Source organism: Citrobacter amalonaticus (assembly GCF_001559075.2).
GTDB classification, from domain to species: domain Bacteria; phylum Pseudomonadota; class Gammaproteobacteria; order Enterobacterales; family Enterobacteriaceae; genus Citrobacter_A; species Citrobacter_A amalonaticus_F.
This window is the reverse complement of sequence record NZ_CP014015.2, coordinates 2,702,911-2,760,581: the sequence shown is the minus strand read 5'-3', so window position 1 is coordinate 2,760,581 and position 57,671 is coordinate 2,702,911. Positions and strand designations below refer to the sequence as shown.

Annotated in this window: 48 protein-coding genes and 1 pseudogene (2 of these 49 only partly in view); 19 read left to right on the top strand and 30 right to left on the bottom strand. The window is 54.8% G+C overall.

Annotation, left to right across the window (positions count from 1 at the left end):
* The 3 genes from polB to rluA form a co-directional block, all read left to right on the top strand.
* Positions 1-1,618 carry the 3' portion of a DNA polymerase II gene (polB, locus tag AL479_RS13360; RefSeq protein ID WP_061076402.1) on the top strand. The gene continues 734 nt to the left of window position 1, outside the view, so the window shows 1,618 of its 2,352 coding nt (coding positions 735-2,352); its start codon lies off the left edge, out of view; it ends in the stop codon at positions 1,616-1,618.
* A gap of 134 nt (positions 1,619-1,752) precedes the next feature.
* Positions 1,753-4,659: an RNA polymerase-associated protein RapA gene (gene rapA, locus AL479_RS13355; RefSeq protein WP_061076401.1), complete on the top strand. Its 2,907-nt coding sequence runs from the start codon at positions 1,753-1,755 to the stop codon at positions 4,657-4,659.
* Positions 4,660-4,670: 11 nt separating this feature from the next.
* Entirely contained in the window at positions 4,671-5,330 is a 660-nt protein-coding gene (gene rluA, locus AL479_RS13350) for a bifunctional tRNA pseudouridine(32) synthase/23S rRNA pseudouridine(746) synthase RluA (RefSeq protein ID WP_061076400.1), read from the top strand.
* 163 nt (positions 5,331-5,493) lie between these two features.
* Here the strand turns inward: rluA and djlA are convergent, their stop codons facing one another.
* On the bottom strand, positions 5,494-6,309 hold the full coding sequence (gene djlA, locus AL479_RS13345; RefSeq protein WP_061076399.1) for a co-chaperone DjlA: 816 nt from the start codon (positions 6,307-6,309) through the stop codon (positions 5,494-5,496).
* Between the two features lie 255 nt (positions 6,310-6,564).
* Between djlA and lptD the strand changes: the two genes are divergently transcribed.
* The 6 genes from lptD to apaH are packed head-to-tail and all read left to right on the top strand — an operon-like array spanning position 6,565 to position 13,317.
* Entirely contained in the window at positions 6,565-8,931 is a 2,367-nt protein-coding gene (gene lptD / locus AL479_RS13340) for an LPS assembly protein LptD (RefSeq protein ID WP_061076398.1), read from the top strand.
* A 53-nt stretch (positions 8,932-8,984) separates the two neighbouring features.
* Positions 8,985-10,271 (top strand): peptidylprolyl isomerase SurA, encoded by a 1,287-nt coding sequence (surA, locus tag AL479_RS13335; RefSeq protein ID WP_042997967.1) that lies wholly within the window; start codon positions 8,985-8,987, stop codon positions 10,269-10,271.
* A complete protein-coding gene (gene pdxA / locus AL479_RS13330; RefSeq protein ID WP_061076397.1) occupies positions 10,271-11,260 on the top strand; it encodes a 4-hydroxythreonine-4-phosphate dehydrogenase PdxA in 990 nt (329 codons plus the stop codon). The genes surA and pdxA overlap by 1 nt, the downstream gene beginning before the upstream one ends.
* Entirely contained in the window at positions 11,257-12,078 is an 822-nt protein-coding gene (gene rsmA, locus AL479_RS13325; protein WP_061076396.1) for a 16S rRNA (adenine(1518)-N(6)/adenine(1519)-N(6))-dimethyltransferase RsmA, read from the top strand. Before pdxA ends, rsmA begins: the two co-directional genes overlap by 4 nt.
* 2 nt (positions 12,079-12,080) lie before the next feature.
* A complete protein-coding gene (gene apaG / locus AL479_RS13320) occupies positions 12,081-12,458 on the top strand; it encodes a Co2+/Mg2+ efflux protein ApaG (RefSeq protein WP_046475370.1) in 378 nt (125 codons plus the stop codon).
* 10 nt (positions 12,459-12,468) lie between these two features.
* A complete protein-coding gene (gene apaH / locus AL479_RS13315) occupies positions 12,469-13,317 on the top strand; it encodes a bis(5'-nucleosyl)-tetraphosphatase (symmetrical) ApaH (protein ID WP_061076395.1) in 849 nt (282 codons plus the stop codon).
* Positions 13,318-13,413: 96 nt separating this feature from the next.
* On the opposite strand, the gene folA is transcribed toward apaH, so the two are convergent.
* The 9 genes from folA to AL479_RS13265 form a co-directional block, all read right to left on the bottom strand.
* Positions 13,414-13,893, bottom strand: coding sequence for a type 3 dihydrofolate reductase (folA, locus tag AL479_RS13310; RefSeq protein ID WP_061076394.1), 480 nt, complete (start codon positions 13,891-13,893; stop codon positions 13,414-13,416).
* A 198-nt stretch (positions 13,894-14,091) separates the two neighbouring features.
* Complete coding sequence (gene kefC, locus AL479_RS13300) at positions 14,092-15,954, bottom strand: glutathione-regulated potassium-efflux system protein KefC (protein ID WP_061076393.1); 1,863 nt, start codon at positions 15,952-15,954, stop codon at positions 14,092-14,094.
* Complete coding sequence (kefF, locus tag AL479_RS13295; protein WP_061076392.1) at positions 15,947-16,477, bottom strand: glutathione-regulated potassium-efflux system oxidoreductase KefF; 531 nt, start codon at positions 16,475-16,477, stop codon at positions 15,947-15,949. Before kefF ends, kefC begins: the two co-directional genes overlap by 8 nt.
* Before the next feature lie 103 nt (positions 16,478-16,580).
* On the bottom strand, positions 16,581-16,814 hold the full coding sequence (locus tag AL479_RS13290; protein ID WP_061076391.1) for a YgdI/YgdR family lipoprotein: 234 nt from the start codon (positions 16,812-16,814) through the stop codon (positions 16,581-16,583).
* A gap of 102 nt (positions 16,815-16,916) precedes the next feature.
* On the bottom strand, positions 16,917-18,248 hold the full coding sequence (locus tag AL479_RS13285; protein ID WP_061077977.1) for an MFS transporter: 1,332 nt from the start codon (positions 18,246-18,248) through the stop codon (positions 16,917-16,919).
* 140 nt (positions 18,249-18,388) lie between these two features.
* Complete coding sequence (fixX, locus tag AL479_RS13280) at positions 18,389-18,676, bottom strand: ferredoxin-like protein FixX (RefSeq protein WP_042997977.1); 288 nt, start codon at positions 18,674-18,676, stop codon at positions 18,389-18,391.
* Positions 18,673-19,959, bottom strand: a complete 1,287-nt coding sequence (locus tag AL479_RS13275) for an FAD-dependent oxidoreductase (RefSeq protein WP_061076390.1) — start codon at positions 19,957-19,959, stop codon at positions 18,673-18,675. Before AL479_RS13275 ends, fixX begins: the two co-directional genes overlap by 4 nt.
* Positions 19,960-19,981: 22 nt before the next feature.
* Positions 19,982-20,923 carry an electron transfer flavoprotein subunit alpha/FixB family protein gene (locus tag AL479_RS13270; protein WP_061076389.1) on the bottom strand — a complete coding sequence of 314 codons (942 nt, stop codon included), beginning with the start codon at positions 20,921-20,923 and terminating at the stop codon, positions 19,982-19,984.
* Between the two features lie 12 nt (positions 20,924-20,935).
* Entirely contained in the window at positions 20,936-21,709 is a 774-nt protein-coding gene (locus AL479_RS13265; RefSeq protein ID WP_061076388.1) for an electron transfer flavoprotein FixA, read from the bottom strand.
* A gap of 478 nt (positions 21,710-22,187) precedes the next feature.
* Between AL479_RS13265 and caiT the strand changes: the two genes are divergently transcribed.
* From caiT to caiE, 6 genes are all read left to right on the top strand, one after another.
* Positions 22,188-23,705 (top strand): L-carnitine/gamma-butyrobetaine antiporter, encoded by a 1,518-nt coding sequence (gene caiT / locus AL479_RS13260; RefSeq protein ID WP_061076387.1) that lies wholly within the window; start codon positions 22,188-22,190, stop codon positions 23,703-23,705.
* A 32-nt stretch (positions 23,706-23,737) separates the two neighbouring features.
* Entirely contained in the window at positions 23,738-24,880 is a 1,143-nt protein-coding gene (gene caiA / locus AL479_RS13255; protein ID WP_061076386.1) for a crotonobetainyl-CoA dehydrogenase, read from the top strand.
* Positions 24,881-25,024: 144 nt separating this feature from the next.
* Positions 25,025-26,242: an L-carnitine CoA-transferase gene (caiB, locus tag AL479_RS13250; RefSeq protein ID WP_061076385.1), complete on the top strand. Its 1,218-nt coding sequence runs from the start codon at positions 25,025-25,027 to the stop codon at positions 26,240-26,242.
* A gap of 62 nt (positions 26,243-26,304) precedes the next feature.
* Positions 26,305-27,858, top strand: coding sequence for a crotonobetaine/carnitine-CoA ligase (gene caiC / locus AL479_RS13245; RefSeq protein ID WP_061076384.1), 1,554 nt, complete (start codon positions 26,305-26,307; stop codon positions 27,856-27,858).
* Between the two features lie 52 nt (positions 27,859-27,910).
* Complete coding sequence (caiD, locus tag AL479_RS13240; RefSeq protein WP_061076383.1) at positions 27,911-28,696, top strand: crotonobetainyl-CoA hydratase; 786 nt, start codon at positions 27,911-27,913, stop codon at positions 28,694-28,696.
* 118 nt (positions 28,697-28,814) lie between these two features.
* Entirely contained in the window at positions 28,815-29,411 is a 597-nt protein-coding gene (gene caiE, locus AL479_RS13235) for a carnitine operon protein CaiE (RefSeq protein WP_061076382.1), read from the top strand.
* Positions 29,412-29,455: 44 nt separating this feature from the next.
* Here caiE and caiF read toward each other — a convergent pair whose 3' ends face one another.
* From caiF to AL479_RS24035, 11 genes and pseudogenes are all read right to left on the bottom strand, one after another.
* Entirely contained in the window at positions 29,456-29,845 is a 390-nt protein-coding gene (gene caiF / locus AL479_RS13230) for a carnitine metabolism transcriptional regulator CaiF (protein WP_061076381.1), read from the bottom strand.
* 250 nt (positions 29,846-30,095) lie between these two features.
* A complete protein-coding gene (carB, locus tag AL479_RS13225) occupies positions 30,096-33,320 on the bottom strand; it encodes a carbamoyl-phosphate synthase large subunit (RefSeq protein WP_061076380.1) in 3,225 nt (1,074 codons plus the stop codon).
* Positions 33,321-33,338: 18 nt separating this feature from the next.
* Positions 33,339-34,487: a glutamine-hydrolyzing carbamoyl-phosphate synthase small subunit gene (gene carA / locus AL479_RS13220; protein ID WP_061076379.1), complete on the bottom strand. Its 1,149-nt coding sequence runs from the start codon at positions 34,485-34,487 to the stop codon at positions 33,339-33,341.
* A gap of 457 nt (positions 34,488-34,944) precedes the next feature.
* The gene (dapB, locus tag AL479_RS13215; RefSeq protein ID WP_061076378.1) at positions 34,945-35,766 is read right to left on the bottom strand and encodes a 4-hydroxy-tetrahydrodipicolinate reductase; all 822 of its coding nucleotides are present in this window, start codon (positions 35,764-35,766) and stop codon (positions 34,945-34,947) included.
* 173 nt (positions 35,767-35,939) lie between these two features.
* Positions 35,940-36,854 (bottom strand): ribonucleoside hydrolase RihC, encoded by a 915-nt coding sequence (gene rihC, locus AL479_RS13210; protein WP_061076377.1) that lies wholly within the window; start codon positions 36,852-36,854, stop codon positions 35,940-35,942.
* 66 nt (positions 36,855-36,920) lie between these two features.
* Complete coding sequence (ispH, locus tag AL479_RS13205; RefSeq protein WP_061076376.1) at positions 36,921-37,871, bottom strand: 4-hydroxy-3-methylbut-2-enyl diphosphate reductase; 951 nt, start codon at positions 37,869-37,871, stop codon at positions 36,921-36,923.
* A gap of 1 nt (position 37,872) precedes the next feature.
* Entirely contained in the window at positions 37,873-38,322 is a 450-nt protein-coding gene (gene fkpB / locus AL479_RS13200) for an FKBP-type peptidyl-prolyl cis-trans isomerase (RefSeq protein WP_042998001.1), read from the bottom strand.
* 151 nt (positions 38,323-38,473) lie between these two features.
* The gene (lspA, locus tag AL479_RS13195) at positions 38,474-38,962 is read right to left on the bottom strand and encodes a signal peptidase II (protein WP_061076375.1); all 489 of its coding nucleotides are present in this window, start codon (positions 38,960-38,962) and stop codon (positions 38,474-38,476) included.
* On the bottom strand, positions 38,962-41,778 hold the full coding sequence (ileS, locus tag AL479_RS13190) for an isoleucine--tRNA ligase (RefSeq protein WP_061076374.1): 2,817 nt from the start codon (positions 41,776-41,778) through the stop codon (positions 38,962-38,964). Before ileS ends, lspA begins: the two co-directional genes overlap by 1 nt.
* A 34-nt stretch (positions 41,779-41,812) precedes the next feature.
* A complete protein-coding gene (ribF, locus tag AL479_RS13185) occupies positions 41,813-42,751 on the bottom strand; it encodes a bifunctional riboflavin kinase/FAD synthetase (protein ID WP_061076373.1) in 939 nt (312 codons plus the stop codon).
* A 7-nt stretch (positions 42,752-42,758) separates the two neighbouring features.
* Positions 42,759-42,971, bottom strand: a pseudogene (locus tag AL479_RS24035) (DUF2575 domain-containing protein); the annotation flags it as partial.
* A gap of 108 nt (positions 42,972-43,079) precedes the next feature.
* On the opposite strand from AL479_RS24035, the gene rpsT reads away from it, so the two are divergent.
* Positions 43,080-43,343: a 30S ribosomal protein S20 gene (rpsT, locus tag AL479_RS13175; protein ID WP_003018940.1), complete on the top strand. Its 264-nt coding sequence runs from the start codon at positions 43,080-43,082 to the stop codon at positions 43,341-43,343.
* Positions 43,344-43,403: 60 nt separating this feature from the next.
* On the opposite strand, the gene nhaR is transcribed toward rpsT, so the two are convergent.
* From nhaR to dnaK, 4 genes are all read right to left on the bottom strand, one after another.
* Positions 43,404-44,303, bottom strand: a complete 900-nt coding sequence (nhaR, locus tag AL479_RS13170) for a transcriptional activator NhaR (RefSeq protein ID WP_042998004.1) — start codon at positions 44,301-44,303, stop codon at positions 43,404-43,406.
* Between the two features lie 64 nt (positions 44,304-44,367).
* Entirely contained in the window at positions 44,368-45,534 is a 1,167-nt protein-coding gene (gene nhaA, locus AL479_RS13165) for a Na+/H+ antiporter NhaA (protein WP_061076372.1), read from the bottom strand.
* A gap of 172 nt (positions 45,535-45,706) precedes the next feature.
* Complete coding sequence (dnaJ, locus tag AL479_RS13160; protein ID WP_061076371.1) at positions 45,707-46,840, bottom strand: molecular chaperone DnaJ; 1,134 nt, start codon at positions 46,838-46,840, stop codon at positions 45,707-45,709.
* A 211-nt stretch (positions 46,841-47,051) separates the two neighbouring features.
* Positions 47,052-48,968 carry a molecular chaperone DnaK gene (gene dnaK / locus AL479_RS13155; protein ID WP_042323997.1) on the bottom strand — a complete coding sequence of 639 codons (1,917 nt, stop codon included), beginning with the start codon at positions 48,966-48,968 and terminating at the stop codon, positions 47,052-47,054.
* Between the two features lie 355 nt (positions 48,969-49,323).
* Between dnaK and satP the strand changes: the two genes are divergently transcribed.
* On the top strand, positions 49,324-49,890 hold the full coding sequence (gene satP, locus AL479_RS13150; protein ID WP_046475236.1) for an acetate uptake transporter: 567 nt from the start codon (positions 49,324-49,326) through the stop codon (positions 49,888-49,890).
* A gap of 34 nt (positions 49,891-49,924) precedes the next feature.
* On the opposite strand, the gene AL479_RS13145 is transcribed toward satP, so the two are convergent.
* The 3 genes from AL479_RS13145 to tal all read right to left on the bottom strand — a co-directional run bounded on the left by AL479_RS13145 (position 49,925) and on the right by tal (position 53,003).
* The gene (locus AL479_RS13145) at positions 49,925-51,232 is read right to left on the bottom strand and encodes an MFS transporter (RefSeq protein ID WP_061076370.1); all 1,308 of its coding nucleotides are present in this window, start codon (positions 51,230-51,232) and stop codon (positions 49,925-49,927) included.
* 119 nt (positions 51,233-51,351) lie between these two features.
* The gene (mog, locus tag AL479_RS13140) at positions 51,352-51,939 is read right to left on the bottom strand and encodes a molybdopterin adenylyltransferase (protein WP_061076369.1); all 588 of its coding nucleotides are present in this window, start codon (positions 51,937-51,939) and stop codon (positions 51,352-51,354) included.
* Between the two features lie 110 nt (positions 51,940-52,049).
* Positions 52,050-53,003: a transaldolase gene (gene tal / locus AL479_RS13135; RefSeq protein ID WP_061076368.1), complete on the bottom strand. Its 954-nt coding sequence runs from the start codon at positions 53,001-53,003 to the stop codon at positions 52,050-52,052.
* A 282-nt stretch (positions 53,004-53,285) separates the two neighbouring features.
* On the opposite strand from tal, the gene AL479_RS13130 reads away from it, so the two are divergent.
* Together AL479_RS13130 and yaaA are read left to right on the top strand one after the other, a co-directional pair.
* Positions 53,286-54,716 carry an alanine/glycine:cation symporter family protein gene (locus tag AL479_RS13130; protein ID WP_061076367.1) on the top strand — a complete coding sequence of 477 codons (1,431 nt, stop codon included), beginning with the start codon at positions 53,286-53,288 and terminating at the stop codon, positions 54,714-54,716.
* 69 nt (positions 54,717-54,785) lie between these two features.
* A complete protein-coding gene (yaaA, locus tag AL479_RS13125) occupies positions 54,786-55,559 on the top strand; it encodes a peroxide stress protein YaaA (RefSeq protein WP_061076366.1) in 774 nt (257 codons plus the stop codon).
* 96 nt (positions 55,560-55,655) lie between these two features.
* On the opposite strand, the gene thrC is transcribed toward yaaA, so the two are convergent.
* Both thrC and thrB read right to left on the bottom strand, forming a co-directional pair.
* Positions 55,656-56,939, bottom strand: coding sequence for a threonine synthase (gene thrC / locus AL479_RS13120; RefSeq protein WP_061076365.1), 1,284 nt, complete (start codon positions 56,937-56,939; stop codon positions 55,656-55,658).
* Positions 56,940-56,942: 3 nt separating this feature from the next.
* A protein-coding gene (gene thrB / locus AL479_RS13115) for a homoserine kinase (protein WP_061076364.1) crosses the window boundary here: on the bottom strand, positions 56,943-57,671 show its 3' portion. 201 nt of this gene lie beyond the right edge of the window; only the last 729 of its 930 coding nucleotides appear in the window; its start codon lies off the right edge, out of view — the gene reads right to left on this strand; it ends in the stop codon at positions 56,943-56,945.

Genomic DNA, 57,671 nt, shown 5'->3' with positions numbered 1-57,671 from the left:
TTTTGGCCGCGATAACAGCGAACTCGAGTGGCGTGAGCACGGTTTTAAAAATGGCGTTTTTTTCGCCCAGGCGAAAGGTCGGCTGATCGTTGACGGTATTGAGGCGCTGAAGTCTGCCTTCTGGAATTTCTCGTCGTTTTCGCTGGAGACCGTTTCGCAGGAACTGCTTGGGGAAGGTAAATCGATCGATAATCCATGGGATCGCATGGATGAGATCGACAGACGTTTTGCCGAAGATAAACCCGCGCTCGCCACCTACAATCTGAAAGATTGCGAGCTGGTGACGCGAGTCTTTCATAAAACCGAGATCGTGCCGTTCCTGTTAGAGCGTGCCACGGTCAACGGATTACCTGTCGATCGTCACGGCGGTTCGGTCGCCGCGTTTGGCCACCTCTATTTTCCGCGTATGCATCGCGCCGGGTATGTTGCGCCGAACCTCGGTGAAGTGCCGCCCCACGCCAGCCCCGGCGGTTACGTGATGGATTCGCGTCCCGGCTTATATGATTCGGTACTGGTACTGGATTACAAAAGCCTGTACCCCTCGATCATTCGCACCTTTTTGATCGACCCTGTCGGACTGGTGGAAGGGATGGCGCACCCTGATCCCGAACACAGCACCGAGGGATTTCTCGACGCCTGGTTCTCACGAGAAAAACACTGCCTGCCAGAAATTGTGACGTCGATCTGGCAGGGTCGTGACGACGCCAAACGGCACGGTAATAAACCGCTTTCTCAGGCGCTGAAGATCATCATGAATGCCTTTTACGGTGTGCTCGGCACGACGGCCTGCCGCTTTTTCGATCCGCGTCTGGCATCGTCAATCACCATGCGCGGTCATGCGATCATGCGCCAGACCAAAGCGCTCATTGAAGCCCAGGGCTATGACGTAATTTATGGCGATACCGACTCCACCTTCGTCTGGCTGAAGCGCGCCCACACAGAAGAGGAGGCGGCGAAAATCGGTCGCGCGTTAGTGGAGCACGTCAACGCCTGGTGGACGCAGTCACTTCAGGAAAAGAATCTTACCAGCGCGCTGGAACTGGAGTATGAAACGCATTTCTGCCGCTTTCTGATGCCCACCATCCGTGGCGCGGATACCGGCAGCAAAAAACGCTACGCGGGTCTGATTCAGGAAGGAGAAAACCAGCGGATGGTGTTTAAAGGACTGGAAACCGTGCGTACCGACTGGACACCGCTGGCGCAGCAGTTCCAGCAAGAATTGTATCTGCGCATTTTTCGTCACGAACCGTACCAGGATTACGTTCGCGACACCATTGATCGGCTGATGGCGGGCGAGCTGGACGAGCGTCTGGTCTATCGCAAGCGTCTGCGTCGACCGTTAAGCGAGTACCAGCGCAACGTTCCGCCACACGTGCGCGCCGCCAGACTGGCTGACGAAGAAAACCTGAAGCGGGGACGCCCGGCGCAGTACCAGAACCGCGGCACCATTCACTATGTCTGGACCCTGAACGGCCCGGAGCCAAAGGATTATCAGCACTCGCCGCTGGATTACGAGCATTATCTGACGCGCCAGCTCCAGCCCGTTGCGGAAGGAATTCTTCCCTTCATTGATGATAACTTTGCTACACTACTGACAGGCCAATTAGGGTTATTTTGACGCGTGACGAATCCATCGCCATCCATTACCATAGCGCCCTTTCCATTCCTGGACCCAATTTACCGTTCTGCCATAGCATCTCCCTGGCAGAGGGTGATTATTGCCTGCAATTAAAGATATAGAGCCGAACAAATATGCCTTTTACACTTGGTCAACGCTGGATCAGCGATACAGAAAGCGAACTGGGACTTGGAACCGTTGTTGCCATGGATGCGCGCACCGTCACTTTGCTTTTCCCCTCCACCGGTGAAAACCGTCTGTATGCGCGCAGTGACTCCCCCGTGACCCGCGTGATGTTCAACCCTGGCGATACCATTACCAGCCATGAAGGCTGGCAGCTGCAAATCGATGAAGTAAAAGAAGAAAATGGTTTGCTTGCCTACATTGGCACCCGTCTTGATACCGAAGAAGCCGGCGTGACGCTGCGTGAAGTCCTGCTCGACAGCAAACTGGCGTTCAGCAAACCGCAGGATCGCCTGTTTGCTGGTCAGATTGACCGCATGGATCGGTTTGCGCTGCGCTACCGCGCACGTAAATTTCAAAGTGAGCAATACCGCATGCCGTGGAGCGGCCTGCGCGGCCAGCGCACCAGCCTGATCCCTCATCAGCTCAACATCGCCCACGACGTGGGTCGCCGTCATGCGCCGCGCGTACTGCTGGCGGATGAAGTGGGTCTGGGCAAAACCATTGAAGCCGGGATGATCCTGCATCAACAACTGCTTTCTGGCGCGGCAGAACGCGTGCTGATCATTGTGCCGGAAACCTTGCAGCATCAGTGGCTGGTCGAAATGCTGCGCCGTTTTAACCTGCGTTTCGCCCTGTTTGACGACGAGCGCTACGCCGAAGCGCAGCACGATGCGTTTAACCCGTTCGAAACCGAACAGTTGGTGATCTGCTCTCTGGACTTCGCCCGCCGTAACAAACAGCGTCTGGAACACTTGTGTGATGCCGAGTGGGATCTGCTGGTTGTCGATGAAGCCCACCATCTCGTCTGGAGCGAAGAGGCGCCGAGCCGTGAATATGTGGCGATAGAACAACTGGTGGAACGCGTGCCAGGCGTACTGTTGCTGACCGCCACCCCGGAACAACTGGGTATGGAAAGCCACTTTGCGCGTCTGCGTCTGCTGGATCCCAACCGTTTCCACGATTTCGCGCAATTTGTTGAAGAGCAGAAAAATTATCGCCCGGTTGCCGACGCCGTCGCCATGCTGCTGGCCGGTAACAAGCTCAGCAATGAAGAACTCAACATGCTGGGCGAACTGATTGGCGAGCAAGACATTGAGCCGCTGTTGCAAACCGCGAACAGCGACCGCGACGGTGCGCAGAACGCGCGTCAGGAGCTGGTCTCCATGCTGATGGACCGCCACGGCACCAGCCGCGTGCTGTTCCGTAACACCCGTAATGGCGTAAAAGGCTTCCCGAAACGCGAACTGCACACCATTAAGCTGCCGCTGCCGACGCAGTATCAGACGGCCATTAAAGTGTCCGGCATTATGGGTGCCCGCAAAAACGCCGAAGACAGAGCGCGCGACATGCTCTATCCGGAACAGATTTATCAGGAATTTGAAGGGGATACTGGCACCTGGTGGAACTTCGACCCGCGTGTTGAGTGGCTGATGGGCTACCTGACCAGCCATCGCTCGCAGAAAGTGCTGGTGATCTGTGCGAAGGCGGCAACCGCCCTGCAACTGGAGCAAGTGCTGCGCGAGCGCGAAGGTATCCGTGCGGCGGTCTTCCACGAAGGGATGTCGATTATCGAACGTGACCGCGCCGCCGCCTGGTTCGGCGAAGAGGACAGTGGCGCGCAGGTGCTGCTGTGTTCAGAAATCGGCTCGGAAGGCCGTAACTTCCAGTTTGCCAGTAACCTGGTGATGTTCGACCTGCCGTTTAACCCGGATCTGCTGGAGCAGCGTATTGGCCGTCTCGATCGCATCGGCCAGGCGCACGATATCCATATCCACGTCCCATATTTAGAGAAAACCGCCCAGTCGGTGCTGGTTCGCTGGTATCACGAAGGTCTGGATGCGTTCGAACATACCTGCCCGACCGGTCGCGCCATCTATGACTCGGTTTACAGCAACCTGATTAACTACCTGGCGGCGCCAGAAGAGACCGACGGCTTTGATGAGCTGATCAAAAGCTGTCGTGAACAACACGAAGCGCTGAAGACGCAGCTGGAACAGGGCCGCGACCGTCTGCTGGAGATCCACTCCAACGGCGGCGAAAAGGCGCAACAACTGGCTGAGAGCATTGAAGAGCAGGACGACGACACCAGCCTGATCGCCTTTGCCATGAACCTGTTTGATATCGTGGGGATTAACCAGGACGATCGCGGCGAAAACCTGATTGTACTGACCCCATCCGATCACATGCTGGTTCCGGACTTCCCGGGGCTGCCGGAAGACGGTTGTACCATTACCTTTGAACGTGACGTGGCGCTGTCGCGTGAAGACGCCCAGTTTATTACATGGGAACATCCGCTGATTCGTAACGGGCTGGATCTGATCCTCTCCGGTGATACCGGTAGCAGTACCATTTCCTTGTTGAAAAATAAGGCGCTGCCGGTCGGTACGCTGCTGCTGGAACTGGTATACGTTGTGGAAGCCCAGGCGCCGAAGCAGTTGCAGCTTAACCGCTTCCTGCCGCCGACGCCGGTGCGCATGCTGCTGGACAAAAACGGCAACAACCTCGCTGCGCAGGTGGAGTTTGAAACCTTCAACCGCCAGTTGAGTGCTGTAAACCGCCACACCGGCAGCAAGCTGGTTAACGCGGTGCAGCAGGATGTTCATGCGATTCTGCAACTGGGGGAAGCGCAGGTTGAGAAGTCCGCCCGCGCCCTGATTGACGCTGCGCGCAATGAAGCGGATGAAAAACTGTCTGCTGAACTGTCGCGCCTGGAAGCGCTGCGCGCCGTCAACCCAAACATTCGTGATGACGAACTCGCGGCGATTGAAAGCAACCGTCAGCAGGTACTGGAAAGCCTGAATCAGGCAGGATGGCGTCTGGATGCCCTGCGTCTTATCGTCGTCACGCATCAGTAACGGAGTCAAATATGGGGATGGAAAACTACAATCCGCCGCAGGATCCCTGGCTGGTTACCCTGTATCAGGATGAGCACATTATGGTGGTCAACAAGCCGAGCGGCCTGTTATCCGTGCCTGGTCGTCTTGAGGAGCATAAAGACAGCGTGATGACGCGTATTCAACGCGACTATCCGCAGGCTGAATCCGTGCATCGTCTGGATATGGCGACCAGCGGCGTGATTGTAGTCGCCCTCACCAAGGCGGCAGAGCGAGAGCTGAAGCGTCAGTTTCGCGAGCGCGAGCCGAAAAAACAGTATGTGGCGCGGGTATGGGGGCATCCCGCGCCCGCAGAGGGACTGGTGGATTTACCGCTGATCTGCGACTGGCCGAATCGTCCGAAACAGAAAGTGTGTTATGAAACCGGCAAAGCGGCGCAGACCGAATATGAAGTCGTGGAGTTCGCGGAAGATAACACCGCGCGAGTGGTGCTGAAGCCCATCACCGGGCGTTCGCACCAACTGCGCGTGCATATGCTGGCGTTAGGCCACCCCATCCTCGGCGACCGTTTTTATGCGCCGCCGGAGGCGCTGGCGCGGGCCCCCCGACTGCAACTGCATGCCGAGATGCTGACCATCACCCATCCCGCATACGGCAACAGCATGACGTTTAAAGCGCCGGCTGATTTTTAATCTTATAACGTAGCCCCTTTGAATTACGCTCGCGAATAGACACAAATCATTCGAGATGCATCGAGGCGGCAAGCGAAGAAATCCCCAGGAGCATAGATAACTATGTGACTGGGGTTTCACAGCGCGGCCAACAAAGAGGCAGCTTGAAGGATGCCGTGTATATTTATTTAAAGCCTTTCTGCTCTTTGATCAGCTCGTAAGCCTTCTGAATTTCCTGTGCTTTTTGCTTCGCCATTTCCATCATTTCGGGCGGCAGACCTTTCGCCACCAGCTTATCCGGATGGTGCTCGCTCATTTGCTTACGGTAAGCGCGTTTAATGGTGGTCGCATCGTCGGTGGACTTAACCCCCAGTACGTTGCAGGCGTCCTCCAGCGTCGGGCCGCGTTGCGCCTGCTGCCAGCCACCGCCGCCGGACTGCTGTTGATAACCGCCGCCAAACTGTGCGCCCCCTTGCATCATGCGCAGGAACTGATCGAACTGAGTCCGGGAAATACCCAGCTCTTCGGCAATCACATACAGCACTTCACGCTCGTTGGGATGCAGCGAACCATCGGCAAACGCCGCCTGAATCTGAATTTCAAGAAACATGCGAATAAGATCGAAGCGGCCAAAACAGACGCTACGAAACTGACGCATTTTTTCACGTAACGGGTAATTATCTGATTTTCCGATACGAAACGCATTTTGCGCAGCCGATCGCGATTCACCGTGCAAATTCATCCGATCCATCAGCACATTGGCGACATGGATATCGGCTTCGGTAACCCGGCCTTTCGATTTGGTTAAGTGCCCCATCACCTCAAAGGTGGTGGCAAAAAACAGCGCCTGACGCTCACGCTGGTTGGCAAACCACGCCAGTTTGCGGCTGCGAGCTTTGTCGAACATGTGGCCGATCAATAGCCCCAGAACCACGCCCCAAAAGCCGCCGCCCATGAGCAGAGCCACGGCCACGCCAATTATTTTTCCCCAGTACTGCATAGACTCCCCAATTTGTCTCACTCTCGGTGAGGCCAGGTCCCACAAAATAAGCGGCTTTTTACGATCTTTCGGCTACGGTCAATTGTGGGACATCGCCTATAATTTGCATTATCATACCTGTCATTCACAGCCGTGACTAACACCACAGACGCTATAGCGGCAGGATTAACACTAGCGCTACGAACATGAGTAAGTTAGGCTGTGGCGGTTTGTCACGCGCGACGCTACTGATGATGGAACAATAAAATACAACGTATGAAAAAACGTATTCCCACCCTTCTGGCCACCATGATTGCCACTGCCCTTTACAGTCAACAGGGTCTGGCAGCCAGTCTCGCCTCACAATGTATGTTAGGCGTGCCAAGCTATGACCGTCCTCTGGTGCAGGGCGAGACAAATGAACTCCCCGTCACGATTAATGCCGATCATGCGAAAGGAAATTATCCTGACGACGCGGTGTTTACCGGCAATGTGGACATCATGCAGGGCAACAGCCGTCTGCAGGCCGACGAGGTGCAGCTTCATCAGAAAGAGGCTCAGGGTCAGCCTGAGCCCGTGCGTACCGTTGATGCGCTCGGCAACGTCCATTACGATGACAACCAGGTTATCCTGAAAGGACCGAAGGGCTGGGCGAACCTGAACACCAAAGACACCAACGTCTGGGAAGGCGACTACCAGATGGTGGGCCGTCAGGGCCGCGGTAAAGCGGATCTGATGAAACAGCGCGGCGAAAACCGCTATACCATTCTTGAGAACGGGAGTTTCACCTCCTGTCTGCCGGGTTCTGATACCTGGAGCGTCGTTGGTAGCGAAGTGATCCACGACCGTGAAGAACAGGTCGCGGAAATCTGGAACGCCCGCTTTAAGCTGGGTCCGGTTCCGATCTTTTACAGTCCGTATTTGCAGTTGCCGGTAGGGGATAAACGCCGCTCCGGTTTCCTGATCCCCAACGCCAAGTACTCGTCGAAGAACTATTTTGAGTTCTATCTGCCGTATTACTGGAACATCGCGCCAAACATGGATGCGACCCTGACGCCGCACTATATGCACCGTCGCGGCGGCGTGATGTGGGAGAACGAATTCCGCTACCTGAGCCATGCAGGCGCCGGCATCATGGAATTCGACTATCTGAATTCCGATCGCGTCTACGACGACGAGCACCCGAACGATGACAACTCACGCCGCTGGCTGTTTTACTGGCAGCACTCGGGGGTGATGGACCAGGTGTGGCGCTTCAACGTCAACTACACCAAGGTGAGCGACTCCAGTTACTTTAATGATTTCGATAACAAGTACGGTTCAAGTACCGACGGCTACGCGACGCAGAAATTCAGCGTCGGCTACGCGGTGCAGAACTTTGACGCCACGGTCTCAACCAAACAGTTCCAGGTGTTCAGCGATCAGAACACCAGCAGTTATTCCGCTGAACCGCAGTTAGACGCCAACTTCTATCAGAACGACCTGGGTCCGTTCGATACCCGTATTTATGGCCAGGCCGTGCATTTTGTGAATACCAAAGACAACATGCCGGAAGCGACGCGTCTGCACCTGGAGCCGACCGTCAGCCTGCCGTTGTCGAACCAGTGGGGCAGCATCAACACCGAAGCGAAACTGCTGGCAACCCATTATCAGCAAACCAATCTTGACTGGTACAACAGCCGTTATTCAACCCAGCTGGACGATACCGCCAACCGTGTGATGCCGCAGTTCAAAGTCGACGGCAAGATGGTGTTTGAACGGGATATGAACATGCTCGCGCCGGGTTATACCCAGACGCTGGAGCCGCGTGCGCAGTACCTGTACGTGCCGTATCGCGACCAGAGCAACATCTATAACTACGACTCTTCCCTGCTGCAATCTGACTATACCGGCCTGTTCCGTGACCGTAGCTATGGCGGTCTGGACCGCATTGCCTCCGCCAACCAGGTCACGACGGGCGTCACATCTCGCGTATATGATGACGCAGCGGTTGAACGTTTTAATGTTTCTGTTGGTCAAATCTACTATTTCACGGAGTCTCGCACCGGCGATGACAACATCCAATGGGAGAACGATGACCAGACAGGTTCATTAGTATGGGCGGGCGACACCTACTGGCGTATTTCGGAACGTTGGGGCCTGCGTGGTGGTATTCAGTACGACACCCGTCTGGATAGCGTCGCCACCAGCAGTTCGAGTCTTGAATATCGTCGCGATGAAGACCGTCTCATACAGTTGAATTACCGTTATGCCAGCCCGGAGTATATTCAGGCAACCTTACCAAGGAACAGTGAGGATAATCGCTGGAAAGCTGAGCAGTACAAAAACGGGATCAGCCAGATCGGTACCGTCGCCAGTTGGCCAATCGCCGATCGCTGGTCGATTGTTGGTGCCTACTACTTCGACACCAACGTGAGTAAACCCGCCGACCAGATGTTGGGCGTGCAATACAACTCCTGCTGTTATGCGATCCGCGTCGGTTATGAGCGTAAGCTGAACGGTTGGGATAGCGATAAAGAACACGCGGTGTATGACAACGTGATTGGCTTTAACATTGAACTTCGCGGCCTGAGTTCCAACTACGGTCTCGGCACGAGCGAGATGTTACGTTCCAACATTTTGCCGTATCAAAACTCTTTGTGATCTGATTGATTTACCACGTAATCCGCAGTGCGGTTAATTGAAATGGAAAAAGTATGAAGAACTGGAAAACGCTGCTTCTCGGTATCGCCATGATCGCGAATACCAGTTTCGCTGCCCCGCAGGTAGTCGATAAAGTCGCAGCCGTCGTAAATAACGGTGTGGTACTGGAAAGCGACGTTGATGGCCTGATGCAGTCCGTCAAACTGAACGCCAACCAGGCAGGTCAACAGCTTCCGGACGACGCTACGCTGCGTCATCAGATCCTGGAACGTCTGATCATGGATCAGATTGTCCTGCAGATGGGTCAGAAGATGGGCGTAAAAATCTCTGACGAACAGCTTGATCAGGCGATTGCCAATATCGCTAAACAGAACAACATGACGCTGGACCAGATGCGCAGCCGTCTGGCTTACGATGGTCTGAGCTACTCAACCTACCGTAATCAGATCCGTAAAGAGATGACCATCTCTGAAGTGCGTAATAACGAAGTGCGACGCCGCGTGACGATCCTGCCGCAGGAAGTGGATGCGCTGGCGCAGCAGGTTGGCAATCAAAATGATGCCAGCACAGAACTGAATCTGAGCCACATCCTGATCCCACTGCCGGAAAACCCAACGTCTGACCAGGTGAACGAAGCAGAATCTCAGGCGCGTTCCATTGTCGATCAAGCCCGTAACGGCAGCGACTTCGGCAAACTGGCGATCACCTACTCTGCTGACCAGCAGGCGCTGAAAGGCGGCCAAATGGGTTGGGGTCGTATTCAGGAACTGCCAGGCATTTTTGCTCAGGCGCTGAGTACCGCGAAGAAAGGCGACATCGTTGGCCCGATTCGTTCCGGCGTCGGCTTCCATATCCTGAAAGTCAACGATATGCGCGGCCAGAGTCAGAGCATCTCCGTGACCGAAGTTCACGCTCGCCATATTCTGCTGAAACCATCGCCGATCATGACCGATCAGCAGGCGCGTCTGAAGCTTGAGCAAATCGCCGCTGATATTAAGAGTGGTAAAACCACCTTTGCGGCCGCAGCGAAAGAGTTCTCTCAGGATCCCGGCTCGGCTAACCAGGGCGGCGATCTGGGCTGGGCGGCTGCGGACATTTTCGATCCGGCATTCCGTGATGCATTAACCCGTATGAACAAAGGTCAGATGAGCGCACCGGTGCACTCCTCTTTCGGCTGGCACCTGATCGAACTGCTGGATACGCGTAACGTCGATAAAACCGACGCCGCGCAGAAAGATCGCGCTTACCGTATGCTGATGAACCGGAAGTTCTCAGAAGAAGCAGCAACCTGGATGCAGGAACAGCGCGCCAGCGCTTACGTTAAAATCCTGAGCAATTAATGACGGTTGCTCAACGTGTAGTGATCACTCCCGGCGAGCCCGCCGGGATTGGTCCGGATCTCGTCGTTCAACTTGCCCAGCGCGACTGGCCGGTTGAACTGGTGGTCTGTGCCGATGCCACGGTATTGGCTGACCGGGCGGCACTGCTCGGTCTTCCCCTCACGTTACGCCCTTACTCCCCACAAAGCCCTGCCCAACCGCAGACTGCCGGCACGCTTACGCTGTTACCGGTCGCACTTCGTGCGCCTGTCTTTCCAGGGCAGTTGGCCGTGGAGAATGGCGAGTATGTGGTGCAGACCCTGGCGCGTGCCTGTGACGGCTGTGTAGAGGGTGAATTTGCGGCGCTGATTACGGGCCCTGTGCATAAGGGCGTTATCAACGACGCGGGTGTGCCTTTCACCGGTCACACCGAGTTTTTTGAAGAGCGCTCGCAGGCGAAAAAAGTGGTGATGATGCTGGCGACGGAGGAGTTACGCGTCGCACTGGCGACGACCCACCTGCCGCTGCGTGACGTCGCCGATGCCATTACGCCAGCGCTGCTGCACGAAGTGATTGGCATTCTGCATCACGATCTGCGCACCAAATTTGGCGTGGACGATCCGCACGTGCTGGTCTGTGGTCTGAATCCGCATGCCGGTGAAGGGGGGCATATGGGCAGCGAGGAGATCGACACGATCGTTCCGGTGCTCGATACGCTCCGCGCGCAAGGGATGAAATTGACAGGTCCATTACCCGCCGACACGCTGTTTCAGGCCAAATATCTGCAACATGCTGATGCTGTGCTGGCGATGTACCACGATCAGGGTCTCCCCGTGCTAAAATACCAGGGATTTGGTCGTGGCGTGAATATCACGCTGGGCCTGCCCTTTATTCGTACCTCGGTGGATCACGGCACCGCGCTTGAACTGGCGGGCCGGGGTGAAGCTGATGTCGGCAGTTTTATTACGGCGCTTAATCTCGCCATCAAAATGATTGTTAATACCCAATGAATAATCGAGTCCATCAGGGCCACTTAGCCCGTAAACGCTTCGGGCAAAACTTCCTCAACGATCAGTTTGTGATCGACAGTATTGTCTCCGCCATTAACCCGCAAAAGGGTCAGGCGATGGTCGAAATCGGCCCCGGTCTGGCTGCGCTGACGGAGCCGGTTGGCGAACGTCTGGATGCGCTGACGGTCATTGAACTTGACCGCGATCTGGCCGCACGTCTGCAAACGCATCCCTTCCTGGGACCCAAGCTGACTATCTATCAGCAGGACGCCATGACCATGAATTTTGGCGAATTGTCTGAAAAGATGGGACAACCGCTACGCGTGTTCGGTAACCTGCCTTATAACATCTCTACGCCGCTGATGTTCCACCTGTTTAGCTATACTGATGCCATTGCCGATATGCACTTTATGTTGCAAAAAGAGGTGGTGAATCGTCTGGTTGCAGGACCAAACAGTAAAGCGTATGGTCGCTTAAGCGTCATGGCGCAATATTATTGTAACGTGATCCCGGTGCTTGAAGTGCCGCCGTCCGCCTTCACGCCGCCGCCAAAAGTGGATTCCGCCGTGGTGCGCCTGGTGCCGCACACCACGATGCCCTACCCGGTCAACGATATTCGCCTGTTGAGCCGCATCACCACTGAAGCGTTCAACCAGCGCCGTAAAACGATTCGTAACAGCCTCGGCAATCTGTTCAGCGTTGAGGTCTTGACGGAACTGGGTATTGACCCGGCAATGCGAGCGGAAAATATCTCTGTCGCGCAGTACTGCCAGATGGCGAACTATCTGTCAGAAAACGCGCCATCGAAGGAGAGTTAAGTATGATCAATTCGCCCCGAGTGTGTATTCAGGTTCAAAGCGTCTATATTGAAGCGCAATCCTCACCTGATGATGAACGTTACGTTTTTGCCTACACCGTAACCATCCGCAATTTGGGGCGAGCGCCCGTGCAGCTACTGGGACGCTATTGGTTGATCACCAACGGTCATGGCCGAGAAACTGAAGTCCAGGGAGAAGGTGTGGTCGGCGTTCAGCCGCACATTGAGCCTGGCGAAGAGTACCAGTACACCAGCGGCGCCGTTATTGAAACGCCGCTGGGCACGATGCAGGGTCATTACGAAATGATTGATGAGAACGGCGTCGCCTTTACCATCGATATTCCGGTTTTCCGACTCGCCGTTTCCACTCTCATTCACTAAAACAATAGCTATGGCAACATACCTTATTGGCGACGTTCACGGTTGCTACGACGAACTGATCGCATTGCTACAACAAGTCAATTTTACCCCTGAAAGCGATACCCTGTGGCTGACGGGGGATCTGGTTGCCCGTGGCCCCGGTTCACTGGACGTGCTGCGTTATGTGAAATCACTCGGCGACTGTGTGCGCCTGGTGCTGGGCAATCACGACCTGCATCTGCTGGCGGTCTTCGCCGGTATCAGTCGTAACAAACCGAAAGACCGGCTGAGTCCGCTGCTGGAAGCGCCAGACGCAGACAAACTGCTCAACTGGCTGCGTCGTCAACCGCTGTTGCAGATCGATGAAGAGAAGAAACTGGTGATGGCGCATGCGGGTATCACACCGCAGTGGGATTTGCAGACTGCCAAAGACTGCGCACGCGATGTTGAAGCGGTGCTGTCGAGTGACTCTTACCCCTTCTTCCTCGACGCCATGTATGGCGACATGCCAAATAACTGGACGCCGGAACTAACCGGACTGGCACGTCTGCGCTTTATCACCAACGCCTTTACCCGGATGCGTTACTGCTTCCCGAACGGGCAACTGGATATGTACAGCAAAGAATCTCCAGAGGATGCCCCGGCGCCATTAAAACCGTGGTTTGCCATCCCCGGACCGGTCAGTGAAGCCTATAGCATTGCGTTTGGTCACTGGGCGTCTCTGGAAGGAAAAGGAACGCCGGAGGGAATCTATGCGCTGGATACCGGGTGCTGCTGGGGAGGGAATTTAACCTGCCTGCGTTGGGAAGATAAGCAGTACTTTGTGCAGCCGTCAAACCGGCAGATGGATCTGAATGAAGGCGAGGCCGTTAACGCCTGAGATTGTGAGTGCCGGATGGCGCTGTGCTTACCCGGCCTACGAGATCGTTTTGTAGGCCGGATAAGACGCTAAGCGTCGCCATCCGGCACTCATCGCTTAGCGACGTTCCAGAATTTCGAAGCAATAGCTGTGCGAGTTCTGCCCGTCAGCGTCGTGAAATTCACTGAACACCGATTCCCAGTCGTCCGGTTCGTAGTCCGGGAAATGCGTATCCCCTTCCACTTCTGCATCAATGTGCGTCAGATACAGTTTCTGCGCTTTGGGCAGGAACTGCTCGTACACACGACCACCACCAATCACCATAATTTCTGGCGCATCACCACAGGCGGAAATCGCTTCATCAACCGATTTCACCCACTGCACGCGATCGTCAGTACCCGGCTGGCTGCTGATGACGATGTTCTTACGTCCCGGCAACGGTCGGCCGATGGATTCCCAGGTATGGCGTCCCATAACGACAGGTTTATTTAACGTATTACGTTTAAACCAGGCGAGATCCGCAGGTAGATTCCACGGCATGGCGTTTTCCATGCCAATAACGCGATCTACCGCTAACGCAGCAATCAGACTGATCATTGAATATTTCCCGGAAGCAAAAAAAATTGTCGCCACTATACGGAAAGAGCAATCTTTCGTCGACTAACGAACAGAAGAAGAGCACGAAAATTTTCCGATCTGCTGGCGAGTCCACGACTTGTCAGTGGACTCCCGGCATTACAGTAGTTCAAAAACAATTGGTTAACAGTAAAGTTTGCAGTACATCACATTTTTGACTTAGGTTGACGGTTTGACTTCTGGCTCATCAGCAACGTCTCCCGTGTGTTTGCCTTCGTCAGTCCCCTGCCAGCCATGACGCTGAATTAACGACAGATGTTCGCGATCCTCGGTGATGATTTCGCTCAGCATCGCGCTGGTACGTTTGTAGACTGCCGCCCTGGAGGTGGCGTCGTCCTCGCCCTTCGCCATCTCTTCTACCATTTGCGTATTAAAGCGACGGAACAGGTCCGCGCGTTCACGCGCTTCATAGCGGCCAAGCCCGAGACTTTCCAGCGCCAGACGCCCGGTTTTGAGCGCGCCTTCAAACGTTTCACGTTCCGGTTGCTCCACGCCCGCCTGGCGCAACCGAATGTAGTGATCGACATCGCGTGCCCGGGCAATAATTTGCAGGTTCGGGAAATGGTCTTTTACCATCTCCGTCAGCTCCAGGCTGGTTTGCGGATCGTCAATGGCGTTGATCAGCACTTCCGCTTTCGCCGCCCCGGCAGACTCCAGTAGATCCATCCGCGTCGCATCACCGTAGAACACCTTCATGCCAAATTTACGCAGCGTCTCGATGTGGTCCGGATCGTGATCGAGAACGACCATCTTCACACCGCTGGAGAGCAGTAAACGACCGGTGATCTGCCCGAAGCGTCCAAATCCGGCAATAATCACCCGCGGCTGTTCTTCATCAATTTCATCGGCTTCCCGCTCTTCACCGGTGGCCGATTTCTCCATTCGCGTGAGGATGACCAGGAAAATCGGCGTCGCCGCCATCGACAGCGCCACCGCCAGCGTCAGCGCCTTCGCCCATTGCGGATCGAGCACGTTCGCCATCTGCGCCGCGCCAAAGACGACAAACGCAAACTCACTACCCTGCCCGAGCAGTACCGCAAACCAGCGACGCTGTTTATTCGGCACCTGTAAAGGACGGGCAATCAGCCACAGCATCCCGGTTTTAATCACCAGGAAACCGACCAGCAGAATGATGATACGAAGCGGATTATCGATAAGCGTCCCGAAGTCGATAGACATACCGACGCCGATGAAAAACAGCCCCAACAGCAGCCCTTTGAACGGTTCGATGTCGCTTTCCAGCGCGTGACGATACTCAGAGCTTGCCAGCAATACGCCAGCCAGGAACGCCCCCATCGCCATCGACAATCCGACTTCTTCAAGCAACAGCCCGAAGCCAAAGACCAGAAACAGCGCCACGGCGCTGAATACTTCGCGCAGGCCAGAACGCGCAACGAAACGTAGCGCCGGGCGGGTCACATAGCGCCCCAGCAGTACCACCAGGACTAACGCACCAGCCACCTTCAGCGCCGACAGCGCGAATGCCCCAAGCGTGGTTGACGCCCCGCTGGTCGCCAGTAACGGAATCATTGCCACCAGCGGAATCGCTGCGATGTCCTGGAACAGCAGCACGGCAAAAGCGCTGCGTCCCATCTGCGAAACGGTCAGGTTGCGCTCATTCATCGCCTGCATGGCTATCGCCGTGGAGGAGAGCGCCAGCGTCATACCAATCAGTTCCGCCACCTGCCAGCGCAGGCCGAGGAACATACAAAACAGACCAATCAGGCCGCCGCAGACCACCATCTGTAGCGCGCCGCCGCCAAACACCGAGGCGCGTAGTTTCCATAGCCGCTGGGGATCGAGTTCCAGGCCAATGACGAACAGCATCAGCACCACGCCGATTTCAGCAAAGTGCAGAATAGATTCGGCATCGGTCACCAGACGTAAACCCCAGGGGCCGATGATGCAACCCGCAATGAGATAGCCCAGCACCGAGCCTAAGCCCAACCGGACGGCAATCGGCACGATCAGCGCCGCCGACCCAAGATAAATCAGCGCCTGTATGAGCGTATGGCTATCCATTGTGCGCCTCCTGCCATTCCATCAGTCGTTGCTTGTAATGACGCGCCTGCGCCTGCAGCGTTTCATCGTCACAGATAAACGTACAATGCATCGCAAACGGCACAAGCCAGTTGAGTCCGCAGTAGATCGCCGTCGCCTGGAGCGGCTGTGAGAGTACGTCAAAACCCGGGTGCGATCCGATATCGAAGTGAGTATCGCCGCCGCCGGTGGTCACCGCCCACATGAGCTGCTTACCGCGCAGCGCGGTCCCGCCGTGACCATAGGCCCAGCCGTGGGAAAGCACTTTATCCATCCACAGTTTGAGTAAGGGGGGAACGCTGTACCACTGCATAGGATGCTGCCAGACGATCAGGTCAGCGCGAGAAAGCGCCTCTTGTTCCGCGGCAATATCGATATTGAAGTCAGGATAGAGTTCATAGAGCGAACGCACTTCGACGCCTTCCAGCGTCCTTGCCTGCTCAAGCATCCGTTTATTCGCATGCGAATGCTGCGGATAAGGATGCGCATAAATGATGAGAATCATGATTAGCCTGTTATTTTACCACTCTGTTTTATAAGAGAGTGTAGTCAGTAAACCAACAGGCTAATAGTGAATATTATTGAGCGGATGAATGGGGAAAATTGAACTAGTTATCCAGCTCGCTCATATTTTTCACCTGATCGCGGTTAATTTGCTCCGTCTGACCCGTTTCTGCATTTTTGTAGGAGACCAGGCCCGTGTCATCATCCACCTGCGGTTTACCGTCGGTGACAATGGTTCGGCCATCGGTCGTACGCACAGCCTGGTTCGAGGAGCAGCCGGCGAGAGTGAAGACGGTTGCTGCGGCAAAAATGGAAGCGATTAATAGTTTCTTTTGCATGGTGTTCTCCCTGCTTTTCAGTCATTTTCAGTGATATACCCATTAACTGTAGACGCGCTGACTGAGGTTGAGGGCAAATACAGAACACTCTGAAGGCTCACCTTAACATAACGGTTTCCTGCGAATCGTCATTGTACTGGTCTGGGCAAGCGTCAGACCGCGCGTTTCTGGCGCGAAGGCAATGGAGACCAGCAGCCCGACCAACGAGATCCCCGCCCCCATCAGCATCACCTGACTAATGCCATATTTAGTGATGAAAATAGGCAGCGCCCAGGTGGAGAGGATGGTACCAACACGGCTCAACGACATGATGACCCCCACCGCGGAGGCGCGGATGTCGGTCGGGAACAGTTCATTGGGATAGAGCCATTGTAAATTCCCCGGCCCACCGGAGAAAAAGGCGTACACCGCGAATGCCGTCACCACCAGCCAGATCCCCATTTCCGGGATCAGCCCCAGCACCGCCAGCGCCAGCGTCATCATCACGAAGCTGCCAATCAGCAGCGGCCTCCGCCCCGCGCTGTTCAGCCAGAACATTGGCGGAATACAGCCCAACATAAAGAACAGGCTGATCACCACATTTCCCAGCGCTGCGCTCTTCCCGGCGCCCAGTCCCAACAGGCCGACGATCTGCGGACCAAAGGTGTAAATGGCAAACATCGGGATCACCTGACAAGTCCAGATCGCAGCGACAAACAGCACGAACGGAAAGTGACGACGATTAAACAACTGCAAAAAGCGCGTCTCCTGCGCCGTGTCTTCATCGAACGCCACCGGCTCGCCGAACAGTTTGATCATCATCGCTTCGCACTCTTTGACCCGGCCTTTACGCAACAGCCAGCGTGGGGACTCGGGCAGATCGAAGCGGCCGATCAGGATCAGCAGGCAAGGGATCGCCGCGCTGCCCAGCATCCAGCGCCAGCCGCCCTCGACGTCATACAACCAGTAACCAACCAGATCGGCACAGGTCGCGCCGACGTACCACATCGCCGCAATAAAACTGATCGAGAAGGCGCGTTGGCGAGTACTGGAAAACTCGGTAATCATCGAGGTAGCAATGGGATAATCCGCGCCAATCACCACGCCAATCAGCACCCGCATCACCAGCAGCTCAAGCGGAGAGGAGACAAACATGGTGGCCACCGATATCACCCCAATAGCGATGATATCGATGAGGAACATTTTGCGCCGCCCCACCTTGTCCGAGATATAGCCAAACAGCGAAGTGCCGACAAACAGCCCGGCCAGCGTTCCTGCGCCCAGCAGGCCAATCCAGTCGGCATCCAGCTTCAGCGCAGGCGTGAGCTGTTCCAGCGCGACGCCAATCATCACCAGCACATACCCGTCCAGAAACGGTCCACCGCTTCCCCACAGCATGATCCTGCGGTGAATAGAGGAGAACTGGATGTCATCAAAGTTCCTGGGCTGTTGCATGGCAATGTCCTGTTTGCCGACATTCGGCATTAGTGCTTAACTGCCTGATGGCGATGCGCTTATCAGGCCTACTTATCCCCCGTAGGCCGGATAAGGCGTTTTCGCCGCCATCCGGCAGTGGAGCGTATAACCTGTACTCATTAACCGTAACGAAACTCCACGCCGAAGGTGCCGCGCGGGTACTCCCATTTTTCCAGCGCCGTATCAAGTCCGAGAATTCGACACGTTCCGCACTCCAGACATCCGGCATAATCAAAGCGCACGCTGCCATCATCCTGCTTTTTGTATAACCCGGCAGGACAGGCTTTGATCAACACCTCCAGCACCTGTTTGTCCGGTGCTGTCTTCATGATGATGTGCGGATGCTCTTCATCGACATTGAATTTGTTGACGCCCAGCTTGACGTCTACGTTGACGGGAGAAGTCATAATACGGTCACTCCTTTAATGCCATCCTTCATCAGGTTGATGAAGCCCACCTTCTTCGCATGGCGCAGGATCTTCTTACGCATCGGCACCGGCGCGCTGCCATCGACGGTAAAGAGGTCGCGTGCGATACCGACGACCATTTCCGGATAACGGGTAAACATGCGTGGGTTATCGAGGAACGCGGGCAGCCGCTGATACATGCGCATATCACGCATCGGGCCGTTGTCGAGATGCTGACGATATTCCGCCAGTCCCTGACGGCTAAAGTCATTGCTTTGCATGGCAGAAAGCACCGTTTTCGCCGCCGCTTCACCTGCTGCCACCGCGAGATCCATCCCGCGAATCGTGAAGCCGAGATTCATACACATGCCCGCCGCGTCGCCAGCAATCAGCACGCCGTCGCCCACCAGCTCAGGCTGCATGTTCATCCCGGCCTCCGGCACCACGTGCGCCGCGTATTCCACCAGTTTGCCGCCCGCGATCAGCGGGGCAACGGCCGGATGCTGTTTGAAATCTTCCAGCATTTGCGGGACCGATTTTTTCGCCTCTTGCAGATGATGAAGCCCGCATACCAGCCCCAGTGACAGGGTATTTTCATTGGTATACAGGAAGCCACCGCCCATCAGACCATCCGTAGGTGATCCAGCGAACAGACAGGCCGCCCCTTCGTTACCCTGCAACTGGAAGCGATCTTCAATCACCGACTTCGGCAATTCGATCAGCTCTTTCACGCCGACCGCCACGTGCGCGGCTTCAACGCGTTTCGCCATCCCGAGCTTTTCCGCCAGCAGGGAGTTGACGCCATCGGCGAGGATCACCACTCTCGATTCGATGACGTCGCCATCCGCTTCCACGCCAATGACTTTGCCATCACGCTGCACGACATTATCCACGCGGATCCCGGTGATTAACTGCGCGCCGGCCTCTTCCGCCTGCTCCATCAGCCAGGCGTCAAATTTACTGCGCAACACCGAATAAGAGACCTGCGACGGGCCCGCCTTTTCACCGTTGAGATAGTCCACGGTCATCGCCCCGTTATCGGTCATAAAGGCGAGTTTTTCGTGAGTAATGACCCGTTCAACAGGGGCCTGCTTAGCAAAGCCTGGAATAATGCGCTCCAGACTGTGGGCGTATATACGCCCACCGGTGACATTCTTCGCGCCAGCGGAATTTCCGCGCTCGATAACCAACACCTGAGCCCCTTCGCGGGCGAGCACCAGGGCCGCGACAGAACCGGCAAGCCCCGCGCCCACGATGATGGCATCAAAGATATCTTCGGACATACGTACTCCCTGCCTGAATGGGTTAGCGTGCCAGTGCGGTCGTCAGCGCGGGCAGGATCTTCAGCGCATCGCCGACAATGCCGTAATCCGCGTACTGAAAGATCGGCGCATTTTTGTCTTTGTTGATGGCAAAAATAGTCTGCGCGCCGTTCGCCCCGACCATGTGCTGGATCTGCCCGGAGATCCCCACCGCCAGGTACAGTTCCGGCTTGAGCATCAGATTCGAGATCCCGACATAGCGCTCATGCTCCATCCACTTCTCGTTTTCGGCGACCGGACGCGAGCAGGCCAGTTCCGCGCCAATGGCCTGACACAGCGCTTGCGCCAGTGAGATGTTCTCTTTGCTGCCGATACCGCGTCCCACGCTGACCACCAGCCGGGCTTTGTCGAGATCGACGCTGTTACTCTGACGTGGCTGCGTCGCGGTGCGCGTGACGGTAATGGCCGGCGCCTGCCAGGCTACGCTGTGCGTCTCGCCGCTGCGAGTCGCATCCGGCTGTTGCGCCTCAAAAGTACCGCTACTGAGCGTCAGTACCGCAAACGGCGTGGAGAGCGTTTCTTCGCCTATCGCCAGACCGCCATACACCATGTGTTTGACCGTCGCCCGGCCATCCTGCTGCGTCACGGCGCTGGCATCGTTAGAAACCGCCGCCGCGAGGCGATAACCCAGTTTTGCCGCCAGCAGTTTGCCGCGACGGGTGTTGGGCAGCAGCACCAGGCCAGAATCGCCCTGTTGACGAACGGTCTGCGCCATGACGTCCGCATAATCTTCCACCATGCGATCGTCCGGCTTGCCGCTCAGTTGCCAGACGTGATGTGCGCCCAACTGAATGGCCGTGGTCGCCTCATCGGCGCTTTGTACAAATGCGTTAACCTGTTCACCTAAAATCTGCGCGCCGCTCATCAGTTCCGGCAGGCGAGACGCGGTATCGCTGAATACCCAGACGCTGGAAAACTTGCTCATAACATCCCCTTCTTAATTAATAATTTTGCGCAGACTATCGGCAAACGCAGCGATCTGATCTTCACCATCGCCTTCAATCACCATGCGCTGGCGCTCACGTTGTTTCGGTGCGGCCACCGTTTGCGTGGACCAGGCTTCCCCGGCGCTAAAGCCAATGTCCGCCGCTGACCAGACCTGAACCGGTTTTTTCGCCGCCCCCAGAATGGCTTTCATCGACGGAATTTGTGGGGAGTTAATGTCAGTGGAAACGGCCACGACCGCCGGAAGCGGAATGCTCAGCGTTTCAATTTCATCTTCCAGTTCACGTTCAACGGTCAGCGTACTTTCCGTCAGAGAGAGGATTTTACTCACGCCGTTGATGGCGGGAATGTTCAGCGTTTCGCCTACCAGCAGGCTGACCTGCTGAGCGTAGAGATCGGAGGAGCCGTCGCCGCAGAGAATCAGGTCAAAACCCGACTTTTGCGCGGCAGCGGCCAGCGCTGCGGCAGTCTGTTGTGGCAGTGCCTGCTCGAACCGATCGTCAATGACGACGACCAGTTCGTCCGGGCCGCGGGAGAGGACATCCTTACGCCCTTTCGCGTTGGTTAACGCCTTGCCGCCCACGCTCAGGGCAACCACCTGCGCGTCGCTGGCCTGCTGTTTCAACTGGCAGGCGGCTTCAATCGCATTCAGATCGTACTGGCTGATTTTGCCATCTGCTTTGCTGAAATCTAATGAACCATCTGCGTGATTGACGACAATATCCTGTTCATCGGGTACGCACTTGTAGCAAGTAATTATCTTCATTGCATCTCCAGAAATCATGAAGGAAACGTATTTATATCGGCGGTGTTAAATACAGATATCACGCTCTTTAATTCGGAAATAAAACCATAATCACCAATATTGAAAATGTCACACACTGATATTCGCAACTTTCAATATTGTTAAGCACCTCACCAATATTGAAACCCGGCGTCAAAAAGAAATATTTTCAATATTGCCTGGCAGATCACCAATATTGAACGCCAAACGGTGAAAAACCCATCAAACTCAAACATAACACAATGATTTACAATACATTTTAAAGATAATCAGCACCAAATCGCCCCAAACAAAAAGTGTGACAAAGATTACAGAATGCCGCAAAACGAATACCCATTATGAGTTACTCGCCAACGCGTCCTGAGGTTAAACGGGTATCAACAAATATTTAATAAAAATAAACAAAAATAAAACAAACGGGAACGCTAAATAAATTTCGTTTTCAACCTGGAATTCACTCATGAAAAATGAAAAGAGAAAGACTGGAATTGAGCCAAAGGTTTTTTTCCCGCCGCTAATAATAGTCGGAATACTTTGCTGGCTAACGGTACGCGATCTCGATGCCGCAAACGTCGTTATTAATGCCGTCTTCAGTTATGTCACCAATGTCTGGGGATGGGCATTTGAGTGGTATATGGTCATTATGCTCATCGGCTGGTTCTGGCTGGTGTTTGGTCCCTACGCGAAAAAGAAATTAGGTGACGAGAAACCGGAGTTCAGCACCGCCAGCTGGATCTTCATGATGTTCGCCTCCTGTACCTCTGCCGCCGTGCTGTTCTGGGGATCGATAGAGATTTACTACTACATCTCCACACCGCCGTTTGGCCTCGAACCTAACTCCACCGGGGCGAAAGAGATTGGCCTTGCTTACAGCCTGTTCCACTGGGGGCCGCTGCCGTGGGCGACCTATAGCTTCCTCTCCGTGGCCTTCGCCTACTTCTTCTTTGTACGCAAGATGGACGTCATTCGTCCCAGCTCCACGCTGGTGCCGCTGGTCGGCGAAAAACACGCCAAAGGGCTGTTCGGCACCATCATCGATAACTTCTATCTGGTCGCACTGATCTTCGCGATGGGCACCAGCCTTGGGCTGGCGACGCCGCTGGTCACCGAATGTATGCAGTACCTGTTTGGTATCCCGCATACGCTACAACTGGATGCGATCATCATTACCTGCTGGATCATTCTGAACGCTATTTGCGTGGCCTGCGGCCTGCAAAAAGGGGTCAGGATCGCCAGTGACGTGCGCAGCTATCTGAGCTTCCTGATGCTCGGCTGGGTGTTCATCGTCAGCGGCGCCAGCTTCATCATGAACTATTTCACCGACTCCGTCGGGACGCTGCTGATGTATCTGCCGCGCATGCTGTTCTACACCGACCCGATCGCCAAAGGCGGTTTCCCGCAGGGCTGGACCGTCTTCTACTGGGCGTGGTGGGTGATTTACGCCATCCAGATGAGCATCTTCCTGGCGCGTATCTCTCGCGGTCGTACCGTGCGTGAACTGTGCTTTGGCATGGTGCTGGGCCTGACGGCCTCCACCTGGATCCTGTGGACGGTACTGGGCAGCAACACCCTGCTGCTGATGGATAAAAACATCATCAACATCCCACAACTGATTGCCGATCACGGCGTGCCGCGCGCGATTATCGAAACCTGGGCCGCTCTGCCGCTCAGCACCGCTACGATGTGGGGATTCTTTATTCTCTGTTTCATTGCCACCGTCACGCTGATCAACGCCTGCTCTTACACCCTGGCAATGTCGACCTGTCGTGAAGTGCGCGATGGCGAAGAGCCGCCGCTGCTGGTGCGTATCGGCTGGTCGGTGCTGGTCGGCGTGATTGGCATCGTGCTGCTGGCGCTCGGCGGCCTGAAGCCAATACAAACCGCGATTATCGCCGGGGGCTGCCCGCTGTTCTTCGTCAACATTATGGTGACGCTCTCCTTTATCAAAGACGCCAAAGTGCACTGGAAAGATAAATAAACCTAATTACCCCATGACATAGAGGTTAGAAGATGGATTTCAATTTCAATGATGAGCAGGAACTGTTTGTCGCCGGTATTCGTGAACTGATGGCCAGTGAGAACTGGGAAGCCTATTTTGCCGAGTGCGATCGCGACAGCGTGTATCCGGAGCGTTTCGTGAAAGCGCTGGCGGACATGGGCATCGATAGCCTGCTGATCCCGGAAGAACATGGCGGCCTGGAAGCCGGATTCGTCACCGTCGCTGCCGTCTGGATGGAACTGGGACGCCTCGGTGCGCCCACCTACGTGCTGTATCAGTTGCCGGGCGGTTTTAATACCTTCCTGCGCGAAGGTACCCAGGAGCAGATCGATAAAATCATGGCGTTCCAGGGAACCGGGAAACAAATGTGGAACTCCGCCATCACCGAACCGGGAGCGGGATCGGATGTTGGCAGTCTGAAAACCACTTATACCCGCAAAAATGGTAAGGTTTATCTTAATGGTAGTAAGTGTTTTATCACCAGTAGCGCCTACACCCCTTATATCGTGGTTATGGCAAGAGACGGCGCTTCCCCGGATAAACCTATCTATACCGAATGGTTTGTCGACATGAGCAAACCCGGCATCAAGGTCAACAAACTTGAGAAGTTGGGTTTGCGCATGGACAGCTGCTGTGAAATCAACTTTGACGATGTCGAGCTGGACGAAAAAGACATGTTCGGTCGGGAAGGTAACGGCTTTAACCGCGTAAAAGAAGAGTTCGACCACGAACGTTTCCTGGTAGCCCTCACCAACTACGGTACAGCAATGTGCGCCTTTGAAGATGCAGCGCGCTACGCCAACCAGCGCGTGCAGTTTGGTGAAACGATCGGTCGTTTCCAACTGATCCAGGAGAAGTTCGCCCATATGGCGATCAAATTAAACTCCATGAAAAACATGCTGCTGGAAGCCGCGTGGAAAGCCGACAACGGCACCATCACCTCGGGTGATGCCGCGATGTGTAAATACTTCTGCGCCAATGCGGCGTTTGACGTGGTGGACACCTCCATGCAGGTCCTTGGCGGCGTAGGGATTGCGGGCAACCACCGCATCACCCGTTTCTGGCGTGACCTGCGCGTTGACCGCGTGTCCGGCGGCTCTGATGAAATGCAGATCCTGACGCTCGGTCGCGCCGTGTTGAAACAATACCGTTAAGACGGCGACATGCCCGGTAGCGCTGTGCTTACCGGGCCAATGCTTTGTAGGCCGGATAAGGCGTTTACGCCGCCATCCGGCGCCGATTGCCTGATGGCGACGCCTTGCGTCTTATCAGGCCTACAAATTTATCAGGAGTCTTTTATGGATCGTCTACCCATGCCTGCTTTTGGGCCGCTTGCCGGACTGCGGGTTGTCTTCTCCGGGATCGAAATCGCCGGACCATTCGCCGGGCAGATGTTTGCCGAGTGGGGCGCAGAAGTGATCTGGATTGAGAACGTCGCCTGGGCCGATACCATCCGCGTTCAGCCGAACTATCCGCAGCTGTCGCGGCGTAATTTGCACGCGCTCTCGCTGAATATTTTCAAAGATGAAGGGCGGGAAGCGTTTCTGAAACTGATGGAAACCACCGATATCTTCATTGAAGCCAGTAAAGGTCCGGCGTTTGCCCGCCGTGGAATCACCGATGACGTCCTGTGGCAACATAACCCGAAACTGGTTATCGCTCACCTGTCCGGCTTCGGCCAGTACGGTACCGAGGAGTACACCAACCTTCCGGCCTATAACACCATCGCTCAGGCCTTCAGCGGCTATCTGATCCAAAACGGCGACGTCGACCAGCCGATGCCCGCCTTCCCGTACACCGCCGACTACTTTTCCGGCATGACGGCCACCACCGCCGCGCTGGCGGCATTGTATAAGGTGCGGGAAACCGGCAAAGGCGAAAGCATCGATGTTGCGATGTACGAAGTGATGCTGCGCATGGGTCAGTACTTCATGATGGATTACTTCAACGGCGGCGAAATTTGCCCGCGCATGACCAAAGGTAAAGATCCCTACTACGCCGGTTGCGGGCTGTATAAATGCGCCGACGGTTACATCGTGATGGAGCTGGTCGGGATTACGCAGGTCACCGAATGCTTTAAAGACATCGGCCTGGCCCACATTCTCGGTACGCCGGAAGTGCCGGAAGGAACTCAGCTGATTCACCGCGTCGAGTGTCCGTATGGACCGCTGGTCGAAGAGAAACTGGATGCGTGGCTGGGCGCACATACCATAGAGGAAGTACAGGCGCGTTTCGCCGAGCTGAATATCGCCTGCGCCAAAGTGCTGACCATTCCGGAACTGGAAGGCAATCCGCAGTACGTTGCCCGCGAATCCATTACCCAGTGGCAAACGATGGATGGCCGCACCTGTAAAGGGCCAAACATCATGCCGAAATTCAAAAACAACCCGGGGAAAATCTGGCGTGGCATGCCGTCGCACGGCATGGATACCGCCGCCATTCTGAAAAATATCGGTTACAACGACGCAGACATTAAGGAACTGGTCAGTAAAGGTCTGGCCAAAGTTGAGAACTAGACGCGACGCGCTGACCGGCTCGTCTGGTTAGCGCAACGCCTGTGAAGATGGACAGGAGTGCAATGGATATCGTTGGCGGACAACACTTACGTCAGATGTGGGACGATCTGGCCGAAGTTTATGGCAGTAAAACGGCGCTGATTTGTGAATCCAGCGAAGGGATCGTGCGCCAGTACAGCTATACCTCGCTTAACGAGGAAATCAATCGGACAGCAAACCTTTTCCACATGTTGGGGATCCGCAAAGGTGATAAGGTCGCCCTGCATCTGGATAACTGCCCGGAGTTTTTCTTCTGCTGGTTTGGGCTGGCAAAAATAGGTGCGGTCATGGTGCCGATCAATGCCCGTCTTCTGCGCGACGAAAGCGCATGGATCCTGCAAAACAGCGACGTTCAGTTGCTGGTAACCAGTACCGCTTTTTATCCGATGTATCGCCAGATCCAACAGGAAAACGCGACGCAGCTTAACCATATCTGTCTGATTGGTGACACGTTGCCGGTGGCTGACGACGTAAGCCATTTCGCGCCGTTAAAGGACCAACAGCCGACGACATTGCGTTATGCCCCTGCGTTGTCCACGGACGACATGGCTGAGATCCTGTTCACCTCCGGCACCACCTCCCGCCCCAAAGGGGTGGTGATCACCCATTACAATCTGCGTTTTGCCGGCTACTACTCGTCGTGGCAATGCGCCCTGCGTGATGACGACGTTTACCTGACGGTCATGCCTGCGTTTCACATCGACTGCCAGTGCACTGCCGCCATGGCCGCCTTCTCGGCGGGCGCAACCTTTGTGCTGATAGAGAAGTACAGCGCCCGCGCTTTCTGGGGGCAAGTGCGTAAATACCGCGCAACCGTCACGGAATGCATCCCGATGATGATCAGAACGCTGATGGTTCAACCCGTCTCACCGCTGGACAGAGAGCACTGCTTACGGGAAGTGATGTATTACCTCAACCTGTCAGTGCAGGAAAAAGATGCGTTTCTTGAACGCTTCGGCGTGCGTTTGCTGACCTCTTACGGCATGACGGAAACCATTGTCGGCATCATCGGCGATCGCCCCGGTGATAAGCGACGCTGGCCATCCATTGGACGCCCCGGCTTTTGCTACGAAGCGGAAATTCGCGATGAGCAAAACCGTGCGCTGCCCGCCGGTGAAATTGGGGAAATCTGCATCAAGGGCGTGCCGGGTAAAACGATTTTCAAAGAGTACTACGGCAGGCCGGATGCCACCGCCAAAGCGCTCGAGCCGACCGGCTGGCTGCATACCGGTGATTCCGGTTATCGCGACGAAGACGGTTTTTTCTATTTTGTCGATCGCCGCTGCAACATGATTAAGCGCGGAGGAGAAAACGTCTCTTGCGTGGAACTGGAAAATATTATTTCGGCGCACCCCAAAATTCAGGACATCGTCGTTATCGGAATTAAAGATTCGATCCGTGACGAAGCGATAAAAGCCTTTGTGGTACTCAACGAAGGTGAAACGCTCAGTGAAGAAGAGTTTTTCAGCTTCTGCGAAAAAAATATGGCGAAATTTAAAGTCCCTTCAATTATGGAGATTAGAACTGACCTGCCCCGAAATTGTTCAGGAAAAATAATCAAAAAAAATCTGAAATAACCCTACAGGCAGGAATAGCCCCTGCCAGACATCCTATTTTTGGAGATGAACCATGAGTGAATCTTTACATTTAACCCGCAACGGATCGATTCTGGAAATTATGTTGGATCGGCCAAAAGCAAATGCGATCGATGCCAAAACCAGTTTTCAAATGGGCGAGGTTTTTCTTAATTTCCGTGACGATCCCGAACTGCGTGTGGCGATCGTTACCGGTGCGGGCGAAAAATTCTTCTCCGCTGGCTGGGATTTAAAAGCCGCTGCGGAAGGAGAAGCGCCGGACGCGGATTTTGGCCCTGGCGGATTCGCCGGCCTGACCGAAATATTCAATCTCGACAAACCGGTGATCGCCGCCGTCAATGGCTATGCCTTCGGCGGTGGCTTTGAACTGGCGCTGGCAGCAGACTTTATTGTTTGCGCCGATAACGCCAGCTTTGCGCTACCTGAAGCCAAACTCGGGATCGTACCGGACAGCGGCGGCGTTCTGCGTCTGCCGAAAATACTGCCTCCGGCCATCGTCAACGAAATGGTCATGACCGGCAGACGCATGAATGCAGAAGAAGCGCTGCGCTGGGGGATCGTCAATCGCGTGGTCAGCCAGCAGGAACTGATGGACAGCGCGCGTGAACTGGCACAACAACTGGTAAACAGCGCACCGCTGGCAATCGCCGCGCTGAAAGAGATTTATCGCTCGACCAGTGAAATGCCAGTGGAAGAGGCTTATCGTTTCATCCGCAGCGGCGTGCTGAAGCACTATCCGTCCGTACTGCACTCCGAAGATGCGTTCGAAGGGCCGCTGGCGTTTGCTGAAAAACGCGATCCGGTCTGGAAAGGACGGTAATGCCTGATGGCGCTGCGCTTATCAGGCCTACGCCATCACCCGGCAAAATATACGCTGTCCTGTAGGCCGGATAAGGCGTTTACGCCGCCATCCGGCAAAAAACAATTGAGGAATGTCGATGAGTTTCTACGCCTTTGAAGGCTTAATTCCCGTGGTCCATCCCGAGGCGTATGTGCATCCCAGCGCCGTACTGATTGGCGATGTGATCGTGGGGGCTGGCGTATACGTCGGCCCGCTCGCCTCACTGCGCGGTGACTATGGTCGCCTGATCCTTGAAGCCGGTTCTAACCTTCAGGATGGCTGCATCATGCATGGCTACTGCGATACGGACACGGTGGTACGCGAGAATGGGCACATCGGACACGGTGCTATCCTGCACGGCTGCGTGATAGGTCGGGACGCTCTGGTCGGCATGAACAGCGTGATTATGGACGGTGCGGTGATCGGCGACGAAAGCATTGTCGCTGCCATGAGTTTCGTCAAAGCCGGATTTACCGGCGCAGCGCGGCAGTTGCTGGTCGGCACACCAGCCCGCGTCATTCGTGACGTCAGCGAACAGGAACTGCACTGGAAGCGGCTGAATACGCAGGAATATCAGGATCTCGCCGTACGCTGTCGGGCATCGCTACGGGAAACATCGCCATTAACGGCGGTTGAAGCAAATCGGCCACGCCTGAAGGGCACAACAGAGGTGAAGCCTAAATCGGCCATGTAATCATGCCGGATGGCGGCGCAAGGCACCATCCGGCAAAACCGACCTTATCGACGCATACTTTTTGACAGCATCATCTGCCATTTCTGCTCGCGGTTTAGTTCTGAAGGCGGCACCGCCGACATCCGCGGCGATTTGCTGACCATCTTCTCCTGCGCGCTATGCCCAAGGCGGGCATACAGCTGTGGATCAATGTGTGTCACTCTGACCAGGCGCTGACACTGACATCCACGACCTTCCAGTTGATTAGGGATAGTCTTAGTCTCGCAATTAATCTCCCCGACCTCAGCGAGAATATAAGAGACGGTATTGATCGCTTTGCAGTGATCCATATTAAAGTGCTTCGCAATCTCTTTCGCACTTACCCAACGCTTTTCTGCCATCACCCAATCGGCGATCAGCAGGTAAAGCGGCTTTTCAACATATTCTTCACACATAAGCACACCATTTCACAAATTAAAAATCTTGTTATGCCCTGTCCGTAAAAATACAAAACAAGACCCTATTTAAATTGTGGGATTTAATGATAGTAAGCAACTTAGCGGCGCATTTGTGTGAGCCAAATCTTGCTTGTTACATTCAAATTTGTCCCTCTGCGCAATATATCTCCAGGAATGAACTGAGTGCATAAAAAAACGGCTCCGTTTCCGGAGCCGTTTTTAAAAGCGGGGCAAATGATGCCGCCGCTTATTTTTTAATTTGCGCGTGCATTTCCTGAACGGAGGTTACCTTCTCCGTTGCATCGGCATTCAGCGCCATCGCGGTAGCAAAGCCTCCGTTCAGCGTGGTGTCGTAGTGCACTTTGTACTGCAGCGCGCTACGGCGAATCACCCTGGAGTCTTCGATTGCGCGACGCCCTGCGGTGGTGTTGATGATGTAGGTATATTCGCCATTCTTGATACGGTCCTGAATGTGCGGACGACCTTCATGCACCTTGTTCACCAGACGCGGGTTAATACCGGCTTCACCCAGCACAATCGCGGTACCGTGAGTGGCGTCCAGTTCAAAGCCCTGCTTCAGCAATTTCGCCGCCAGGTCCACCACGCGCTCTTTATCACCTTCACGTACGGAGAGCAGCGCACGGCCCTGTTTTTTCATGGTAGAGCTGCTGCCCAGTTGTGCCTTGGCGAACGCTTCCGCAAAGGTACGGCCTACGCCCATCACTTCCCCGGTAGAGCGCATTTCTGGCCCTAACAGCGGGTCAACGCCCGGGAATTTGTTGAACGGAAGTACCACTTCTTTCACCGAGTAGTACGGCGGGATAATTTCTTTGGTCACGCCCTGTTCGGTCAGCGATTTACCGGCCATCACACGCGCCGCGACTTTCGCCAGCGGTACGCCGGTCGCTTTAGAGACGAACGGTACGGTACGCGCCGCACGCGGGTTCACTTCAATCAGGTAGACTTCGTTATCTTTCACGGCAAACTGGACGTTCATCAGACCGCGAACCTGCAGTTCGAAGGCCAGTTTCTGTACCTGCTGGCGCATCACATCCTGAATTTCCTGGCTCAGGGTGTAAGCTGGCAGAGAACAGGCTGAGTCACCGGAGTGAACGCCCGCTTGTTCGATGTGTTCCATGATGCCGCCAATCAGCACCATTTCGCCGTCGCAGATAGCGTCTACATCCACTTCTACCGCGTCATCCAGGAAACGGTCGAGCAGAACCGGCGCGTCGTTGGAAACACTCACAGCGGTCTGGAAGTAGCGGCGCAGGTCAGCTTCATCATAGACGATTTCCATCGCCCGACCGCCCAGCACGTAGGACGGACGTACCACCAGCGGGTAGCCAATCTCTTTCGCTTTTTCGACAGCCTGTTCAATAGCCGTCACGGTGGCGTTAGCCGGTTGTTTCAGTTTCAGGCGGTCAACTGCATGCTGGAAACGCTCGCGGTCTTCCGCACGGTCGATGGCATCCGGGCTGGTACCAATAACCGGCACGCCTGCGGCTTCCAGCGCGCGTGCCAGTTTCAGCGGGGTCTGGCCGCCGTACTGCACGATCACGCCTTTTGGCTTCTCGATGCGCACGATTTCCAGTACATCTTCCAGGGTAACCGGCTCAAAGTAGAGGCGGTCAGAGGTGTCGTAGTCGGTCGAAACGGTTTCCGGGTTACAGTTGACCATGATGGTCTCGTAACCGTCTTCGCGCAGCGCCAGAGAGGCGTGTACGCAGCAGTAGTCAAATTCGATCCCCTGGCCGATACGGTTTGGACCGCCGCCAAGCACCATGATTTTGTCACGGTCAACAGACGGGTTCGCCTCGCATTCATCTTCATACGTGGAGTACATGTAGGCGGTATCGGTGGCGAATTCTGCCGCGCAGGTGTCCACACGCTTGTAGACCGGGTGCAGATTGTACTGGTCGCGCAGTTTGCGGACTTCCGCTTCACGGACACCGGCCAGTTTAGCCAGACGCGCATCGGCGAAGCCTTTGCGTTTCAACTGGCGCAGGAAGTCAGGGGTCAGGCCGTTAATGCCCAGCTCTGCCACTTTCTCTTCCAGACGCACCAGTTCTTCAATTTGTACCAGGAACCAGCGGTCAATGTTGGTCAGGTTGAACACGCCGTCGACGGAGAGGCCTGCGCGGAAGGCATCGGCGATGTACCAGATACGCTCAGCGCCCGCGTCTTTCAGCTCACGGCGGATTTTAGTCAGCGCTTCCGGGTCATCCAGGCTCACTTTCGGGTCGAAGCCGGTGGCACCCACTTCCAGACCGCGCAGCGCTTTTTGCAGAGATTCCTGCTGGGTGCGGCCAATCGCCATCACTTCGCCGACCGATTTCATCTGGGTCGTCAGACGGTCGTTCGCGCCGACGAACTTCTCGAAGTTGAAGCGTGGAATCTTAGTCACAACATAATCGATGGACGGCTCGAATGATGCCGGGGTACGACCGCCAGTGATGTCGTTCATCAGTTCATCGAGGGTGTAACCCACCGCCAGTTTCGCCGCCACTTTCGCAATCGGGAAGCCGGTGGCTTTCGATGCCAGCGCCGAGGAGCGGGATACACGCGGGTTCATTTCGATCACAATCAGGCGACCGTTTTTCGGGTTCACCGCGAATTGCACGTTTGAACCGCCAGTTTCTACGCCGATTTCACGCAGCACCGCCATCGAGGCGTTACGCATGATTTGATATTCTTTGTCGGTCAGCGTCTGGGCCGGTGCAACCGTGATGGAGTCACCGGTGTGAATGCCCATGGCGTCGAAGTTCTCGATAGAGCAGACGATGATGCAGTTGTCGTTTTTATCACGCACCACTTCCATCTCGTACTCTTTCCAGCCAATCAGCGATTCATCAATCAGCAGTTCGTTGGTTGGGGAGAGATCCAGACCGCGAGTACAAATCTCTTCAAACTCTTCGCGGTTGTATGCAATACCACCGCCGGTGCCGCCCATGGTAAAGGACGGACGGATAATGCACGGATAACCGACGTCAGCCGCTACCGCCAGCGCCTCTTCCATCGTATGGGCAATGCCCGAACGCGCGGTGTCGAGACCGATTTTCTTCATCGCGATATCGAAGCGACGACGGTCTTCGGCTTTATCAATCGCATCGGCGGTCGCACCAATCATGGTCACACCGAATTCGGCCAGCACGCCCTGGCGCTCCAGTTCCAGCGCACAGTTCAGCGCCGTCTGACCGCCCATGGTCGGCAGCACCGCGTCCGGGCGCTCTTTCTCAATAATTTTGCGCACGACTTCCCAGTGAATCGGCTCGATGTAGGTCGCATCGGCCATTTCCGGGTCGGTCATGATGGTTGCCGGGTTGGAGTTCACCAGAATGACGCGGTACCCCTCTTCACGCAGCGCTTTACACGCCTGTGCGCCGGAGTAGTCAAACTCACACGCCTGACCGATAACAATCGGACCCGCGCCCAGAATCAGGATACTTTTTATGTCTGTACGTTTTGGCATGGCTCTCTTAACTCCTGATTATTTCGCGGACTGACGGTAAAGCTCAATTAACTCGATAAAGTGGTCGAACAACGGCGCGGCATCGTGAGGTCCCGGGCTCGCTTCCGGGTGGCCCTGGAAACTGAATGCCGGTTTGTCGGTGCGATGAATCCCTTGCAGGGTGCTATCGAACAGTGACTTGTGGGTGACACGCAGAGTTGCCGGCATGGACGCTTCATCCACCGCAAAGCCGTGGTTCTGGGCCGTAATCATCACGGTATTGTTGTCGATATCTTTGACCGGATGGTTACCACCGTGGTGACCGAATTTCATCTTCACGGTTTTCGCCCCGCTCGCCAGCGCCAGCAGTTGATGGCCTAAACAGATGCCGAACACCGGAATATCGGTCTCGAGGAATTTCTGAATTGCGTCGATAGCGTAATCGCACGGCGCCGGGTCACCAGGACCGTTTGACAGGAAGATCCCGTCCGGATTCATCTTCAGCACGTCTTCTGCCGACGTTTTTGCCGGGACAACCGTCAGGCGGCAGCCTCTGTCCACCAGCATGCGCAGAATGTTGCGCTTGGCGCCAAAGTCGTAGGCGACAACGTGGAACGGCAGTTCGTCCTCTTTCTTTGCTTCCGGTAGGTCGTCCGCCAGCGTCCAGCTCCCCTGAGTCCAGCTGTAAGATTCCGTGGTGGTCACTTCTTTCGCCAGATCCATGCCATTCAGGCCCGGGAAGGCTTTCGCTTTTTCCAGCGCCAGCGCCGCATCCGGGTTATCGCCCGCGATAATGCAACCGTTCTGCGCCCCTTTCTCGCGCAGCAGACGCGTCAACTTACGGGTATCGATATCGGCAATCGCCACAATGTTATGGCGTTTCAGGTAAGAAGAGAGGTCTTCGGTATTGCGGAAGTTGCTGGCAATCAGCGGCAGGTCACGAATGACAAGGCCTTGCGCATGGACCTGGGAGGATTCTTCATCGGCGGCATTGGTGCCGACATTACCGATATGGGGATAAGTAAGAGTAACGATTTGGCGGGAATAGGAAGGATCAGTGAGGATTTCTTGATAACCGGTCATTGAAGTATTGAAAACGACTTCCCCAACCGCCGAACCTGTTGCCCCTATGGCCCGACCGTGAAACTGGGTTCCGTCTTCCAGAACCAATAGCGCTGACTTAATCAAAACACCCTCCAGAGAATATTCACTCACTTTATTTGCATATTAATGCATTCGCATAGCATGAATCAATGCAAATTTGCTTACCCGTGGATTTCTGGCAAACGGCGGCATTCTGGAGATAAGACAGGCAAAAGTCAACTTAAAGGCGGTATTTTTTATATTCTTTTGCGACTCAGGATGAAATCAGCGGATTTAACAGGCAAAAAGATCATCTAACCCTGGCAGGAAAACGCTTGCGTGAACAATTATGCGTAGAAAATAGTCTCAGACTTCGAAAAAGTGGACCATATGGTCAAAATTTACATTCAGATAACGCAAAACAGAGAGAAAAGATAAATTTTCACTCCATTTAAAACTAAAACGCCACATAACAGGCAAAATAAAAGGGCAATAAAAATATTGCCCTATGTAATCAATGCATTGAGATTACAATAACCACATCACGAAAGGTAATAATTGACTATAAATTGTTGAGATCAAGGACATCTCGCATATCAAAAAGACCATTTTGCTTTGCACTGACCCAAAGTGCTGATCTCACCGCGCCATTGGCAAAAGTCATACGGCTGGACGCTTTGTGGGTGATTTCGACACGTTCGCCGATATCTGCAAACATTGCGGTATGTTCCCCCACAATGTCCCCGGCGCGGACGGTGGCAAAGCCAATCGTTCCCGGCACGCGTTCGCCGGTGTAGCCTTCACGACTGTAGACGGCGCATTCTTTCAGATCTTTATCCAGCGCATGGGCAATCGCCTCCCCCATCGCCAGCGCGGTGCCTGACGGCGCATCAACCTTATGGCGGTGGTGTGCTTCAATGATTTCAATGTCGGTATAGTCGCCCATCACTTTCGCTGCCTTTTCCAGCAGCTTAAGCATCACGTTGACGCCGACGCTAAAGTTCGCCGCGAAGACAATGCCAATTTCCTGGGCGGCGTCGCGAATCGCCTGTTTTCCCGCATCGTCAAAACCGGTGGTGCCAATGACCATCCCTTTGCCATGCTGACGACAAAATGCCAGATGATTCAGCGTGCCTTCCGGACGGGTAAAATCGATAAACACATCGAAATCCCCTTTTACCGCCTCAAGGCTGCTTTGTACGGTAACGCCGGTCTTCCCGACGCCCGCCAGTTCTCCGGCGTCGCTGCCCAACAGTGACGATCCCTCGCGCTCAAGCGCCGCACCAAGCGCAACGCCTTCCATCTGTAGCGCTGCCTGAATTAACTGGCGGCCCATACGGCCACCCGCGCCCGCTATCGCGACACGGACCTGTGCATCATGCATAGTTATTCTCTTACGTTAAAATGATGTAAATCGTTTTCAGATTAACCAGCACATCGTCGTGCCGCTAGCCAAAAACGTCGATAATTAGAATTTAATGATAAACAGCGGGAGATATCAGTAAAAGGCATGACGCTCTGGAATAAGTCGCGTCATACCGTTATAAGCGTCTGGGTTTACGGCGCCAGCGCCAGAACTTCTGCCACCCACTGCTCGAAACCCGCAACATCGATATCCAGAGCGACCTGCACGTTTGCTGGTCTGTTCATCCGCCCCTCAATATCCACCACGGTCGTCCCGGCGGTATAGTCCCCCTGGGTTTCAACCGCGACAAAACACGGCTTGACAGTAAACAGATCCGGACGCACCAGCCAGGCAATCGCGCAGAGATCGTGCATCCGCACGCCGGTGCGCATTGTCCCGCTGCGATAGTGGCTGAACAAGGCATGTAACATCTTTCCAGTGCGATTGAGGGTCGGCAGCGAGGCCAGATAATCCGGCGTCAGCATCGCCTGGTTTGTGACATCCAGCCCACACATCACAATCTCAATGCCGCTCTGGAATACGCGAGCAGCGGCTTCCGGATCGACGGCGATATTGAATTCGGCGTTAGGGGTGAAATTCCCCCGCCCGGCAGAACCGCCCATGATCACCAGACGGCGGATGTTGAAGGTGCACTCCGGATAGTGCATCAGCAACAGCGCAATATTCGTCAGCGGCCCAATCGCCACCAGCGTGATCGGCTCCGGAGCACTCATCAGCGCGTCACGAAGGGCAATAAACGCCGGTTTCGCCAGTGGTTGTCGGTCATGCTCGACAAAATCATAGCCTTCCATGCCGGATTCACCGTGAACATAGGCGGCATCGCGTAGCGTACGCAACAGTGGCGTGGCGGCCCCCTGGGCGAGGGGAATGTCGGCATTCCAGAAATGCAGCAGTTGTAGAGCGTTGCGGGTGGTTTTCTCCACGGAGACGTTTCCGGCAACCGTGGTCATCAGTTGCAGGTCTAGCTGAGGGGCAAACAGCGCAGCAGCAATTGCCGCAGCATCATCAATGCCCGGGTCGGTGTCGAGAATAATGGGCAGACGCATGATTCCTCCATAAAAAAATGCCGGGTATCAGACCCGGCATCTTCGCATAGATTAGCGTGAACTAAATCATTCTACTTCACGAACATCCACACGCAGCTCTTTCGGCACTTCGAAAACGATGTTCTCTTCACGACCCTCCAGCGGGATGGCATCGCCGCCGCCGAGTTCCTGCAGGCGGGCGATGACGTTTTGCACCAGAATATCCGGCGCTGACGCGCCCGCAGTGACGCCCACGCATTTTGCCTCTTTCACCCAGGCTTCCTGGATATCGGTCGCATCGTCGATCAAAAACGCCGCTTTCCCCATTCGCTGTGCAAGTTCAGCCAGACGGTTGGAGTTCGATGAGTTTTTTGAGCCCACCACCAGCACGACATCCGCCTGCTCCGCCAGCGCGCGCACCGCTTCCTGACGGTTGGTGGTCGCGTAGCAAATGTCATCTTTACGCGGTCCGACGATTTTCGGGAAGCGCTGACGCAGTGCGTCAATCACGTCTGAGGTATCGTCCACGGAGAGCGTGGTCTGGGTCATAAAGGAGAGCTTGCCTTCGTTTTTCACATTGAGCGAAAAAACATCTTCCGGGGATTCAACCAGGTACATGCCCCCTTCCGGGTTGCTGTACTGCCCCATTGTGCCTTCGACCTCCGGATGCCCGGCGTGACCAATCAGGATCGACTCTTCTCCACGACGACTGGCGCGCGCCACTTCCATATGCACTTTGGTTACCAACGGACAGGTCGCATCAAAGACGGTAAGATCGCGGCCTTTCGCTTCGTTGCGCACCGCCTGAGAAACGCCGTGAGCGGAGAAGATCAGGATCGCGCCGTCCGGCACTTCGCTGATCTGCTCGATGAAAATCGCCCCGCGTTCGCGCAGGCTGTCGACCACGTAGCGGTTATGTACCACTTCGTGACGAACGTAAATCGGCGCGCCGTAGATGGCCAGCGCGTTTTCAACAATGCTGATAGCGCGGTCTACACCGGCGCAAAAACCGCGCGGGTTGGCCAACAGGATCTGCATTTTACGCCTCCAGTGCCGGATCGACTTCCAGCACTTCAATATCAAAATGAACGGTATGCCCGGCCAGTGGATGGTTAAAATCAACGGTGATAGAGTCACCGTTGATTTCACGGATCACACCAGGCATCTCACTGCCGTCCATTGCGGTAAAGAGCATAATAGCCCCGATTTCAGGTTCGCCTGCGTCCATAAATTCACGGCGCGAGAAATACTGAATCAGGTCAGGCGTCGTAATGCCAAACGCGGCATCCGGCTCCAGGGAAAAAGTGGTTTTATCGCCGTCTTTCAGTCCGAGAAGATGTTGCTCCAGTCCTTCAGACAGAGAGCCATCCCCCAGGCGAAAAAGCGCGGGCTTGCCGTTATTACGGGTTGACTCTGCGGTGGAGCCATCGTCGAGTTTTAAGGTGAAGTGCACCAGCACCGCACTGTTACTCTGTACTGATTTAGACATGCAGGTTGCTCACATAGTGTGCCAGAAGGCAAACAGATCGATAAAACTGTAGGCCGGATAAGGCGTTTACGCCGTCATCCGGCACATGTTTGCCTGATGGCGCTAAGCTTATCAGGCCTACAACACCTGATCAGCGCCATCCGGCATTTTGTTACGCCTGCTTTTTCGGCAGAAAACCTTCCAGGACAATCATTGCGGCACCGATACAGATCGCACTATCGGCGAGGTTAAACGTAGCAAAATGCCAGTCCCCGACGTAGAAATCGATCATATCGACCACGAAGCCATGCCACAGGCGGTCGAACAGGTTCCCCAGCGCGCCGCCAATGATTAGCGCATACGCGATGTTATTCAGCTTTTGCGTCGCTCTGGAGCGATACATCATCACCGCCAGAATGACACAGATACCGATCGCAATACCGGCAAAGAACCAGCGCTGCCAGCCGCCGCTATCGGCGAGGAAGCTAAACGCCGCACCATAGTTACGCGCATAATGCAGATTAAGCGACGGGAACAGCGGCACCGTATCCCCCAGAGCAAAATTCTGGAGGATCAGGTACTTGCTGCCCAAATCGATAATCAGCACGACTACCACCAGCCACAGCCAGCGTAGCCCTGTTGAACAAAGAGGCTTACTCATCAGGCAAACTTACGTTTTTCGCCATCACCGGCGATGTTGCTGACACAGCGTCCGCAGATTTCTGCGTGTTCCGCTACCTTGCCGACATCCGTCGTGTAATGCCAGCAACGCGGGCACTTATCACCTTCGGCTTTACTCAGGGCGATTTTCAGCCCTTTGAGCAGTTCGCTCTGCTGTGCATCTGCACAAGCCCCGGCATAGTCAGCGACTTTCGCCCCGGAGGTCAACAGGACAAATCGCAATTCATCGCCCAGTGCGGTCAGCTTCGCAGCCAGTTCAGGTTCTGCGTACAGGGTGACTGCCGCTTCCAGAGAACCGCCCACTTTCTTATCCGCACGCGCCTGTTCGATCACTTTGTTCACTTCGCCGCGCACTTTAAGCAGCTCGTCCCAGAAGTTATCGTTCATCGCTTCGCTGTCCGCCAGACCAAACAGGCCTTCGTACCACTCGCCGGTGAAGACGTACTTCTCACGGTCACCTGGCAGGTAGCCCCAGATTTCATCAGCGGTGAAGGACATGATCGGCGCCATCCAGCGTACCAGCGCTTCCGCGATATGGTACAGCGCGCTCTGACAGCTACGACGCGCCCGGCTTTCCGCTTTCGCGGTGTACTGACGGTCTTTGATGATGTCGAGATAGAACGACCCCATTTCGACGGAGCAGAAGCGCATCAGGCGCTGTACCACTTCATGGAAATCGTAGGCTTCATACGCTTTCAGAATGTCTTCTTGCGCCGCTTTCGCGCAGCCCACCGCCCATCTGTCCAGTACCACCATCTCTTCCGGTTTCACCATGTCTTTAACCGGATCAAACCCGTTCAGGTTCGCCAGCAGGAAGCGCGCGGTGTTACGGATACGACGATAGCTGTCGGCAGCACGTTTGAGGATCTCATCTGACACCGCCATTTCACCGGTGTAGTCGGTTGATGCCACCCACAGACGCAGAATGTCGGCGCCCAGTTTGTTCATTACATCCTGCGGCGAAACGGTGTTACCGATGGACTTGGACATCTTGCGGCCCTGACCATCGACGGTAAAGCCGTGCGTCAGTACCTGGCGATACGGCGCTTTGCCTTTCATCGCGGTGGAGATCATCAGAGACGACATGAACCAGCCACGATGCTGGTCGGAACCTTCCAGGTACATATCCGCGGCATGACCAGCGAATTCCGGGCGTACATCCACGACGGAGGAGTGCGTTGAACCAGAGTCAAACCAGACGTCCAGGGTATCCGGCACTTTCACGTACTGATCGGCTTCGTCACCCAGAATGTCTTTCGGGTCGAGATCCCACCAGGCCTGAATACCGTCAACTTCAACGCGTTTCGCCACTTCTTCCATCAGTTCGATGGCGCGCGGGTGCAGCTCTTCAGTGTCCTTGTGAACAAACAGAGACATCGGTACACCCCAGGTACGCTGACGGGAGATACACCAGTCAGGACGGTTCGCTACCATCGATTCGATACGCGCCTGACCCCAGTCCGGGATCCACTGCACGCCTTTGATCTCTTTCAGAGACTGCTCGCGCAGACCTTTCTGATCCATGCTGATGAACCACTGCGGGGTCGCACGGAAAATGATCGGCGATTTGTGACGCCAGCAACACGGATAGCTGTGCTGCATTTTCTCAACGTGCAGCAGCGCGCCTTTTTCACGGAGCAGGTCAACGATGACATCGTTGGCTTTAAAGACGTTCACGCCATCCAGATTCGGGTAAGTGCCCGGCAGATACGCGCCATCTGGCCCAACCGGGTTGGCGATTTCCAGCCCATATTTCTGGCTGATAACATAGTCGTCAGGACCGTGACCGCCAGCGGTATGTACCGCGCCGGTACCGGCATCCAGCGTCACGTGATCGCCGAGGATCGCCGGAACATCGAAGCCCATAAACGGATGGGTAAAGCGCAGCAGCTCAAGCTCCGCCCCTTTTACGGTTGCGAGAACGGTATAGTCTGTCGCGCCAATGCGCTGCATCACGCTTTCAACCAGATCTTTCGCCAGGATCACCGCCTGAGCGTCGATCTGTACCAGCGCATAGTCAAAGTCCGGCGCCACGGAAATCGCGCGGTTTGCCGGCAGTGTCCACGGTGTGGTGGTCCAGATAACCAACGAGATTGGACCGTTGACATTCGCCACGCCAAATTTCGTCTTCACCGCGTCCTGATCCGCAGCAACGAAGGCCACGTCGATGGACGGAGAAGTTTTGTCGTAGTATTCCACTTCCGCTTCTGCCAGCGCAGAGCGGCAGTCTACGCACCAGTGCACCGGCTTCGCGCCTTTATGCAGATGACCATTACCGATGATTTTGCCCAGCGCGCGGATGATGTTGGCTTCCGTTTTGAAGTCCATCGTCAGATACGGATGCGACCAGTCGCCGAGCACGCCCAGACGGATAAAGTCTTTACGCTGCCCGTCAACCTGAGTTGCAGCGTACTCACGGCACTTCGCACGGAACTCCGCCGCGGTGAATTTTTCGCCCGGCTTACCGAATTCCTGCTCCACTTTCAGCTCGATCGGCAGACCGTGACAGTCCCAACCCGGAACGTAAGGCGAGTCATATCCCGCGAGTCCTTTGGACTTCACGATAATGTCTTTCAGAATCTTGTTAACCGAGTGACCAATATGAATGCTGCCATTCGCATAAGGAGGGCCATCATGCAGAATGAAGGTTTTTTTGCCTTTTTTGGCCGCACGAATGATGCCGTACAGGTCATCATCAGTCCAACGCGCCAGCATTCCCGGTTCGCGTTTAGCGAGATCGCCGCGCATCGGGAACCCTGTTTCCGGCAAATTCAGGGTTGATTTATAGTCACTCATCAGATTCTCGGTTCCGTATTGATTACCCAGGCATTTAAGCCGGTTTTGATAGCCCAAAAAAATCACGGGCAGTTAATTCATCTCGCGCAATCTGCGCTTTGAGTTCATCCAGCGAAGCAAATCGCTGTTCATTGCGTATTTTTTTACGCAGCACTACATCTATATGGCGACCATAGAGGTCCATTGCAACATCCAGCAGATGCACTTCCAGTTGCTGGCGCACGCCCGATACCGTCGGACGGGTCCCGATGTTCGCCACGCCGGGCAATGGCTTCTCGCCAAGCCCCATCACTTCTACCGCATAGACCCCTTTTACCGGGGATACCTGACGACGCAGCGGTAAGTTTGCCGTCGGGAAACCAATGGTGCGCCCGAGTTCATCACCGTGTACAACACGGCCAGAAATGGTAAACGGATGGCCCAGCAGGCTTTCGGCGAGAGCCAGGTTGTCCTGTGCCAGCGCCTGACGCACGGCGGTACTGCTGATACGCACGCCGCCTTCGCAGAAGGTTTGGGTGCTGGTAATATCGAAACCATATTCCACACCCGCCTTCTGTAATAACAAGAAATCGCCCTCGCGACCAGCGCCAAAGCGGAAATCATCCCCCACCGCGAGAAATTGCACCCCAAGACGATTCACCAGCAGTTCGCTGATAAAGCTCTGCGCCGTCAGGGCGGCGAAACGGCGATCAAATCGCACACACAACACGTAATCGACGCCGCATTGCGCGAGATAACGCAATTTTTCACGCAGGCGAGTCAACCGCGCAGGGGCTTTGTCTGTCGCAAATAATTCGAGCGGCTGCGGTTCAAAAATCATCACCATCACCGGTAAGCCGCGCCTGCGCCCTTCTTCCTGCAAACCTTGCAGCAGCGCACGATGACCACGATGCACGCCGTCGAAATTACCAATAGTCAGCACACACCCGTGTGGGGCCTGACTGAGATTATGTATGCCGCGTATCAGCTTCATGTCTGGCTCAAAACAGTGAAAATCGCCAAAGTATACCTTGTACGGCGGTCAAGGTTAACCGGCGATTGATGTGGCGAAACAGAAAGCAGATGGATTTCATTACCCTGAGGCAAATACCGACCACAAACTGACAAAGCAATTCAATTTTTATCGCTGAAAAGCTGTATTCACAGACCGCAAGCTGGTAGAATCCTGCGCCATCACTACGTAACGAGTGCCGCTAGATTAACGGCGCTTATTTGCACAAATCCATTGACAAAAGAAGGCTAAAAGGGCATATTCCTCGGCCTTTGAATTGTCCATATAGAACACATTTGGGAGTTGGACCTTGGCTAATATCAAATCAGCTAAGAAGCGCGCCGTTCAGTCTGAAAAGGCTCGTAAGCACAACGCAAGCCGTCGCTCTATGATGCGTACTTTCATCAAGAAAGTATACGCAGCTATCGAAGCTGGCGACAAAGCTACTGCACTGAAAGCATTTAACGAAATGCAACCAATCGTGGACCGTCAGGCTGCTAAAGGTCTGATCCACAAAAACAAAGCTGCACGTCATAAAGCTAACCTGACTGCACAGATCAACAAACTGGCTTAATCGCCTGTTGATTGTTGCTTTGTGAAAAAACCCGCGCAAGCGGGTTTTTTTATGTCTGGACTATTTGTTCTGGGGCGTAAATAACGCCGAATAGTTCGTATTACAGATACGCTGTACCGCCGGATGCTGAATCATCCTCTCGGCAAAGATGGCATGATATTCCTCCATCACATTCTCCACGCGACCAATTTCAACCACCGAATCGTCTGCATAAAAGTCATGCGCATAGAGTGTCGGGGCCACGAAAATCGCGTTGTGCGTCGCGCCAAAGGCTTTCATCAATGCGGCGTCGTCGAACTCTCCCAGAATCTCGACCTTCAGCCCCTGGGAATTAATCCAGTTCAGCAACTTGCGTCCTAACATCGAACGCCGTCCGGGGATCAGTAGACGTCGCTCTTCCAGACAGGCCGGGAAGGATTTTTCCGGTAACGGCTGGGTACACCAGAAGCTCACGCTACACTCGCCAATCTTCACCGAAAACAGCCCTTCCTGCTGCGTCGAGTCAATCGGGCAATCCGAGATAATCATATCCAGCTTATGCTGGCTGAGCTGTTCCAGCAGCATTTCGTGAGTTGATTCAAAACAGCGCAGGTGGATCTGTTCCCCTTCAACGACGGCGGCATCCAGTACGTTGCTGACCAGTCGCTTCGACAGCGCATCCGCCACGCCCACATCAAATAACAGATTGGACTCTTTGCGGTAGTTCACGATATCCAGCATCTCCTGGCTAAGAGTAAACATTTTATCCGCATAGCGAAAAACCAGCTCACCGAGTTCGCTGGGCTCCAGACCGCGCCCCTTACGCTTGAAGAGTTTGCCCTGCAGGCGTTCTTCAAGCGCTTTAATCTGTCCGGTGATGGTTTGCGGCGTTAAATAAAGCGCTTCCGCCGCACCGACCACGGACCCCTCTTTATAGACGTGCCAAAAGTAATAGAGATGGTTGTAATTAATGTGGGACATACACTCTCTCTGATAAATGTCACAAAGGGGGAGCCGAACGAGGCTCCCCTGTTAACTCGCCCAATCAGACTGACGGGCGTAAACGTGCGCGCAGCAAGCTGTAGCCAATCACCGCCGACAGCAAGGAGCCAATCAGGATCCCCAGCTTCGCCCAGTTAATCAGTTCCGGATCCACACTGCCAAAGGCCAGGCTGGCGATAAAGATCGACATCGTAAAGCCAATGCCGCACAGGATGCCGACCGCCATGATTTGTGGGAATGAGGTGCCCTCCGGCAGTTGCGCCAGCTTCAGACGCAGCGCCAGCCAGCAGAACAGGCTGATCCCCAGCGGCTTACCCACCAGCAGACCCGCAATAATGCCGAGCGGCAGAATGGACGTCAGTCCGTCCATCGTCACGCCCTGCAATGAAACGCCCGCATTGGCGAAAGCAAACAGCGGCAGGATCAGATACGCCACCCACGGATGCAGAACATGTTCCAGACGCTTTGCCGGGGAACGCCCGTACTTCTCTTTCAGCGGAATGAAGAAACCGACAATCACGCCTGCCAGCGTCGCGTGGACGCCAGATTTCAGTACCGCCGTCCACAACACCACCCCAACGAGGATGTACACGCCCGTGCGCCGGACGCCGCACAGATTCAGGAGCGCCAGAATCGCAATGGCGAATGCCGCCACGCCCAATGACACCATCGACAGATCGTGGGTATAGAAGACGGCGATAATAACGATCGCCCCCAGGTCATCGATAATTGCCAGCGCCATCAGGAAAATTTTCAACGCCAGCGGCACCCGACTGCCGAGCAAAGCCAGCACGCCAAGAGCAAAGGCAATATCCGTGGCCGCCGGGATCGCCCAGCCTTCGCGGGTGATCGGATCGGCATAGTTGAAGGCCAGGTACAACAGCGCCGGAACAATCATTCCGCCGATGGCGGCAATTACCGGGAAAGCCGCCTGACGCAGACTCGCCAGGGAGCCCTGCATCAGCTCGCGCTTAACCTCAAGGCCAATCAACAGGAAAAACACCGCCATCAGGGCGTCATTGATCCACAACAGCATGTTTTTATTGATCTCAAGCGCGCCAACGCGCAGTTGGACAGGCGTCTCGAGAAAGGCGTGGTACCATCCACTGGTTACACCCATGTTGGCCATCAGCATGGCCAGTACGGCGGCGATGATAAGAATGATGCCCCCAGAGGCATCACTGCTGAAGAAACGATGCAGATGTTTCACTTTTTATTCTCTCTATAAGGTGAATACTTCGTAATTACTATCATACTCCCCATGAATAATCGTTAAAATTAGATTATATATGGTTAAACGATCGGTTTTTTCGAATTAAAGAGACATAAAAAAAGCCTGAGATCTCACAATCTCAGGCTTTTAGCCGCTATGGCAGAAGTGATTAACGGGTCAAATCGTCAAAGAACTTTTTCACGCCGTCAAAGAAACTCTTGGAGCGTGGGCTGTTCTTTTCGCCGGTTGGGCCGCCAAAGCTTTCCTGCAGGTCTTTCAGCAGTTGCTTCTGCTTCTCGTTCAGACCGACCGGTGTTTCGACTACGACACGGCACAACAAATCGCCCTGCGCGCCGCCACGGACCGACTTCACGCCTTTGCCACGCATGCGGAACAGTTTTCCGGTCTGCGTTTCGCTGGGCACTTTCAACTTCACGCGGCCATCCAGCGTCGGAACTTCAATCTCGCCGCCGAGTGCAGCCATCGCAAAGTTAATCGGCACTTCACAGTACAGGTTGTTGCCTTCACGTTCGAAGATCGGGTGCTGTTTCACCTGAACCTGAACGTACAGATCCCCTGCCGGTGCGCCGTGCTCGCCAGCTTCACCTTCGCCTGAGAGACGAATGCGGTCGCCGGTATCCACGCCAGCCGGGATTTTAACCGACAGCGTTTTGCTCTTCTCGACGCGACCATGACCGTGACACTTATTGCACGGATCTTTGATCAACGTACCGCGTCCCTGACAGTGTGGACAGGTTTGCTGAACCGCAAAGAACCCCTGGCGCATCTGCACCTGACCGGAACCGTGACAGGTCGGACAGGTCTGCGGCTGAGTCCCCGCTTTCGCGCCGCTGCCGTGGCAAACATCACACTCTTCCAGCGTCGGAATGCGGATCTCTTTGGTCACGCCACGTACGGCTTCTTCCAGGGTGAGATCCATGTTGTAACGTAAATCGGCCCCACGCGCAGCACGTTGACGACCCCGACCACCGCCAAAGATATCGCCAAAAACGTCACCAAAGATATCGCTGAAGTCAGCGCCGCCGCCAAAACCGCCGCCGCCACCCATACCGCCTTGCTCAAACGCAGCGTGACCGTACTGGTCGTAAGCGGCGCGTTTTTGCGAGTCGGTCAGGACTTCATACGCTTCTTTGATCTCTTTAAACTTGGCTTCGGCCTCTTTATCACCCTGATTACGGTCCGGGTGAAATTTCATGGCCAGGCGCTTGTAGGCCTTTTTGATTTCACGCTCTTCCGCTGATTTGGAAACGCCTAAAATCTCGTAATAGTCTTGCTTAGCCATCTCTTTTTATCTGCCCTTTACATGCGAACACGGGCGTAGAGTATACACTTCATCCCTCAAACCGCTTCTACGTTGGCTTCGTTCGTTCACCCCAGTCACGTACGACTGTACGCTCCTGGGGATTCACTCGCTTGCCGCCTTGACGCAATTTGAATGATTTTGTGTATTAGCTTCTACGCCCGTGCCGATTAATTACCCTGCATCAGGGCGATTATTTTTTGTCTTTCACTTCTTCAAACTCAGCGTCGACAACATCATCATCTTTCGCGTTGTTTGCGGAAGCGTCAGCGGAACCCGCCTGCTGCTGTGCGTGCTGCTGCTGAGCGATTTCCATCAGTTTCTGGGAAACCTGCGCCAGCTCCTGCATCTTAGCTTCGATAGCCGCTTTGTCTTCACCTTTCAGCGCCGTTTCCAGTGCGGTCAGTGCAGACTCGATAGCGGTTTTGTCGTCAGCTGGCAGTTGTTCGCCTGCTTCCTCAACCTGCTTGCGAGTGCTGTGCAACAGATGGTCGCCCTGGTTGCGGGTCTGAACCAGCTCTTCGAACTTACGGTCAGACTCGGCGTTCGCTTCAGCTTCGCGAACCATTTTCTGAATTTCTTCTTCATTCAGACCAGAAGAGGCCTTGATGGTGATCTTCTGCTCTTTACCGCTGTTTTTGTCTTTCGCGGAAACGTGCAGGATACCGTCAGCATCGATATCGAAGGTCACTTCGATCTGCGGCATGCCGCGCGGTGCCGGGTTGATCCCATCCAGGTTGAACTGACCCAGAGATTTGTTATCAGACGCACGTTTACGTTCACCCTGCAGCACATGGATGGTTACCGCAGACTGGTTGTCTTCCGCAGTAGAGAACACCTGGCTGTGCTTGGTCGGGATAGTGGTGTTTTTGTTGATCAGCGCCGTCATCACACCGCCCATGGTTTCGATACCCAGAGACAGCGGGGTAACGTCCAGCAGCAGTACGTCTTTCACATCACCGGTCAATACACCACCCTGAACGGCAGCACCGATCGCTACGGCTTCGTCCGGGTTCACGTCTTTACGCGGTTCTTTACCAAAGAACTCAGCCACTTTCTTCTGCACCATTGGCATACGCGTCTGACCACCAACGAGGATAACGTCGTTGATATCAGATACGGACAGGCCAGCGTCCTGCAGAGCGACTTTCAGCGGCTCGATAGAACGGTTCACCAGATCTTCGACCAGGCTTTCCAGTTTCGCGCGAGTCACTTTGATGTTCATGTGTTTCGGACCGGTGGCATCTGCAGTGATGTACGGCAGGTTCACGTCGGTCTGCTGCGCAGAAGAAAGCTCGATTTTCGCTTTTTCTGCCGCTTCTTTCAGGCGCTGCATAGCCAGCGGATCGTTACGCAGGTCAATGCCCTGATCTTTCTTAAATTCTTCAACCAGATAGTTGATCATACGGCTGTCGAAGTCTTCGCCACCCAGGTGAGTATCACCGTTGGTTGCCAGAACTTCGAAGGTTTTTTCGCCGTCAACTTCGTCGATTTCGATAATAGAGATATCGAAAGTACCACCACCGAGGTCGTAAACCGCGATAGTACGGTTACCGACTTCTTTATCCAGACCATACGCCAGCGCAGCGGCAGTCGGTTCGTTGATGATACGTTTCACTTCCAGACCTGCGATACGACCGGCGTCTTTGGTTGCCTGACGCTGAGCATCGTTAAAGTAAGCAGGTACAGTGATAACCGCTTCCGTTACCGGTTCACCCAGGTAATCTTCAGCCGTTTTCTTCATTTTCTTCAGCACTTCAGCCGAGATCTGCGGCGGTGCCATTTTCTGACCTTTCACATCAAGCCATGCGTCGCCGTTGTCGGCGCCAATGATTTTGTACGGCATGATGGAAACATCACGTTGAACTTCTTCGTCCTGGAAGCGGCGGCCAATCAGGCGTTTAATCGCAAACAGGGTGTTTTGCGGGTTTGTCACTGCCTGACGTTTAGCCGGCTGACCAACCAGAGTTTCACCATCCTGGGTATAAGCAATGATAGAAGGCGTGGTGCGATCGCCCTCGGCGTTCTCCAGCACACGTGCAGTAGTGCCATCCATAATCGCTACACAAGAGTTGGTAGTACCCAGGTCGATACCAATAATTTTACCCATCTAAACGTCTCCACTAAAAATTCGGTCAACATGTGGTTGTGAGTCTGTAATAAGGGCGAAACGTGCGGTTTCAACTCCCCTGATTCGTTTTTTTTCAGACTCACCACTGCGGTTGACTACTAAGTGGGGTCGTAACCCACTTCATCAAGGGGGGGAATGAAAAAATTTTTGCTTTTGTTGAAATAAATCACCTGGACGGTGTGTGATGACGATCACGGCAGAAATTCATCCTTTTCCCCCGATGAGATCATAGACAGCCCCTTCTCTCCTGATTATTATGCCGCGCCCCGAACGGCGTCATGTTTAAGCGGGGATAACTATTTCACCATTCAATTAATGATGATCTTGAGGATTTATGGGCAACACTAAGTTGGCTAACCCGGCACCGCTGGGCCTGATGGGCTTCGGCATGACCACCATTCTGCTTAACCTGCATAACGCGGGTTTCTTCGCTCTTGACGGTATTATTCTCGCGATGGGAATTTTCTACGGCGGTATCGCGCAAATTTTTGCCGGCCTGCTGGAATACAAAAAAGGGAATACCTTCGGTTTGACCGCTTTCACCTCTTACGGCTCGTTCTGGCTGACGCTGGTTGCGATTCTGCTGATGCCGAAAATGGGTCTAACCGAAGCCCCTAATGCGCAGTTCCTCGGTGCCTACCTGGGCCTGTGGGGGGTATTCACTCTGTTTATGTTCTTCGGCACGCTGACGGGCGCACGCGCGCTGCAGTTCGTGTTCCTGAGCCTGACAGTTCTGTTCGCTCTGTTGGCGGTGGGTAACATCGCGGGTAACGAAGCCGTGATCCACTTTGCCGGCTGGGTTGGCTTAGTGTGTGGCGCCAGCGCCATTTACCTGGCGATGGGTGAAGTGCTGAACGAACAGTTTGGTCGTACCATTCTGCCGATTGGCGAAAAACACTGATCATCAGTATCCCCCCGCGAAGGGGGGATCATTATTACGGCTGTTGTAGCTCAGCCTGTATTTCCGTATCGCGATAATACATATCCTGTCGCAGCCAAATTCCCAGTCCCAATCCCACCAGCGACAACGCCAGCACATACCAGCCAGGAGCCATCGGTGAGACGCTCATCAGCAGCGTGACGGCAATCGGCGTCAGCCCACCGAAAATGGCGTAAGAAACATTGTAGGAAAATGAAATGCCGGTAAAGCGGACTTCCGCAGGAAACGCGCGCACCATCACGTATGGCACAGCGCCCACCACGCCCACGCACAGCCCCACCAGCCCATAGAGCAGGAACAGATGTTGCGGATGGGTGCCCGACAGGTGATAGAACAGCCCGCTCGAACAAGCCAATAACAGGCTGCCAACAATAAAGGTTTTGCTGGCGCCGACACGGTCGACAATGAAGCCCGCCAACAGGCACCCCACGCAAAGCATAATGGTCGCCACGCTGTTTGCCTGCAACGTCAGGGCCGGGGCCAGTCCGTATTGCTTTTGCAGCCAGACCGGCGACATTAAAATCACCACCACAATCCCTGCGGAGAGCAGCCAGGTCAGAAGCATGGAGATCACCACCGCCTTCTGGTGTTTCACCACGACCGACTTCACCGGCAGTTCCTGCGCCAACCGCTTACGTTGTTGCATCTCCAGAAAGACCGGTGTTTCCTGCAACCAACGGCGTAAATACATCGCCACCAGACCAAAAATCCCTCCCAACAGGAACGGAATTCGCCAGCCATAGTCATGCACGGCCTGTTGCGTCAAAAGGGTATTCACCTGAGTAGCCACTACGGAACCCAGCAGGATCCCCACCGTCAGACCCGCCGTTAGCGTCCCGCAGGCAATGCCGATACGACGTTCGGGAACGTGCTCGGCCACAAACACCCATGCGCCTGGAACTTCACCGCCAATCGCCGCCCCCTGCAAAATACGCATCAGCAGCAACAATAACGGCGCGACAATTCCCATAGAGGCGTACGTTGGCAGCAGACCAATCGCCAGCGTGGGAACCGCCATCAACAAAATGCTCAGGGTAAACATCTTTTTGCGCCCGACCAGATCGCCAAAATGCGCCATGATGATGCCGCCTAACGGACGCGCCAGATATCCGGCAGCAAAGATGCCAAAGGTTTGCACCTGACGTAGCCATTCGGGAATATCGGCGGGGAAAAACAACTCCCCCACCACTGCAGCGAAAAAGACGAAGATAATGAAATCGTAAAACTCAAGCGCGCCGCCAAGGGCGGCCAGCGTCAGCGTTTTGTAATCCTGGCGATTCAGGGGGCGTGTATGTTGTGACATAGCGAACCATAAGTCAGTGGAGCGTGGTTATGAACGAAACATGTAAAGCAAAACTTACTATATCGTAAATAAATCAACACACCACTTTCACCGCCGCTTATCTTACGAAAAGACTAACTTCAGGCGTTTGTTTCACGTCTTGCGCTTTTCGGGCGAAAAGATGCTACAATTTCCGGCGCGGTTTCCACATACGGCCCTTCAAGGAGCTGTATACAATACGGTACACTTGCAAAGATACCCGCCACGACGACATTCCCTTCGGCATCCTTCACGCCTTCCAGAGTCTCTTTAATGGATTTCGGCTGGCCCGGTAAATTGAGGATTAACGCCTGTTTACGGATCACCCCAACCTGGCGTGACAGGATCGCCGTCGGCACAAAGTGCAGGCTAATCTGCCGCATCTGTTCACCAAAGCCTGGCATCTGGCGATCGGCAACCGCAAGGGTCGCGTCCGGCGTCACATCGCGACGCGCAGGGCCGGTGCCGCCGGTGGTCAGCACCAGATGGCAACTCATCTCGTCCACCAGCTCACAGAGCGTTTGTTCGATGATGGCCTGCTCGTCAGGAATCAAGCGCGTCTGCACCTCGAAAGGGGTGGTCAGCGCCGTCGATAGCCACTCTTCCAGCGCCGGAATACCTTTATCCTGATAGACACCGCTGGAGGCGCGGTCAGAAATGGAAACTAAGCCAATACGTAAGGTGTTCATGATTATTCCGTTTAAACAGTCTCGTTAAACAGAATGATACACTGCGGAGGGAAGGACAGACAGGGTTCAGAAGAGGTAGCGTGACCGGCGTACCGGTCACGCATCAATGATTACAGCAGGTCGCCGATCATTTTTTCCAGTTTTTCCTGGTCGACAGCAAACTTACGGATACCGTCCGCCAGTTTGTCTACCGCCATTGGATCCTGGTTGTGCTGCCACAGGAACTCAGACTCAGTGATGCGTTCCGGACGCGCTTTCACTTCGCCAGAGAAGGACAGTTTACGCTCGATAGCCCCTTCGCTTTCCGCCAACTCTTTCAGCAGCGCCGGTGCGATGGTCAGGCGATCGCAGCCAGCCAGCTCAAGGATTTCACCGATGTTACGGAAGCTTGCGCCCATCACAACCGTCTCGTAGCCGTGCTGTTTGTAGTATTCGTAGATCTCCGTTACAGAAACCACGCCCGGATCTTCCGCCGGCGCATACTCTTTCTTGTCGGTATTGGATTTATACCAGTCAAGAATACGGCCCACGAACGGGGAGATCAGGAATACGCCCGCTTCAGCACAAGCACGCGCCTGCGCAAAGGAGAACAGCAGCGTCAGGTTACAGTTGATGCCTTCTTTTTCCAGCTGTTCTGCTGCACGGATACCCTGCCAGGTTGAAGCCAGTTTGATCAGAATGCGATCGTTACTGATACCTGCGTCGTTATACAGCTTAATGATACGTTTCGCTTTAGCGATAGACGCGTCGGTGTCATAGGACAGGCGAGCATCCACTTCCGTGGAGATACGACCCGGGACCAGTTTCAGGATCTCCAGACCGATGTTCACGGCCAGTTTGTCGGTAGCGTCAACAATCTGCTGCGCACGGTCGTTGCTCTGCTGCTTAGCCCATGCCACGGCGTCATCAATCAGCTTACGGTATTCCGGGATCTGCGCTGCGTTAAGAATGAGAGAAGGGTTGGTTGTGGCATCCTGCGGCTGATACAGCTTCATTGCCGCGATGTCTCCGGTGTCGGCCACCACGGTGGTGAACTGACGAAGGGAGGTCAATTTGTCCGTCATGATAGTGTTTCTCTTTAAACAGCTTGTTAGGGGGATGTAACCGGTCTGCCCTGATGATAACACGACGTTGTGACAGCGCAACCGCAGACAATGCGCTTATTCCCATGAGGGCATCTGCGGACAATTTCTGATCCGCCTTGATGTGACGCGCCATTCAGGTGCTCAACCTCATGTATACTACGCGGCCGCTATCAATTGTCCGTCAGCGTATATACTATTCGACAATTGGTAACGCTTACACAGGGTTGTTACAGCGTACCGGCAGCAACAAGAGGGATGTTAATGCCTGATTTTTTCACGTTTATTAATGATGTGCTCTGGGGATCGGTAATGATCTACCTGCTCTTCGGTGCAGGGTGTTGGTTTACCTGGCGCACAGGCTTCGTACAATTTCGCTATATCCGCCAGGTTGGCAGAAGTCTGAAAAATAGCATTAACCCGCAACCGGGAGGGTTGACCTCGTTTCAGTCGCTCTGTACCAGCCTTGCCGCCCGTATCGGCAGCGGCAACATGGCGGGCGTGGCGCTGGCGATTACCGCTGGCGGACCTGGCGCGGTGTTCTGGATGTGGGTCGCCGCCATCATCGGTATGGCGACCTCGTTTGCTGAGTGCGCCCTCGCACAACTGTACAAAGAGCGCGATCGCCACGGTCAGTTTCGCGGCGGCCCCGCCTGGTATATGGCGCGGGGATTAGGTATGCGCTGGATGGGCGTGTTATTCGCCATCTTTTTACTGATCGCCTACGGCCTGGTGTTCAACAGCGTGCAGGCCAACTCCGTCTCCCGCGCCCTCAAATTCGCATTTGATTTCCCTCCGGTCGCCACCGGTATTGTCATGGCAATTGCCGCCCTGCTGGTTATTGTCCGGGGGATAAAAGGCGTGGCGCGGATGATGCAGTGGTTTGTCCCTGTGATGGCGCTGATGTGGGTGGTCACCAGCCTGGTGGTGTGTCTGATCAACATTGAGCAATTGCCTGACATCATCATTTCTATCGTCAAAAGCGCGTTTGGCTGGCAAGAAGCGGCAGGCGGCGTGGCGGGGTATACGCTGAGCCAGGCGATCACCAGCGGTTTTCAACGCAGTATGTTTTCCAATGAAGCCGGAATGGGCTCAACGCCTAACGCCGCTGCCGCGGCATCATCCTGGCCGCCGCACCCTGCGGCGCAGGGAATTGTGCAGATGATCGGGATTTTTATCGACACGCTGATCGTCTGTAGCGCAACGGCAATGCTGGTTTTACTGGCAGGCAACGGCACGACCTATGCGCCGATGGAAGGGATCCAACTGGTGCAGAAAGCAATGAGTACGTTGGTCGGTGACTGGGGGGCAGCCTTCGTTGCGGTCATCGTCATTCTGTTTGCCTTCAGTTCCATTGTGGTCAACTACATCTACGCGGAAAACAACCTGTACTTTCTGAACCTGGACAATAAGCGCGTCATCTGGATCCTTCGCGTTGCCACCTGTTCTACGGTGGTGGCCGGAACCTTGCTTAGCTTCCCGCTGTTATGGCAACTGGCGGATATCATCATGGCCTGCATGGCGATCACCAACCTGACGGCAATATTGCTGCTCTCTCCGGTGGTACATACTCTGGCGAGTGATTATTTGCGTCAGCGAAAACTGGGTATCCGTCCGGTCTTTGATCCGCTGCGCTACCCGGATATCGAACAGCAACTGGCGCCAGATGCCTGGGACGACATCCCGCGAGACTAATCGCAACTATCGATCAATTCAGTCGTGTTTTTTGCTACAGTCGCAGTAAATTTCCTGCAAGGACTGAACATGCTGATTCTGATTTCACCTGCAAAAACGCTCGACTACCAGAGCCCGCTGGCGACAACGCGCCATACGCTGCCTGAGCTGCTGGACCACTCCCAGCAGTTGATTCATGTGGCACGCACGCTCTCAGCCCCGCAAATCGGTAAGCTGATGGGCATCAGCGACAAACTTGCCGATCTGAACGCCACCCGCTTTCACGACTGGCAGCCGGACTTCACGCCGGAAAACGCGCGTCAGGCGATTCTGGCCTTCAAAGGCGATGTTTATACCGGATTACAGGCCGAAACCTTTAGCGAAGCCGATTTCGATTTCGCCCAGCAGCATTTGCGTATGCTCTCAGGTCTGTACGGCGTACTGCGTCCGCTGGATCTGATGCAGCCTTATCGTCTGGAAATGGGCATTCGTCTGGAGAACGCCAAAGGGAAGGATCTGTATCATTTCTGGGGCGATATCATTACCGACAAGCTCAATGAAGCGCTCGCCGCACAGGGCGACCAGGTGGTGATTAACCTTGCGTCGGATGAATACTTCCGATCCGTGAAACCGAAGAAACTGAACGCCGAATTGATTAAACCTGTCTTCCTCGACGAGAAAAACGGCAAGTTCAAAGTCATCAGCTTCTACGCCAAAAAGGCGCGCGGCCTGATGAGCCGCTACATCATTGAAAACCGCCTGACGAAGCCTGAACAGCTCACCGGCTTTAACCGCGAAGGTTACTTCTTTGATGAAGCCGCCTCCGGAAATGGCGAACTGGTGTTTAAGCGTCACGAGCAGTAATGCCCAATTCGCCGGATGGCGGCTACACCTTATCCGGCCTACTCATCCGCACCGCCTCGTAGGCCCGGTAAGCGACAGCGCCACCGGGCATGATGTTTAGCGCGTCATCATTAACTTACGCAGGGCGGCAAAATCCGCCGGCAGATGTTGCGAAAGCAGCGGTAGATCCGCACGTTCCGCCAGTTCTTTCGGCAGATCCAGCGTTTCATTGAGAATCGCCTCCACGCTCTCTTTAAACTTCGCCGGGTGTGCAGTGCCGAGGAACAGACCGTATTCGCCAGGATTGAGCTGATCACGCAGGGCGCGGTAGGCCACGGCGGCATGAGGCTCAGAGGTGTAGCCCTTCGCTTTCAGTTCGCGCATCGTTTCCTGTGTGGTTTCATCATCCACAGCCGCATAACCAAGCTCATTCAGACGCCAGATTTTACGGCGGAACAACTCCTCAACGCGCGGCCAGTTGTTCGGCTGACTCACATCCATCGCATTAGACAACGTCGCCTGGGTCGCTTTTGGCGCCCACTGCCCGTCCTGCAGGAAGCGCGGCACCGTGTCGTTAACGTTGGTGGCAGCGATAAAACGCTTCACCGGCAGGCCGAGAGATTTCGCCAGCAGGCCCGCCGTCAGGTCGCCAAAGTTACCGCTTGGAACAGAAACCACCAGTTGATTCCGCGCTTCCTGCGGCAATTGAGCAACGGCCTCAAAGTAGTAGCAAATCTGCGCCAGCAGGCGGCTGATGTTGATGGAGTTCGCTGAGTTCAGCCCCAGCGCTACTTTCAGTTCTTCATCATCAAACGCCTGTTTGACCAGCGCCTGACAGGCATCAAAATCGCCATCAATGGCGACGGTTTCAATGTTACCGCCCAGCGTGCAGAACAGTTTTTCCTGCAACGGACTGATTTTGCCATTCGGATAGAGGATCACTACACGCACGTTCGGCAGACCATAAAACGCATGCGCCACGGCCGCGCCGGTATCCCCAGAGGTTGCCGTCAGAATGGTCACCGGTTTGTCGCCGCTGATGTGGGTCAACATCTGTGCCATAAAGCGACCGCCGAAATCTTTAAACGCCAGCGTCGGGCCGTGGAACAGCTCCAGACAGCCGACATCACCTTCCACCTGAGCAACCGGTGCCGGGAAAGCAAAGGCAGCGCGCACGCGCTCTTCAAGGATCTCCTGTGGGATTTCATCGCCGATGAACGCGGAAAGGATCTTTGCACTACGGCTGACGAAGTCCTGGTTCAGCATCTCATCCACTTCTGTCAGGTTGAATTCCGGCAGCTCGTGCGGGAAAAACAGCCCCTGATTCTTGCCCAGCCCCTGCGTGACGGCCTGTGCAAAACTAACCTGCTCGTTGTGATCTTTAAGATTGTAGAGTTTCATCAATTATCCCAGTACTCGTGCGCCCGCCGTGTCCAGCCGGCAAATATGAACAAAGCCTTCCTGATTTTGCAGGTAGTGACTGCCCAGCCAGTCCGCCACGCGTTGCGCCGTCTCCGTTTTATCGCAGAGCGCAAACAGCGTCGGCCCTGAACCGGAAATACCGCTGGCCAGCGCGCCAATTTCCGCGACGGCCTGACGCGCCTGAGCAAAACCAGGCAACAGACGTTCGCGATACGGTTCGGCAATCACATCCTTCATCAGTTTCGCCGCAAGCCCAGGCTGACGGGAATAGCAGGCGTGAATAAACCCGGCCAGGTGACGCCCGTGGGCAATGCAATCCTGGCGACGATATTGCGCAGGCAGGATCGCCCGCGCTTCTGCCGTGGAGACCTTAATGCCTGGATAGGCCAGCACCCACAGCCACTCATCAAAGCCTGGCACCTGCTGACTGATAATGCCGTTTTCTTCGATCATCAACTGCATACCGCCGAGGAAACACGGCGCAACGTTATCGTAATGAATGCTGCCGGAGATACGCCCTTCCAGTTCGCCCATCATCGCCAGCAGACGCGTGTCATTCAGCGGCTTGCCGCAGTGCTCATTCATCGCGACCAGTGCCGCCACCACCGAGCAGGCGCTGGAACCTAATCCGGAGCCGATCGGCATGTTCTTTTCCAGCGTCATTGCCACCGGAATGGGTTTACCCAGTTCCTGACAAAAACGCTCCCAGCA

Excerpts from the sequence above, each read along its gene's own strand:
- mog (WP_061076369.1), bottom strand. The coding sequence starts at position 51,939 with ATGAACACCTTACGTATTGGCTTAGTTTCCATTTCTGACCGCGCCTCC.
- AL479_RS13145 (WP_061076370.1), bottom strand. The coding sequence starts at position 51,232 with ATGTCACAACATACACGCCCCCTGAATCGCCAGGATTACAAAACGCTG.
- dnaJ (WP_061076371.1), bottom strand. The coding sequence starts at position 46,840 with ATGGCTAAGCAAGACTATTACGAGATTTTAGGCGTTTCCAAATCAGCG.
- ribF (WP_061076373.1), bottom strand. The coding sequence starts at position 42,751 with ATGAAGCTGATACGCGGCATACATAATCTCAGTCAGGCCCCACACGGG.
- rapA (WP_061076401.1), top strand. The coding sequence starts at position 1,753 with ATGCCTTTTACACTTGGTCAACGCTGGATCAGCGATACAGAAAGCGAA.
- caiF (WP_061076381.1), bottom strand. The coding sequence starts at position 29,845 with ATGTGTGAAGAATATGTTGAAAAGCCGCTTTACCTGCTGATCGCCGAT.
- caiC (WP_061076384.1), top strand. The coding sequence starts at position 26,305 with ATGGATATCGTTGGCGGACAACACTTACGTCAGATGTGGGACGATCTG.
- djlA (WP_061076399.1), bottom strand. The coding sequence starts at position 6,309 with ATGCAGTACTGGGGAAAAATAATTGGCGTGGCCGTGGCTCTGCTCATG.
- ispH (WP_061076376.1), bottom strand. The coding sequence starts at position 37,871 with ATGCAGATCCTGTTGGCCAACCCGCGCGGTTTTTGCGCCGGTGTAGAC.
- caiE (WP_061076382.1), top strand. The coding sequence starts at position 28,815 with ATGAGTTTCTACGCCTTTGAAGGCTTAATTCCCGTGGTCCATCCCGAG.
- ileS (WP_061076374.1), bottom strand. The coding sequence starts at position 41,778 with ATGAGTGACTATAAATCAACCCTGAATTTGCCGGAAACAGGGTTCCCG.
- lspA (WP_061076375.1), bottom strand. The coding sequence starts at position 38,962 with ATGAGTAAGCCTCTTTGTTCAACAGGGCTACGCTGGCTGTGGCTGGTG.
- dapB (WP_061076378.1), bottom strand. The coding sequence starts at position 35,766 with ATGCATGATGCACAGGTCCGTGTCGCGATAGCGGGCGCGGGTGGCCGT.
- nhaR (WP_042998004.1), bottom strand. The coding sequence starts at position 44,303 with ATGTCCCACATTAATTACAACCATCTCTATTACTTTTGGCACGTCTAT.
- AL479_RS13270 (WP_061076389.1), bottom strand. The coding sequence starts at position 20,923 with ATGAGCAAGTTTTCCAGCGTCTGGGTATTCAGCGATACCGCGTCTCGC.
- thrC (WP_061076365.1), bottom strand. The coding sequence starts at position 56,939 with ATGAAACTCTACAATCTTAAAGATCACAACGAGCAGGTTAGTTTTGCA.
- tal (WP_061076368.1), bottom strand. The coding sequence starts at position 53,003 with ATGACGGACAAATTGACCTCCCTTCGTCAGTTCACCACCGTGGTGGCC.
- carB (WP_061076380.1), bottom strand. The coding sequence starts at position 33,320 with ATGCCAAAACGTACAGACATAAAAAGTATCCTGATTCTGGGCGCGGGT.
- caiT (WP_061076387.1), top strand. The coding sequence starts at position 22,188 with ATGAAAAATGAAAAGAGAAAGACTGGAATTGAGCCAAAGGTTTTTTTC.
- kefF (WP_061076392.1), bottom strand. The coding sequence starts at position 16,477 with ATGATTCTCATCATTTATGCGCATCCTTATCCGCAGCATTCGCATGCG.
- kefC (WP_061076393.1), bottom strand. The coding sequence starts at position 15,954 with ATGGATAGCCATACGCTCATACAGGCGCTGATTTATCTTGGGTCGGCG.
- caiD (WP_061076383.1), top strand. The coding sequence starts at position 27,911 with ATGAGTGAATCTTTACATTTAACCCGCAACGGATCGATTCTGGAAATT.
- apaG (WP_046475370.1), top strand. The coding sequence starts at position 12,081 with ATGATCAATTCGCCCCGAGTGTGTATTCAGGTTCAAAGCGTCTATATT.
- AL479_RS13285 (WP_061077977.1), bottom strand. The coding sequence starts at position 18,248 with ATGCAACAGCCCAGGAACTTTGATGACATCCAGTTCTCCTCTATTCAC.
- AL479_RS13130 (WP_061076367.1), top strand. The coding sequence starts at position 53,286 with ATGCCTGATTTTTTCACGTTTATTAATGATGTGCTCTGGGGATCGGTA.
- surA (WP_042997967.1), top strand. The coding sequence starts at position 8,985 with ATGAAGAACTGGAAAACGCTGCTTCTCGGTATCGCCATGATCGCGAAT.
- apaH (WP_061076395.1), top strand. The coding sequence starts at position 12,469 with ATGGCAACATACCTTATTGGCGACGTTCACGGTTGCTACGACGAACTG.
- AL479_RS13275 (WP_061076390.1), bottom strand. The coding sequence starts at position 19,959 with ATGTCCGAAGATATCTTTGATGCCATCATCGTGGGCGCGGGGCTTGCC.
- AL479_RS13290 (WP_061076391.1), bottom strand. The coding sequence starts at position 16,814 with ATGCAAAAGAAACTATTAATCGCTTCCATTTTTGCCGCAGCAACCGTC.
- lptD (WP_061076398.1), top strand. The coding sequence starts at position 6,565 with ATGAAAAAACGTATTCCCACCCTTCTGGCCACCATGATTGCCACTGCC.
- pdxA (WP_061076397.1), top strand. The coding sequence starts at position 10,271 with ATGACGGTTGCTCAACGTGTAGTGATCACTCCCGGCGAGCCCGCCGGG.
- fkpB (WP_042998001.1), bottom strand. The coding sequence starts at position 38,322 with ATGTCTAAATCAGTACAGAGTAACAGTGCGGTGCTGGTGCACTTCACC.
- caiA (WP_061076386.1), top strand. The coding sequence starts at position 23,738 with ATGGATTTCAATTTCAATGATGAGCAGGAACTGTTTGTCGCCGGTATT.
- folA (WP_061076394.1), bottom strand. The coding sequence starts at position 13,893 with ATGATCAGTCTGATTGCTGCGTTAGCGGTAGATCGCGTTATTGGCATG.
- yaaA (WP_061076366.1), top strand. The coding sequence starts at position 54,786 with ATGCTGATTCTGATTTCACCTGCAAAAACGCTCGACTACCAGAGCCCG.
- rihC (WP_061076377.1), bottom strand. The coding sequence starts at position 36,854 with ATGCGTCTGCCCATTATTCTCGACACCGACCCGGGCATTGATGATGCT.
- rsmA (WP_061076396.1), top strand. The coding sequence starts at position 11,257 with ATGAATAATCGAGTCCATCAGGGCCACTTAGCCCGTAAACGCTTCGGG.
- satP (WP_046475236.1), top strand. The coding sequence starts at position 49,324 with ATGGGCAACACTAAGTTGGCTAACCCGGCACCGCTGGGCCTGATGGGC.
- dnaK (WP_042323997.1), bottom strand. The coding sequence starts at position 48,968 with ATGGGTAAAATTATTGGTATCGACCTGGGTACTACCAACTCTTGTGTA.
- caiB (WP_061076385.1), top strand. The coding sequence starts at position 25,025 with ATGGATCGTCTACCCATGCCTGCTTTTGGGCCGCTTGCCGGACTGCGG.
- AL479_RS13265 (WP_061076388.1), bottom strand. The coding sequence starts at position 21,709 with ATGAAGATAATTACTTGCTACAAGTGCGTACCCGATGAACAGGATATT.
- rluA (WP_061076400.1), top strand. The coding sequence starts at position 4,671 with ATGGGGATGGAAAACTACAATCCGCCGCAGGATCCCTGGCTGGTTACC.
- fixX (WP_042997977.1), bottom strand. The coding sequence starts at position 18,676 with ATGACTTCTCCCGTCAACGTAGACGTCAAGCTGGGCGTCAACAAATTC.